52 protein-coding genes, 1 rRNA gene and 1 riboswitch (1 of these 54 running past the window's edge) are annotated in these 57,671 nt (G+C 37.2%); of the genes, 46 read left to right on the forward strand and 7 right to left on the reverse strand.

Annotated features, from left to right (window positions below):
- Positions 1 to 10 precede the first annotated feature (10 nt).
- Positions 11 to 126: ribosomal RNA gene (rrf, locus tag BM260_RS14285) — 5S ribosomal RNA — on the forward strand.
- Between the two features lie 470 nt (positions 127 to 596).
- On the opposite strand, the gene BM260_RS14290 is transcribed toward rrf, so the two are convergent.
- Positions 597 to 923, reverse strand: a complete 327-nt coding sequence (locus BM260_RS14290) for a transposase (RefSeq protein WP_093538031.1) — start codon at positions 921 to 923, stop codon at positions 597 to 599.
- A gap of 240 nt (positions 924 to 1,163) precedes the next feature.
- Here BM260_RS14290 and BM260_RS14295 point away from each other — a divergent pair, with 240 nt between their 5' ends.
- The 32 genes from BM260_RS14295 (at position 1,164) to BM260_RS14445 (ending at position 35,186) form a co-directional block, all read left to right on the forward strand.
- Complete coding sequence (locus BM260_RS14295) at positions 1,164 to 1,706, forward strand: DUF2179 domain-containing protein (protein ID WP_093538032.1); 543 nt, start codon at positions 1,164 to 1,166, stop codon at positions 1,704 to 1,706.
- Entirely contained in the window at positions 1,703 to 1,891 is a 189-nt protein-coding gene (locus tag BM260_RS14300) for an NETI motif-containing protein (protein WP_093538033.1), read from the forward strand. The genes BM260_RS14295 and BM260_RS14300 overlap by 4 nt, the downstream gene beginning before the upstream one ends.
- A 101-nt stretch (positions 1,892 to 1,992) precedes the next feature.
- A riboswitch (purine riboswitch) is annotated at positions 1,993 to 2,092 on the forward strand.
- Positions 2,093 to 2,310: 218 nt separating this feature from the next.
- Complete coding sequence (gene purE, locus BM260_RS14305; RefSeq protein ID WP_093538034.1) at positions 2,311 to 2,799, forward strand: 5-(carboxyamino)imidazole ribonucleotide mutase; 489 nt, start codon at positions 2,311 to 2,313, stop codon at positions 2,797 to 2,799.
- A complete protein-coding gene (gene purK, locus BM260_RS14310; RefSeq protein WP_093538035.1) occupies positions 2,796 to 3,917 on the forward strand; it encodes a 5-(carboxyamino)imidazole ribonucleotide synthase in 1,122 nt (373 codons plus the stop codon). The genes purE and purK overlap by 4 nt, the downstream gene beginning before the upstream one ends.
- 16 nt (positions 3,918 to 3,933) lie before the next feature.
- Complete coding sequence (gene purB, locus BM260_RS14315; RefSeq protein WP_093538036.1) at positions 3,934 to 5,229, forward strand: adenylosuccinate lyase; 1,296 nt, start codon at positions 3,934 to 3,936, stop codon at positions 5,227 to 5,229.
- A gap of 28 nt (positions 5,230 to 5,257) precedes the next feature.
- Positions 5,258 to 5,974, forward strand: coding sequence for a phosphoribosylaminoimidazolesuccinocarboxamide synthase (gene purC, locus BM260_RS14320; protein ID WP_093538037.1), 717 nt, complete (start codon positions 5,258 to 5,260; stop codon positions 5,972 to 5,974).
- Positions 5,971 to 6,225, forward strand: a complete 255-nt coding sequence (gene purS, locus BM260_RS14325) for a phosphoribosylformylglycinamidine synthase subunit PurS (protein ID WP_093538038.1) — start codon at positions 5,971 to 5,973, stop codon at positions 6,223 to 6,225. The genes purC and purS overlap by 4 nt, the downstream gene beginning before the upstream one ends.
- Positions 6,222 to 6,908 carry a phosphoribosylformylglycinamidine synthase subunit PurQ gene (gene purQ, locus BM260_RS14330; RefSeq protein ID WP_093538039.1) on the forward strand — a complete coding sequence of 229 codons (687 nt, stop codon included), beginning with the start codon at positions 6,222 to 6,224 and terminating at the stop codon, positions 6,906 to 6,908. Before purS ends, purQ begins: the two co-directional genes overlap by 4 nt.
- Positions 6,892 to 9,123: a phosphoribosylformylglycinamidine synthase subunit PurL gene (gene purL, locus BM260_RS14335; RefSeq protein WP_093538040.1), complete on the forward strand. Its 2,232-nt coding sequence runs from the start codon at positions 6,892 to 6,894 to the stop codon at positions 9,121 to 9,123. The genes purQ and purL overlap by 17 nt, the downstream gene beginning before the upstream one ends.
- Positions 9,099 to 10,520: an amidophosphoribosyltransferase gene (gene purF / locus BM260_RS14340; RefSeq protein WP_093538188.1), complete on the forward strand. Its 1,422-nt coding sequence runs from the start codon at positions 9,099 to 9,101 to the stop codon at positions 10,518 to 10,520. Before purL ends, purF begins: the two co-directional genes overlap by 25 nt.
- Positions 10,521 to 10,531: 11 nt before the next feature.
- Positions 10,532 to 11,587 carry a phosphoribosylformylglycinamidine cyclo-ligase gene (gene purM, locus BM260_RS14345; protein WP_093538041.1) on the forward strand — a complete coding sequence of 352 codons (1,056 nt, stop codon included), beginning with the start codon at positions 10,532 to 10,534 and terminating at the stop codon, positions 11,585 to 11,587.
- Complete coding sequence (gene purN / locus BM260_RS14350; RefSeq protein ID WP_093538042.1) at positions 11,587 to 12,159, forward strand: phosphoribosylglycinamide formyltransferase; 573 nt, start codon at positions 11,587 to 11,589, stop codon at positions 12,157 to 12,159. The genes purM and purN overlap by 1 nt, the downstream gene beginning before the upstream one ends.
- Before the next feature lie 246 nt (positions 12,160 to 12,405).
- Positions 12,406 to 13,941, forward strand: coding sequence for a bifunctional phosphoribosylaminoimidazolecarboxamide formyltransferase/IMP cyclohydrolase (gene purH, locus BM260_RS14355; protein ID WP_093538043.1), 1,536 nt, complete (start codon positions 12,406 to 12,408; stop codon positions 13,939 to 13,941).
- 14 nt (positions 13,942 to 13,955) lie between these two features.
- Complete coding sequence (gene purD / locus BM260_RS14360; RefSeq protein WP_093538044.1) at positions 13,956 to 15,215, forward strand: phosphoribosylamine--glycine ligase; 1,260 nt, start codon at positions 13,956 to 13,958, stop codon at positions 15,213 to 15,215.
- A 184-nt stretch (positions 15,216 to 15,399) separates the two neighbouring features.
- Positions 15,400 to 17,130: an adenine deaminase C-terminal domain-containing protein gene (locus BM260_RS14365; RefSeq protein ID WP_093538045.1), complete on the forward strand. Its 1,731-nt coding sequence runs from the start codon at positions 15,400 to 15,402 to the stop codon at positions 17,128 to 17,130.
- A gap of 13 nt (positions 17,131 to 17,143) precedes the next feature.
- Entirely contained in the window at positions 17,144 to 18,202 is a 1,059-nt protein-coding gene (locus tag BM260_RS14370; protein ID WP_245762737.1) for a DUF3048 domain-containing protein, read from the forward strand.
- Between the two features lie 41 nt (positions 18,203 to 18,243).
- On the forward strand, positions 18,244 to 18,564 hold the full coding sequence (locus BM260_RS14375; protein ID WP_093538046.1) for a YerC/YecD family TrpR-related protein: 321 nt from the start codon (positions 18,244 to 18,246) through the stop codon (positions 18,562 to 18,564).
- 114 nt (positions 18,565 to 18,678) lie between these two features.
- A complete protein-coding gene (gene pcrB, locus BM260_RS14380; RefSeq protein WP_093538047.1) occupies positions 18,679 to 19,374 on the forward strand; it encodes a heptaprenylglyceryl phosphate synthase in 696 nt (231 codons plus the stop codon).
- A gap of 47 nt (positions 19,375 to 19,421) precedes the next feature.
- On the forward strand, positions 19,422 to 21,650 hold the full coding sequence (gene pcrA, locus BM260_RS14385; RefSeq protein ID WP_093538048.1) for a DNA helicase PcrA: 2,229 nt from the start codon (positions 19,422 to 19,424) through the stop codon (positions 21,648 to 21,650).
- A gap of 21 nt (positions 21,651 to 21,671) precedes the next feature.
- Positions 21,672 to 23,675 carry an NAD-dependent DNA ligase LigA gene (ligA, locus tag BM260_RS14390; protein ID WP_093538049.1) on the forward strand — a complete coding sequence of 668 codons (2,004 nt, stop codon included), beginning with the start codon at positions 21,672 to 21,674 and terminating at the stop codon, positions 23,673 to 23,675.
- Between the two features lie 14 nt (positions 23,676 to 23,689).
- The gene (locus BM260_RS14395) at positions 23,690 to 24,826 is read left to right on the forward strand and encodes a CamS family sex pheromone protein (RefSeq protein ID WP_245762738.1); all 1,137 of its coding nucleotides are present in this window, start codon (positions 23,690 to 23,692) and stop codon (positions 24,824 to 24,826) included.
- A gap of 73 nt (positions 24,827 to 24,899) precedes the next feature.
- The gene (gatC, locus tag BM260_RS14400; RefSeq protein ID WP_093538050.1) at positions 24,900 to 25,190 is read left to right on the forward strand and encodes an Asp-tRNA(Asn)/Glu-tRNA(Gln) amidotransferase subunit GatC; all 291 of its coding nucleotides are present in this window, start codon (positions 24,900 to 24,902) and stop codon (positions 25,188 to 25,190) included.
- Between the two features lie 21 nt (positions 25,191 to 25,211).
- Positions 25,212 to 26,675: an Asp-tRNA(Asn)/Glu-tRNA(Gln) amidotransferase subunit GatA gene (gatA, locus tag BM260_RS14405; protein ID WP_093538051.1), complete on the forward strand. Its 1,464-nt coding sequence runs from the start codon at positions 25,212 to 25,214 to the stop codon at positions 26,673 to 26,675.
- A gap of 1 nt (position 26,676) precedes the next feature.
- On the forward strand, positions 26,677 to 28,104 hold the full coding sequence (gene gatB, locus BM260_RS14410) for an Asp-tRNA(Asn)/Glu-tRNA(Gln) amidotransferase subunit GatB (RefSeq protein ID WP_093538052.1): 1,428 nt from the start codon (positions 26,677 to 26,679) through the stop codon (positions 28,102 to 28,104).
- Between the two features lie 274 nt (positions 28,105 to 28,378).
- The gene (locus tag BM260_RS14415; protein WP_175496309.1) at positions 28,379 to 29,008 is read left to right on the forward strand and encodes a Type 1 glutamine amidotransferase-like domain-containing protein; all 630 of its coding nucleotides are present in this window, start codon (positions 28,379 to 28,381) and stop codon (positions 29,006 to 29,008) included.
- Positions 29,009 to 29,448: 440 nt separating this feature from the next.
- Entirely contained in the window at positions 29,449 to 30,012 is a 564-nt protein-coding gene (locus tag BM260_RS14420) for a thioredoxin family protein (protein ID WP_093538054.1), read from the forward strand.
- 124 nt (positions 30,013 to 30,136) lie between these two features.
- Positions 30,137 to 31,048 (forward strand): diacylglycerol kinase, encoded by a 912-nt coding sequence (locus BM260_RS14425; protein WP_093538055.1) that lies wholly within the window; start codon positions 30,137 to 30,139, stop codon positions 31,046 to 31,048.
- A gap of 225 nt (positions 31,049 to 31,273) precedes the next feature.
- Positions 31,274 to 32,620: a cytochrome ubiquinol oxidase subunit I gene (locus BM260_RS14430; protein WP_093538056.1), complete on the forward strand. Its 1,347-nt coding sequence runs from the start codon at positions 31,274 to 31,276 to the stop codon at positions 32,618 to 32,620.
- Positions 32,617 to 33,645 carry a cytochrome d ubiquinol oxidase subunit II gene (locus BM260_RS14435; RefSeq protein ID WP_093538057.1) on the forward strand — a complete coding sequence of 343 codons (1,029 nt, stop codon included), beginning with the start codon at positions 32,617 to 32,619 and terminating at the stop codon, positions 33,643 to 33,645. The genes BM260_RS14430 and BM260_RS14435 overlap by 4 nt, the downstream gene beginning before the upstream one ends.
- A gap of 14 nt (positions 33,646 to 33,659) precedes the next feature.
- Positions 33,660 to 33,764, forward strand: coding sequence for a cytochrome bd oxidase small subunit CydS (gene cydS / locus BM260_RS18930; protein ID WP_407691719.1), 105 nt, complete (start codon positions 33,660 to 33,662; stop codon positions 33,762 to 33,764).
- A gap of 264 nt (positions 33,765 to 34,028) precedes the next feature.
- Positions 34,029 to 34,733 (forward strand): YjjG family noncanonical pyrimidine nucleotidase, encoded by a 705-nt coding sequence (locus tag BM260_RS14440; RefSeq protein WP_093538058.1) that lies wholly within the window; start codon positions 34,029 to 34,031, stop codon positions 34,731 to 34,733.
- A gap of 129 nt (positions 34,734 to 34,862) precedes the next feature.
- Complete coding sequence (locus tag BM260_RS14445; protein ID WP_093538059.1) at positions 34,863 to 35,186, forward strand: YckD family protein; 324 nt, start codon at positions 34,863 to 34,865, stop codon at positions 35,184 to 35,186.
- A 38-nt stretch (positions 35,187 to 35,224) separates the two neighbouring features.
- Here the strand turns inward: BM260_RS14445 and BM260_RS14450 are convergent, their stop codons facing one another.
- Entirely contained in the window at positions 35,225 to 35,524 is a 300-nt protein-coding gene (locus tag BM260_RS14450; RefSeq protein WP_093538191.1) for a hypothetical protein, read from the reverse strand.
- 284 nt (positions 35,525 to 35,808) lie between these two features.
- Here BM260_RS14450 and rlmD point away from each other — a divergent pair, with 284 nt between their 5' ends.
- The 9 genes from rlmD to BM260_RS14495 all read left to right on the forward strand — a co-directional run bounded on the left by rlmD (position 35,809) and on the right by BM260_RS14495 (position 49,064).
- Complete coding sequence (rlmD, locus tag BM260_RS14455; RefSeq protein ID WP_093538060.1) at positions 35,809 to 37,170, forward strand: 23S rRNA (uracil(1939)-C(5))-methyltransferase RlmD; 1,362 nt, start codon at positions 35,809 to 35,811, stop codon at positions 37,168 to 37,170.
- 865 nt (positions 37,171 to 38,035) lie between these two features.
- Positions 38,036 to 39,847, forward strand: a complete 1,812-nt coding sequence (locus BM260_RS14460; RefSeq protein WP_245762739.1) for a cache domain-containing sensor histidine kinase — start codon at positions 38,036 to 38,038, stop codon at positions 39,845 to 39,847.
- The gene (locus tag BM260_RS14465; RefSeq protein WP_245762740.1) at positions 39,825 to 41,411 is read left to right on the forward strand and encodes a response regulator transcription factor; all 1,587 of its coding nucleotides are present in this window, start codon (positions 39,825 to 39,827) and stop codon (positions 41,409 to 41,411) included. Before BM260_RS14460 ends, BM260_RS14465 begins: the two co-directional genes overlap by 23 nt.
- A gap of 15 nt (positions 41,412 to 41,426) precedes the next feature.
- Positions 41,427 to 42,749, forward strand: coding sequence for an ABC transporter substrate-binding protein (locus BM260_RS14470; RefSeq protein ID WP_093538061.1), 1,323 nt, complete (start codon positions 41,427 to 41,429; stop codon positions 42,747 to 42,749).
- 230 nt (positions 42,750 to 42,979) lie between these two features.
- Positions 42,980 to 43,909, forward strand: a complete 930-nt coding sequence (locus BM260_RS14475) for an ABC transporter permease (protein ID WP_245762748.1) — start codon at positions 42,980 to 42,982, stop codon at positions 43,907 to 43,909.
- Between the two features lie 15 nt (positions 43,910 to 43,924).
- Complete coding sequence (locus BM260_RS14480; RefSeq protein WP_093538063.1) at positions 43,925 to 44,812, forward strand: carbohydrate ABC transporter permease; 888 nt, start codon at positions 43,925 to 43,927, stop codon at positions 44,810 to 44,812.
- A 19-nt stretch (positions 44,813 to 44,831) separates the two neighbouring features.
- Positions 44,832 to 46,448, forward strand: a complete 1,617-nt coding sequence (locus tag BM260_RS14485; protein WP_093538064.1) for an ABC transporter substrate-binding protein — start codon at positions 44,832 to 44,834, stop codon at positions 46,446 to 46,448.
- Positions 46,449 to 46,548: 100 nt separating this feature from the next.
- Entirely contained in the window at positions 46,549 to 48,021 is a 1,473-nt protein-coding gene (locus BM260_RS14490) for a glycoside hydrolase family 32 protein (protein WP_093538065.1), read from the forward strand.
- An 86-nt stretch (positions 48,022 to 48,107) separates the two neighbouring features.
- A complete protein-coding gene (locus BM260_RS14495; protein WP_093538066.1) occupies positions 48,108 to 49,064 on the forward strand; it encodes a carbohydrate kinase family protein in 957 nt (318 codons plus the stop codon).
- Between the two features lie 415 nt (positions 49,065 to 49,479).
- Here the strand turns inward: BM260_RS14495 and BM260_RS14500 are convergent, their stop codons facing one another.
- Complete coding sequence (locus BM260_RS14500) at positions 49,480 to 50,166, reverse strand: type 1 glutamine amidotransferase domain-containing protein (RefSeq protein WP_093538067.1); 687 nt, start codon at positions 50,164 to 50,166, stop codon at positions 49,480 to 49,482.
- Between the two features lie 74 nt (positions 50,167 to 50,240).
- On the opposite strand from BM260_RS14500, the gene BM260_RS14505 reads away from it, so the two are divergent.
- Entirely contained in the window at positions 50,241 to 50,594 is a 354-nt protein-coding gene (locus tag BM260_RS14505) for a MerR family transcriptional regulator (protein WP_093538068.1), read from the forward strand.
- Between the two features lie 592 nt (positions 50,595 to 51,186).
- On the opposite strand, the gene BM260_RS14510 is transcribed toward BM260_RS14505, so the two are convergent.
- The 4 genes from BM260_RS14510 to BM260_RS14525 form a co-directional block, all read right to left on the reverse strand.
- Positions 51,187 to 52,884, reverse strand: coding sequence for a M3 family oligoendopeptidase (locus BM260_RS14510; protein ID WP_093538069.1), 1,698 nt, complete (start codon positions 52,882 to 52,884; stop codon positions 51,187 to 51,189).
- A gap of 342 nt (positions 52,885 to 53,226) precedes the next feature.
- Positions 53,227 to 53,655, reverse strand: a complete 429-nt coding sequence (locus BM260_RS14515) for a MarR family winged helix-turn-helix transcriptional regulator (protein WP_093538070.1) — start codon at positions 53,653 to 53,655, stop codon at positions 53,227 to 53,229.
- A 227-nt stretch (positions 53,656 to 53,882) separates the two neighbouring features.
- Positions 53,883 to 54,512, reverse strand: coding sequence for a nitroreductase family protein (locus BM260_RS14520; protein WP_093538071.1), 630 nt, complete (start codon positions 54,510 to 54,512; stop codon positions 53,883 to 53,885).
- 558 nt (positions 54,513 to 55,070) lie between these two features.
- Positions 55,071 to 55,322 carry a hypothetical protein gene (locus BM260_RS14525; RefSeq protein ID WP_093538072.1) on the reverse strand — a complete coding sequence of 84 codons (252 nt, stop codon included), beginning with the start codon at positions 55,320 to 55,322 and terminating at the stop codon, positions 55,071 to 55,073.
- A 368-nt stretch (positions 55,323 to 55,690) separates the two neighbouring features.
- Between BM260_RS14525 and BM260_RS14530 the strand changes: the two genes are divergently transcribed.
- From BM260_RS14530 to BM260_RS14540, 3 genes are all read left to right on the forward strand, one after another.
- The gene (locus BM260_RS14530; protein WP_093538073.1) at positions 55,691 to 56,527 is read left to right on the forward strand and encodes a hypothetical protein; all 837 of its coding nucleotides are present in this window, start codon (positions 55,691 to 55,693) and stop codon (positions 56,525 to 56,527) included.
- A 110-nt stretch (positions 56,528 to 56,637) separates the two neighbouring features.
- Entirely contained in the window at positions 56,638 to 56,844 is a 207-nt protein-coding gene (locus BM260_RS14535; RefSeq protein ID WP_093538074.1) for a hypothetical protein, read from the forward strand.
- A 362-nt stretch (positions 56,845 to 57,206) separates the two neighbouring features.
- Positions 57,207 to 57,671, forward strand: partial view of a DegV family protein gene (locus tag BM260_RS14540; RefSeq protein WP_093538075.1) — the 5' portion only. Its footprint extends 387 nt past the window's final position; only the first 465 of its 852 coding nucleotides appear in the window; it begins with the start codon at positions 57,207 to 57,209; its stop codon lies off the right edge, out of view.

The raw sequence follows: 57,671 nt of genomic DNA on the forward strand, positions 1-57,671 counted from the left end.
GCCGAAAGAGTCTAGTGATGATGGCGAAGAGGTCACACCCGTTCCCATACCGAACACGGAAGTTAAGCTCTTCAGCGCCGATGGTAGTTGGGGGTCTCCCCCTGTGAGAGTAGGACGTCGCTGGGCACCAAAAAAAGTCGTTACCGAGTTATATCGGTAACGACTTTTTTGTGGTATTTTTTACTATTCCAACTAGCCCCTTTAGCAAAAAAAGAGAAACCCCACTGTGATTTCTCTCATTTTTATACTATTACTGCATTTTTCACGGTAAAGTAAGCGTGAAAAAGAGGCGCAAAGAGCTCGAGAATGTAAGGAAGAGATGCTCAGAGGTATATTATACCGGAGAATCAAAAGAGAGCCCTAACGATAGAAATCTAGACATATTATGCCATCATAAGTTTTAGCCACGGCGGGTTAAACTCTTGCACAGGTCTTTGTGGGAGTATGCCATCACTAGACGCCATATAAAAAGTCGGTACTAAGTTTAATTCAATAGCAATTTATTAGACTTTTTTTGAATACAAAGAAGTAAGAAAATTAATTTTATATTTTATGAAATTCACTCCCTACTTTCATAAATGAAGCATATGAAAACTTCAAAGATTCTTCAGCTTTCTGGGATATGAAAGCTTTTTTAAGTGAATATAAATGGGAAGCTTTTTAAGTAACTCCATTTTTTGTTGCTCATTATACTTTTTTTCAATTTCCTTGAGACGACTTATTTCTTCTTGAGAATATGGGGAGAGCGCATTTTTCCCATCTTCTTTATATTTTCTAATCCACGTTGTAACTGAATTGACGCTTACGTGCAATTCATCTGCTACCTCTTTACGTCCTCTTCCGTTTTTTAGAACTTCTTGTACTGCATACATTTTTTGTTCTTGTGTTGTTTGTGTATATCTTTTTCTAAATTGTCCATGCATTGACTGATCCCCCTAGAAATTGGTGATATTCTCTAACAGTATTTATGAACTAAAACAATTTCAAATCCAGACTTCACCCAATTAGTGTATTGTACTATCTTTTGTATAATTTGTCATCAGAATATTATAAATTTGAACTTTGTAATAAAAGGAATACAATTTCAGCTAAAAGCTTGAATTCCTTGAAATTGCGACACTATATGCGATAATGAAGAACAACATATGTTAGGAGTTGATGAAATGGATGTATCTCCAATTTTAATGATAATCATTATTTTTTCTATTAATATTGTTTATGTTACTTTCTTTACTTTGCGAATGATTCTTACATTAAAAGGATACCGTTATATCGCCGCACTTATAAGTATGGTAGAAACGGTAATTTATATAGTGGGACTAGGTCTAGTATTAGATAACTTAAATGAAATCCAAAACTTGGTTGCTTATGCAGTTGGGTATGGTACTGGAGTTGTTATTGGAACGAAAATTGAAGAAAAAATGGCACTTGGGTATATTATGGTAAATGCAATCTCTACAGATACTAAACTAAACTTACCTTTAATATTGAGAGATGAAGGATATGGAGTTACAGATTGGCATGCGAATGGTAGACAAGGTGAGAGACAAGCTCTTCAAATACTAACACCAAGGAAATATGAGTTAAAACTGTATACTAGACTGAAAGATCTTGATCCGGGTATTTTCATAATCGCCTATGAACCCAAGTCAATTCATGGTGGATTTTGGGTGAAATCTATAAAGAAGGGAAAACTATTTAAATGAAGAAAGAAACAAAATGGTTTGAAGTGGAAGAGAATGAAACTATTTCAGAGTGTATAGACAGAATGACTGAAGATGGTTATCAAATTGCTGGACGGAGAGAAGAGCCAATTTTTGCAGAGGTTGAAGGTGGTCCCCCTGTTCCAGTAAGACAATTAATTATGTTAAAAGGAATTAAAGAAACATAATTGTTGTAATTACTCCTAAAACCGAACAATAAAGTTATCTGAAAATTAATCGTTCGTATTTAAGCGTTGACGTTCTTCGTATAAGTTGTTAAAATATGAATAGAAATAGACGATTATATCCCCATATATGCTAAAGGATTGGCTTTAGCGTCTCTACCAAGTCACCGTAATGACTGGACTATGAGGGAAAGCGACTTATGGATAATGCAAAAGGGTGTGTTTGTTTATGTTTTCCCTGACACAAACTGGGCAATTATGTTCCCTAAGTAAACTGCTTTTCTTTCATAGAGAGAGTAGTTTATTTGGGGAATTTTTTATGCTTACAACATATAAGCCTTAGGTTAATCTATTATGCTCGATATAATCTTCAGAGTTTTAGTTTCGATGCCGAGGTGAATCTGACAGAAGGGACGATAACAATGAATACAAAAATTGGTGTGATTATGGGTAGCTCAAGCGATTGGGAGACGATGAAATATAGCTGCGAAATTCTTGAGGAACTGCATATACCGTTTGAAAAACGCGTAGTATCGGCACATCGTACTCCAGATTTAATGTTTGAATATGCAGAGGAAGCGAGATCACGTGGAATACAGGTGATTATTGCAGGAGCTGGAGGTGCAGCGCATTTACCAGGTATGGTTGCGGCTAAGACAACACTTCCGGTAATCGGGGTGCCCGTTCAATCTAAAGCACTAAACGGATTAGATTCATTATTATCGATTGTTCAAATGCCTGGTGGAGTACCGGTGGCAACTGTTGCAATAGGTAAAGCAGGAGCTACAAATGCTGGATTGCTTGCCGCTCAAATCCTTTCTATCTCAGATGATGAGTTAGCAGAACGTCTTGAAAAGCGAAGAGAAGATACGAGAAACAAAGTTCTTGAAAGTAATGGTGAACTTCAATGACAAAAGTAATCTATCCAGGACAGACGATAGGAATTATTGGTGGAGGCCAACTTGGTCGTATGATGGCACTAGCTGCTAGGGAAGCAGGATTTAAGGTGGCGGTTTTAGACCCTACGATGGATTCTCCTTGCGGGCAGGTTTCCGATATACAAATTGTTGCCCCGTATGATGATGAAACGGCGTTAGAGGAGTTAGCAGAAGTAAGTGATGTTATAACTTATGAGTTTGAAAATATTGATTATACAGGGTTGAAGAGACTATCAGAAATTGCGTATGTTCCCCAAGGAGCGGAACTGGTGAGAATTACGCAGGATCGTATTCTAGAAAAAATAGAAATTCAGTCGGCTGGTGTAGCTATTGCGAAATTTGTCGAAGCTAGCACGTATGAAGAGTTAGAGCAAAGAATTGATAGAGTGGGCTTCCCTTGTGTAGTTAAGACCTCTCGCGGAGGATATGATGGCAAAGGGCAGCAAATAATTCAAACAAAAGAGCAATTATCCTTAGCCAAATCTTTGTTTGCTCACTCCGCCTGTATCGCTGAATCCTTTGTTCCCTTTACAAAAGAGATATCCGTCATTGTACAGCGTAATGGAAGTGGAGAAACGTATTGTTTGCCGATTGGTGAAAATATTCATGTAAATCATATATTGCATGAAACGATTGTACCAGCAAGAATCGATGAAACACTTACTACAAAAGCAATAGAGGCCGCTGAGAAAATTGCCAACCATTTAAACTTAATTGGTACGCTTGCGGTTGAAATGTTTGTTTTAGAGAACAATGAAATCATAATAAATGAATTGGCACCAAGACCACATAATTCTGGCCACTACTCAATTGAAACATGTAATATTTCTCAGTTTCATCAACATGTAAGAGCTATCTGCGGATGGTCACTTAGAAAGCCAAAACTTTGGACATCAACAGTTATGGTGAATATATTAGGTCAGCATGTAATACCTGTTACAAACAATCTTTCTAAGTATCCTAACTGGTCGGTTCATTTATACGGCAAAAGTGAAGCGAAAGAGAATAGAAAGATGGGACATGTCACCATCCTATCGACTAATATTGAAGACACTTTAAACGAAATAGAACAATCTAAAATTTGGTTATAAATTAGGAGGAAGTTAAATGATAGAACGCTACACACGCCCAGAAATGGGAGCAATATGGACAGAACAAAATAAATACAATGCATGGTTAGAGGTAGAAATTCTAGCTTGTGAGGCTTGGGCAGAGATTGGAGATATTCCAAAAGAAGATACAGTTCTCCTTCGTAAAAATGCCTCCTTCGATGTAGAACGTATATTAGAAATCGAAAAAGAAACAAGACATGACGTAGTGGCGTTCACTCGCGCCGTATCAGAAACTTTAGGAGAAGAGAGTAAATGGGTTCATTACGGTCTAACTTCAACAGATGTAGTAGATACAGCTCTTTCTTATATCATTAAGCAAGCAAATGTTGTTTTGCGAAAAGATATTGAAAACTTCATCGAAATCTTAGAAAACAAAGCAAAAGAACATAAATACACAGTAATGATGGGGCGTACACATGGTGTTCATGCAGAGCCAACTACTTTTGGTTTAAAGCTAGCACTTTGGACAGAAGAAATGAAACGTAACCTAGAGCGCTTTGAGGCTGCTGCAAAAGTAATTGAAACCGGTAAAATGTCAGGTGCTGTTGGAACGTATGCGAATATTGATCCATTTGTTGAACAATATGTATGTGAAAAGTTAGGTTTAGCTGCATCACCAATTTCTACACAAACACTACAACGTGACCGTCATGCACAATACTTAAGTGTTATCGCATTAGTTGCTACTTCTATCGAAAAATTTGCTACAGAAATTCGCGGTCTACAAAAATCAGAAACTCGCGAAGTAGAGGAGTTCTTCTCTAAAGGTCAAAAAGGATCTTCTGCAATGCCACATAAACGGAATCCTATCGGTTCTGAGAACATGGTTGGGCTATCAAGACTTATCCGAGGATATATGATGACAGCATATGAAAATGTTGCATTATGGCATGAAAGAGATATCTCTCATTCATCTGCAGAACGTGTAATTTTACCAGATGCAACAATTGCCTTGAACTATATGCTAAACCGTTTTGGTAATATCGTGAAAAACTTAACAGTATTCCCAGAGAACATGAAACGTAATATGGATTCCACTTTAGGATTAATCTACTCCCAACGTGTATTACTAGCATTAATAGATAAAGGGTTAGCTCGTGAAACAGCATATGATACTGTTCAACCACTTGCTATGCAAGCATGGGAGTCTCAAACTGCATTCCGCACTTTTGTAGATGCAGATGAGCAAGTTACTTCTCTATTATCAAAAGAAGAGCTAGATGATTGCTTTGACTATAACTATCACATTCAACATGTAGATATGATTTTTGAACGTTTAGGACTTAACTAAGCTTTAAATTGATTAGGGGGAATTGAAAGTGGAAAAGGGTCGCCTACTATACGAAGGTAAAGCAAAACAATTATTTGAAACAGATGATGAAAATATATTGTTTGTGTCATATAAGGACAGTGCTACAGCATTTAACGGTGAGAAAAAAGAAGATATTGATGGAAAAGGCATTTTAAACAATAAAATCACAACGATCCTTTTTGAACAGTTAAAAAGTAAAGGAATTGAATCCCACTTTGTAGAGCAAATCTCAGACAATGAGCAGCTTGTTCGCAAAGTGGATATCATTCCACTTGAAGTAGTAGTCCGTAATATTGCAGCTGGAAGTCTATCAAAGAGATTAGGAATTAAAGAGGGTACACCTTTAAAGCATACCATCGTGGAATTTTACTACAAAGACGATGAACTAGGAGATCCACTACTCACAAATGCTCATATAGAATTACTTGCACTTGCTACACCGGAGGAAATAGAGACCCTTCAAACTAAAGCACTGGAAATCAATCAAGTGCTTCAGCCCATTTTCAAAGAAATAGGTGTTACCCTAATCGATTTTAAATTGGAGTTTGGAAAAACGGCAAATGGAGAAATCTTACTTGCTGATGAAATTTCTCCCGACACTTGTAGATTGTGGGATGACAAAACAAATAACAAACTAGACAAAGATGTGTTTAGACGTAATTTAGGAAGCTTAACAGAAGTTTATGAAATAATACTTTCCCGCCTAGGAGGATTATCAAAATGAAAAAAGTTAAAGTGTATGTAACGTTACGTGAAAGTGTTTTAGATCCACAAGGTTCTGCAGTGATGGGAGCTCTTCATTCAATGGAATACAGCGAAGTAAAGGATGTTCGTATTGGGAAGTTTTTAGAACTTCAGATTGAAGAGGGAACTCGTGATGTAGATACAGTAGTAAAGGAAATGTGTGAAAAGCTTCTAGCAAATACAGTGATTGAAGACTATCGTTTTGAAGTTGAGGAGGCTGTAAGCAAATGAAGTTTGCAGTAATCGTATTTCCTGGATCGAACTGTGATTTAGATATGTATCATGCGATCAAAGATGAACTTGGAGAAGAAGTAGAGTACGTTTGGCATGATGCAAAGGATTTGAGCGAATTTGATGGTATTTTATTGCCAGGAGGGTTCTCCTATGGGGATTACTTGCGTTGTGGAGCTATGGCCAACCAATCGAATGTAATGTCTGAAGTGGTGAAGGCAGCTGAGGCAGGTAAACCAATTCTAGGTATTTGTAACGGGTTCCAAGTATTAACGGAAGCTGGGTTGTTACCTGGAGCACTTCTGCGTAACAAAAACTTAAAATTCATGTGCCGTACCGTAGAGTTAAAAGTAGTAAATAACGCTACACAGTTTACAACTGGCTATGAAAAAGACGAAATAATCCAAATTCCAATTGCCCATGGCGAAGGAAATTATTATTGTGACGATGAAACACTTACTAGATTAAAAGAGAATAACCAAATTGTTTTTAAATACGCTTCTGAAGGACCTAATGGAAGCATTGAGGACATTGCAGGTATTGTAAATGAAAAAGGGAATGTCCTTGGTATGATGCCACATCCAGAGCGTGCAGTACATGATCTTATAGGTGGCTCAGATGGACTAGCGTTATTCAAATCAATAGTGAAACAGTGGAGGGAAACTCATGTCAGTCATGCTTGAACCAAATCCAATGCAAATTAAAGAACAAAAGATATATGCTCAAATGGGAATGTCCGATTCAGAATTTGAAATGGTGGAGAAAATTCTTGGTCGTTTACCGAATTATACAGAAACCGGATTATTTTCAGTTATGTGGTCAGAACATTGTTCGTATAAAAATTCTAAACCGGTATTAAGTAAGTTTCCTACAAAAGGGAAGCATGTTTTACAAGGACCGGGTGAAGGTGCTGGAATTGTTGATATTGGCGATGGTCAAGCAGTTGTATTTAAAATGGAGTCCCACAACCATCCATCTGCAATTGAACCTTATCAAGGAGCTGCAACAGGCGTAGGCGGTATTATCCGTGATGTTTTCTCGATGGGAGCTCGTCCAATTGCATTGCTGAACTCACTTCGATTTGGAGAACTGAAGACTCCACGTGTGAAATATTTATTTGAAGAAGTAGTAGCTGGTATTGCGGGTTATGGTAACTGTATCGGAATTCCAACAGTTGGCGGAGAGATTCAATTTGACGACTGTTACGAAGGAAATCCACTAGTTAACGCTATGTGTGTAGGACTGATCAATCATGAGGATATTCAAAAAGGAATTGCAGCAGGTGAAGGTAACACAGTCATGTATGCTGGAGCTAAAACTGGACGTGACGGCATTCACGGAGCAACATTCGCATCGGAAGAATTAACTGAAGCTTCTGAAGAAAAGCGCCCTGCAGTTCAAGTTGGAGATCCTTTTATGGAGAAACTTCTATTAGAAGCTTGTTTAGAAGTGATTAAGTCAGATGCGTTAATTGGTATCCAAGATATGGGAGCAGCAGGGTTAACTTCATCATCTGCGGAGATGGCTTCAAAAGCTGGCTTCGGTATAGAGATGAATTTAGACTTTGTACCCCAGCGTGAAACGGGGATGACAGCATACGAAATGATGCTTTCAGAATCACAAGAACGCATGTTAATCGTTGTAAAAAAAGGTCGTGAAGAGGAGATTGTTAAAATCTTTGAGAAGTACGACTTAGATTGTGTAGCGGTTGGTAAAGTGACAGGCGATAAAATGCTTCGATTAATTCATAACGGAGATGTAGTAGCGGATGTACCTGCAGATGCACTTGCAGAAGAAGCACCAGTTTACTATAAACCATCGTCGGTACCTGCATACTATACGGAATTTCAAGCAATGGAAAATGTAGAGCCTGTAATTTCGGACTACAAAGAGACTTTACTAAATCTACTTCAACAACCAACAATTGCTTCTAAAGAATGGGTTTATAATCAGTACGACTATCAAGTACGCACAAGTACAGTAGTAACCCCTGGTTCAGATGCTGCAGTAGTTCGAGTTCGAGGGACGAATAAAGGACTTGCTATGACAACGGATTGTAATTCTCGTTATATCTATCTTGACCCAGTAACTGGTGGGAAGATTGCAGTAGCTGAGGCAGCTCGTAATGTTGTTTGTTCAGGTGCAACGCCACTTGCTATTACAGACTGTTTGAACTTTGGTAACCCAGAAAACCCAGAAATCTTCTGGCAAATTGAGAAATCTGCAGACGGTATTTCAGAGGCTTGTATTGCATTAGAATCACCTGTTATTGGTGGGAACGTTTCGTTATATAACGAACGTAGTGGAACTGCGGTTTACCCTACACCAACAATTGGGATGGTCGGACTTGTAGATGATCTTGCACATGTAACAACCCAATCAGTGAAACAAGCTGGAGATGTTGTATATGTAATCGGGGAAACTAAAACAGAGTTTGGTGGATCGGAACTACAAAAGTTAGTGGAAAAACGTATTTTTGGGCTAGCTCCATCTATCGACCTTGAAGTAGAAGTGACTCGTCAAAAAGCTCTTTTAACAGCGATTAAATCTGGTGTTGTACAATCCGCGCATGATATCTCTGAAGGTGGTTTTGCAGTAGCTTTAGCTGAAAAAGCTTTCGGTGCTAATGGTCTTGGAGTTGAAGTAACTATTACTGGATCAGCTACAAGTGCATTATTTAGTGAATCTCAATCACGCTTTATCGTCACGGTAAAAGCTGAACATGCTAGTAAATTTGAAGAAATCGTAGCAGATGCAGTACAGATTGGTAGAGTAACTGAGTCAAATAATTTAGTAATCTCACATGAAGATGGAACTACTTGGATTAGCGGTTCTGTTGATGAATTCCGTTCCGCTTGGAAAGGAGCAATACCATGCTTGCTGAACTCAGAGGCTTAAACGAAGAATGTGGTGTTTTCGGTATTTGGGGTCATCCAAATCCTGCAGCCATGAGTTATTACGGATTACATGCACTTCAGCATAGAGGGCAAGAAGGTGCTGGAATTATTGTGACAGATGGTACTAGGCTACGCGCAGTAAAAGGCGAAGGTTTAGTAAACGATGTATTTAATAATGGCAAGTTAGAGAAATTGGAAGGTCATGCTGCAGTAGGGCATGTGCGTTATGCTACTTCCGGCGGCTCAGGAATTGAAAATGTCCAACCTTTGTTGTTCAACTCAACTACTGGTGGCCTTGCGATTGCTCATAATGGGAATATTGTAAATGCTACACGTTTAAAACGTAATTTAGAACAGCAAGGTAGTATTTTCCAAACGACTTCGGATACGGAGGTACTTGCCCATTTGTTGAAGAAGAGTAATCTTGCTTCTTTCGAGGATCGTGCCAAACAAGCTTTACGTTTATTGGACGGAGCTTTCGCCGTTGTCATTATGACGGAACACGCGATGTATGTAGCGCAGGACCCACAGGGCATGCGTCCTCTTTCTTTAGGAATGTTAGATGGTGCCTATGTAGTAGCTTCTGAGACAAGTGCCTTCGATTTGATAGGTGCGGAGCTAGTTCGCTCGATTGACCCAGGGGAGTTATTAATAATAAATGATGAAGGTTGCCGTTCAGAGCGTTATGTAGAGAAAAAAGACCGTGCTATTTGTACGATGGAATATGTCTACTTCTCTCGTCCAGATTCAGATATTGATGGCATTAATATTCATATGGCTAGAAAACGTCTTGGTAAGCAACTTGCGAAAGAATTGACAATTGATGCAGATGTTGTAACAGGCGTACCTGACTCCAGTATTTCTGCTGCTATTGGTTTTTCAGAAGCTACAGGTATTCCTTATGAGTTAGGTCTTATAAAGAATCGTTATGTGGGTAGAACGTTTATCCAACCTTCACAGGACTTACGGGAGCGTGGGGTGAAGATGAAACTTTCACCAGTACGTCAGGTTGTAAAAGGAAAACGAGTAGTCATGGTAGATGATTCAATTGTTCGTGGGACAACTTCACGTCGTATTGTGAAAATGCTGAAGGATGCTGGAGCGACAGAGGTTCATGTCGTTATAAGTTCCCCACCATTAAAAAATCCATGTTTTTATGGGATTGATATAAGCTCGGATTCAGAGCTTATTGCTGCTAATAATACAATTGATGAAATGCGTGAACTGATTGGAGCAGACTCGTTAACATTCTTATCGGTTGAAGGAATGGTAGAGGCAATTGGCAGATCAGATGTGGAAAAAAATTGTGGGCATTGTTTAGCATGTTTCACTGGAGAATATCCAACTAGTATCTATGCGGATACGAAATTACCACATGAAAAAGAGCTTGTTCGATAGGAGGATTTTACATGTCAAAAGCATATGAAAAAGCAGGCGTGAACATTGAAGCTGGGTATGAAGCCGTGCAAAGAATGAAATCACATGTCGAGCGCACAGCTAGAAAAGGTATCATGGGTACTTTCGGTGGTTTCGGTGGAATGTTTGATTTGTCTTCATTGAATTATAAGGAACCTGTTTTGATATCTGGAACAGATGGTGTTGGAACAAAGCTAAAGCTGGCGTTTATGACAGATTCACACGATACAATCGGCGTAGACTGTGTAGCAATGTGTGTGAATGATATCGTTGCACAAGGTGCAGAGCCTCTATTTTTCTTAGATTACGTAGCAGTAGGTAAAGCAGTTCCTGAACGAATTGAACAAATCGTTAAAGGTGTGGCTGACGGCTGTGTACAGTCTGGAGCAGCATTAATCGGGGGAGAGACAGCCGAAATGCCTGGTCTTTATGAGGAAGACGAATATGATCTTGCTGGATTTGCGGTTGGAGCATGCGAAAAATCAAAAATCGTTACAGGGGAGAATATTACAGAAGGTGATGTCCTAGTAGGTATCGCTTCTAGCGGTGTTCACTCAAACGGATATTCACTAGTACGTAAAATTGTTTTTGAAGAGCATGGCTATTCTCCAAAGGATGTTGTAGAAGGATATGAAGCGTTAGGCGAAATTGGTAAAGCCCTTTTAACACCAACGAAAATCTATGCGAAGCCAGTAATGGAAATGCATAACGAGCTTTCTATCCACGGGATGGCACATGTGACGGGTGGAGGTTTTTATGAAAATCTACCGCGTATGATGCCTGAAGGGTTAGCTGTGGAAGTTGAACTTGGTTCATGGGAAGTGCTTTCTGTATTTGATTTGTTAAAAGAAAAAGGTAAGTTAGAAGACCGTGATTTATACAATGTGTTTAATATGGGGATAGGCTTTGTACTTGCACTATCAGGTGAAGAGGCGCAAAAAGCAATTGCAATTGCGGAAGCCCACGGAGAAAAGGCATATACGATTGGCCGTGTAGTGAAAGGTGAAGGTGTTATTTTCAACGGAGCACATGACGGGAGTTTAGTGTAATGACCGGAATGACAAAATTTGCTGTATTTGCATCAGGGAGCGGTACGAACTTTCAAGCTATCAACGATGCAGTGCAGGAAGGAAAACTCCCTGGTGAAGCTGTTCTAGTAGTGACAGATAAGCCAGGAGCTTTAATAGTGGAGCGTGCCGAGAAAGCGGGTATTGAAGTACTTGCTATTAAGCCTGCTGGTTTTCCTTCCAAAGCAGTGTATGAGCAACTGATTTTAGAAAAACTACGAGAATTAGATGTAGAGTGGATAGTGCTAGCTGGATATATGCGACTGATCGGAGATGTATTGTTAGCAGCATTTCCCAATCGAATTATCAACATCCATCCTTCGCTATTACCTGCATTTCCTGGGAAAGACGCTATCGGACAGGCAATGGATCACGGAGTGAAGGTGACCGGCGTAACGGTTCACTATGTGGACGCAGGAATGGATACTGGAACAATCATAGCTCAGCAAGCAGTAGAAGTAGTAGAAGGCAATAGAGGACAAACCGAAGAACGTATTCATGCAGTAGAGCATGCTTTGTATCCGAAGGCATTGCAGCAACTGTTTAGTCGGTAGTTTTGTGAGTTTACCCACGCTTAAAAGAATGTTACTCGCGCTCACTATAGTTTTACTCGCGAAACTTTATCAAATACCCGCGCTCCAGAGTTGTTTACCCGCGATGTAACGAGGTTTACTCGTGGAACGGGAAATATATCCAAATAATTTAGTGTAGCTGCGGATGCGATGAAGTTCAAATTCGAAGTATCAAAATTGATAATAATAGGAACATAACTAGAACTACCAATTTAAGGAGGAATTATGGTGTCAAAACGTGCGTTAATTAGTCTTTCAGATAAATCAGGAATTCTCGAGTTTGCAAAAGAGTTGGAACTACTTGGCTATGAAATTTTATCAACTGGTGGAACCAAAGCATTTTTAGAACAAAATGGTGTGGCAATTACATCAGTAGACCAAGTGACAAACTTTCCAGAAATTTTGGATGGTCGAGTAAAAACATTGAACCCAATGATACATGGGGCTTTATTGGCAAAGCATGACGACGCTTCTCATCAAGCACAATTAGAAGAGCATCAAATAACTCCTATTCAAGTAGTTTGTGTTAATTTATATCCTTTCCGTGAAACAATTTCTAAGCAAGATGTGACGTTTGATGATGCTATCGAAAATATTGATATCGGTGGTCCATCAATGCTTCGCTCTGCAGCGAAAAATCATCAGTATGTAACAGTTGTAACGGATGCATCTGACTATGAGGAAGTACTTGCTCAGTTAAAAGAAACTGGTGAGACGACACTAGAAACGCGTCGTAAACTGGCTGCAAAAGTATTCCGCCACACCGCTGCTTATGATGCGTTGATTGCTGGCTATATGACTGACTTAACTGGAGAAGAATTCCCAGAACTATTAACACTTACATATGAACGTAAGCAATCATTACGCTACGGTGAAAATCCGCATCAACAAGCAGCGTTTTACAAACGACCACTTGGATCTGATTTTTCTGTAGCTTCTGCTACTCAATTACATGGGAAAGAACTATCCTATAATAATATCCAAGATGCCAATGCTGCGATTCAAATAGTAAAAGAATTTAAGCTTCCAGCTGCAGTAGCGGTAAAACATATGAACCCATGTGGTGTTGGTACCGGCGAAACAATCTCAGATGCATTCAATAAAGCCTATGAAGCGGATTCAACATCTATTTTCGGAGGCATCGTTGCCTTAAACCGTGAAGTAGACGCAGCAACCGCTAAAGTATTGGCTGGCATTTTCTTAGAAATTGTTATTGCTCCTTCATTCTCTGATGATGCAATTGCAATGTTAACGGCGAAGAAGAACATTCGCTTGCTCACAATTTCTTACGAACAAACGAAAAAAGATGCATGGAATACTGTATCTGTAGAAGGTGGATTATTAGTGCAGTCCCCTGACACGTACGGATTAAAAGAGGCAGATGTGAAAGTCGTTACAGACCGAGAGCCGACCGCAGAAGAATGGAAAGCATTAGAGCTTGGTTGGAGCGTAGTGAAACATGTGAAATCTAATGCAATTGTAGTAGCTACAGAAGATATGACTATTGGTGTCGGCGCAGGACAGATGAACCGCGTAGGCTCAGCTAAAATTGCTTTAGAGCAAGCTGGAGAACGAGCAAAAGGAGCAGGTCTTGCCTCAGATGCATTCTTCCCAATGAATGATACGGTGGAAGTGGCAGCTAAAGCAGGAATTACTGCTATTATTCAAACAGGTGGATCAGTGAAAGACCAAGATTCAATCGACAAAGCAAATGAGTATGGGATTGCGATGGTATTCACTGGCGTACGTCATTTCAAACACTAAGGAGGAGTTGCTAGATGAATATTCTTGTAATTGGTAGTGGGGGTCGTGAGCATGCAATCGCCCAACAATTCATAGATTCACCTTCAGTTGAAAATGTATTTGTAGCTCCAGGTAATGACGGTATGTCAGGTGGTATTCAGATTGTGTCTATTGATGCGTTGGCCTTTGAAGAGCTAGCAACCTTCGCAAAAGAGAACAAAATTGACTTAACATTCGTTGGACCGGAGCAACCACTGGCAGCGGGTATTGTAGATTATTTTGAAGCAGAAGGTTTACGTATATTTGGCCCAACAAAAGCTGCGGCTCAAATTGAGGGTAGTAAGGCATTTGCAAAAGAAATTATGGATAAATATAATATTCCTACTGCTGCATATGAAACTTTTACAGAAGTAGATAAAGCAAAGGAATATATTGAGAAGTTAGGTGCTCCAATCGTTGTGAAAGCAGATGGGCTTGCTGCAGGAAAAGGCGTAGTTGTTGCTATGACTGTGGATGAAGCGAACAAAGCGGTGGAAGACATGATCGGCAACCAATTATACGGAGAATCCTCATCACGTGTGGTCATTGAGGAGTATTTGGACGGGGAAGAATTCTCCTTTATGTCATTTGTACATAAAGGCCAAATTCATCCAATGGTTATCGCACAGGATCACAAGCGAGCTTATGATGGAGATAAAGGGCCTAACACGGGAGGAATGGGTGCTTATTCTCCAGTTCCGCAAATCTCCTCGGACATAGTTGATATAGCTTATGAAACTGTAGTAGTTCCTACCGTTAAAGCGATGACAGCAGAAGGAATTCCATTTACAGGTATTCTATATGCTGGTCTTATTTTAACAAGCGAAGGACCAAAAGTGATCGAGTTCAATGCCCGTTTTGGAGACCCAGAGACACAAGTGGTATTACCCCGAATGACAAGTGATTTTGGAGAGTTTATGATAGCTTTGATGAATGAAAATCCGTTTGAACTATCATGGTCGGACGAGGGGATGCTTGGAGTTGTAATTGCATCAGAGGGTTACCCTACTGACGTGAAAAAAGGAGCCAAACTGCCAAATCTAGGGACATTAACAGACACTGGATTATTCGTTTTTCATGCTGGTACAAAAGCAGATGATAAAGATTTTATCGCTAATGGCGGACGTGTCATACTTGTAGCAGCAAGGGAGTCTTCTATAAAGAAAGCGCAACAAAAAGTTTATTCAAGTCTCACTAAGTTAGAATGGGATGGTCTCTTCTATCGAAAAGATATTGGTTGGCGTACATTTCAATAATTGCTGAACAGGCAAAGAAAAACCTGATGTTTTTCTTTGCCTGTTTTTCTATATTGGTTTTAGGTTCCTATTTCCTAACTTTCCTGTAAGAATTACCAAAAATAGAATTCAGTACTTTGCTTTACTAAAGTACTATGCTAATATTATTTTTATGAGTAAACAAAAAGAAAGGAGAATGGATGCAATGCAATATCCCATTTGGAAAATTGAAGAAATAAGGCATCAGATTGATGTGGTCAATGGAACAAAGTCTCCTGATATAGTAATTACTAATGCAACTTTTTTGCATAGTCATTTAAAAAAGTGGATCACAGGAAACATATGGATAGTGAAAGATCGAATTGTTTATACGGGTTCTGAAATGCCACTAGTTTCCGACCAAACTGAGGTATATGATGCAACTGGTCAAAAAATAGTACCTGGCTATATTGAGCCTCACGTACATCCATTCCAACTTTATAATCCACAAACATTTGCAGATTATGCAGCGCAATTGGGAACGACTACGTTTATAGCGGATAACTTAACATTGTTCTTGATGCTTGAAAATAAGAAAGCGTTTTCATTAATGGACGAACTGAAAGAACTGCCATTTTCCTTCTATTGGTGGGCGCGTTTTGATTCGCAAACCGAGTTAAAGAATGAAGAAGAATTATTTACCTCTAAGACGATTGGAGAATGGATTGAGCGTTCGGATGTCATTATGGGTGGTGAACTGACTGGATGGCCTCGTTTGCTTTCTGGAGATGATCAAATGCTCTATTGGATGCAACAGGCTAAGACAAACGGTATGAAAATTGAAGGCCATTTTCCTGGAGCTTCCGAGCGCACGCTTGCAAGAATGCGTTTGCTAGGAGCAGACGGAGATCATGAAGCAATGACCATTGAAGAAGTGGAACGACGAATTCTACAGGGATATGCAGTAACTCTCCGTCATTCGTCCATACGTCCTGACCTTCCACAACTATTAAAGGATATTTTGGAAAAGGATCTTCAAATTTTTGATCACTTAATGATGACTACAGATGGAGCAACACCTTCTTTTCATATAGATGGAGTTATGGATAAATGTATTCAAGTTGCACTAGATGCAGGTGTAAAACCGATTGACGCCTATTTGATGGCATCCTTTAATGTGGCAAAGTATTATAATATGTCTAATCTACATGGGGTGATTGCAACAGGGCGCTATGCAGATCTCAATTTCTTAAAGGATGAACACAGTCCAGTACCTTTAAGTGTACTTTCCAAAGGAATTTGGCTAAAAAAAGAACAACAAAAAACGAGGGCACTTGATCCAATCAATTGGTCATCTATACCAGATCTGAACTTGTCATTTGACGTTTCGGAAGCTGATTTTCAGTTCTCTATGCCATTTGGGATAGAAATGGTAAATGATGTAATTACCAAACCCTATTCCATTAGCCATGATACAACTGAAATGGAATTATCCAAAAATCATGATGAAAGTTTTCTTTTGTTAATAGATCGCAAAGGAAAGTGGAAAGTTTCAACACTTATTAAAGGCTTTGCAACTTCACTAATGGGCTTCGCCTCTTCATACTCTAATACGGGTGATATTTTATTGATCGGGAAGAACAAAGAAAGTATGCAACAAGCTTTCCGGGAAGTAAAAAAAATGAATGGTGGAATTGTTATTGTGGAGGAAGAACAAATCATTTGTTCTGTCCAACTCCCGATAGGTGGAGTATTATCTAATAAGCCAGTAGAAGATTTAATAGAAGAGGAACTAGTTTTAAAAAGAGAACTAGCAGCTAGAGGATTTAAGCATGGGGATGCTATTTACACATTGTTATTCCTTCAAGCAACACACTTACCGTATGTAAGGATAACGCAAAAAGGAATTTTCGATGTGATGAAAAAACAAGTATTGTTTCCAGCATTAATGAGGTAGGGGGACGTAAGTTGTGTTCAAACAGTGGGGAATTTTAATGTTAGCTAGTGTACTTCTTGTAGCTTGTTCCGATAAAGAGAAAGGAACAGAAGAGGTAAATCCAGTAGACGATACAATAGAGGAAGTCGGGGAAGAAGTTGTAGAGACAGAAGAGGAAGTAGTATTGCCGTTCACAGCACCTTTCACAGGTGTTGGATCAGAGAAAGAATTGACACAAAGACCTATTCTAGTCACTATAAACAATCATCCGCTTGCACGTCCACAGTCAGGAATTGCAAAAGCAGATATTATTTACGAAATGTTAGCAGAAGGTAATGTAACAAGATTTTTAGCAGTTTATCAAAGTGAGATTCCAGAAAAAATGGGTCCAGTTAGAAGTGCTAGAGACTACTTTGTTGACATTGCTAGAGGGCTAGATGCATTTTATGTTGCACATGGATATAGTCCTGATGCTCAAAGTATGCTAAGTTCTAGAGTAGTTGATAACATAAACGGAATGCAATACGACGGTATATTATTCGAACGATCGAGGGAGCGAAAAGCACCGCATAATTCGTATATATCAAAAGATAAAGTATTAGCAGGTGCAGAAAAAGTAAAGGCTTCGATGGAGATTACTAAAATACCAAGGTTTTCTTTCTTCGACTCTTTTGAAGGGATAAAGATTGGGAATCCAGTATCTAATTTTTCTATACATTACGGTGCAGGCTCCACTTTTGAAAACGAATATACGTATATTTCTGAAGAAGGTTTATATGAGCGTGAGACCGCTGGAGCTTTGACAATAGATAAAGAGACAGACAAAGCTGTTAAAATTGCCAATATAATATGCATGGAAATTCCGCACAAAATTATTGATAGTTCAGGTCGCCGTCAGTTATCTTTAAATGATGGAGGAAGAGCGTATATTTTTCAAGCAGGTATTATGAAAGAAATCGAATGGGAGAATATCGATGGAATTCTGATGCCGATGGAAAATGGAGTTCCTGCTAAACTAGTACCTGGTCAAACATGGATCAGTTTTATACCGACAAACCCTGGTTTAGAAGAAATGGTCACTTATTTACCTTAACCATAGAAGACCCAATATAAACAAGAAGGAGGATGACTGCAATGCAAATTGAAAAAATTAAAGGCAATCAAACAGAACAACTATTTAAGGCAGTATTAGAGTTAAAGAACATGGAAGAATGTTATAAGTTTTTTGACGATCTTTGTACAATAAGCGAAATTCAATCCTTAGCACAACGTTTCGAGGTTGCACATCTATTACGTTTGAAGAAAACATATGAATCTATTAAAAAAGAAACTGGGGCAAGTACTGCTACCATTTCACGTGTAAGACGTGCCTACGACTACGGCAACGGTACTTATGATGAAATGTTAGGGCGCTTATATCCAGATGAAAATTCGACGCCAACCATTAAAGAGTAGATTAAAAAATATAAGTTTTCAAAATATGTAAGAACATGTACTGAACAGCGATGTCTGTTCAGTTTTTTTGTTATAATGGGATGAATGTTAACTAATTAGATGTAGGTGAAAAAATTGGAATATAAAGATTGGCGACATATATTCAAGTTAGATCCAGCAAAAAATATAGCAGCAGATGCTCTTGAACTAATATGTGAATCCGGCACAGATGCAATTATTATCGGGGGCTCTGACAATGTGACACTCGATAATGTGATTGATTTGCTAATGCGGGTTAGAAGGTATGCAGTTCCTGTGGCGTTAGAAGTATCTACGATTGAAGCTATAACTCCTGGATTTGATTATTATTTTATACCTAGTGTATTAAATAGCTCCGAAACGAAGTGGGTGAAGGATTTACATCACGCAGCTACGAAGGAATTTGGAGAGGTTATGAATTGGGATGAAATTATTCCAGAAGGGTATTGTATTTTAAACCCTGATTGTAAAGCTGCAAAATTGACGAATGCCTTGCATCCGTTAAGTGAAGAGGACATTATAGCATATGCGGAAATGGTCGAGCATTTGTTTAGATTTCCGGTTTTCTACATGGAGTATAGCGGAATGTATGGTGATGTACAAACTGTGAAAAAAGTGAGTAAACGTTTAAAAAACACTCAACTGTTTTATGGTGGAGGTATTCAAACCGAGGAGCAAGCAAGACAAATGGCTACCTATGCAGATACAATAATTGTTGGTAATTATATATATGACAATTTGGCAGAGGCTTTAAAAACAGTAGAAGCAGTAAAGACATTGAGTAAACAATAGATTTACGATATGATTAGAGAACAAATGTTCTTGAAAGGAAGTGCACTATGGAAATCATCGCGAAAAACTTATTGAATGGTATGAATAAAGAACAAGAAGAAGCCGTGAAGACAACAGAAGGTCCACTTCTTATTATGGCAGGTGCAGGTTCAGGGAAAACACGTGTACTAACCCACCGAATTGCTTATTTAATCGTAGAAAAGGAAGTATACCCATCGAAAATACTAGCCATCACCTTTACCAATAAAGCAGCAAGAGAGATGCGAGAGCGTATAGATGGCTTATTAGGACCGGGGACTGGAGAAAGAATGTGGGTATCTACATTTCACTCCATGTGTGTACGTATTTTAAGAAGAGATATTGACCGAATAGGATATACAAAAAACTTTTCTATTTTAGATACAAGTGATCAGTTGACAGTTATTAAAAATGTTTTAAAAGAACAAAATATTGATTCAAAACAATATGATCCTCGTTCGATGTTAAATGCGATTAGTGGAGCCAAAAATATATGCATCGATTCGGATATGTATCGTGCACAGATGAATGAGATGAATCCGTTTGAAAAGACAGTAGCAAATGTGTATCAAAGCTATCAAAAAAAATTGAGAAAGAACCAATCACTCGATTTTGATGATTTAATCATGCTAACATCAACGCTGTTTAAACGAGTTCCTGATGTCCTGGAGTTTTATCAAAACAAATTCCAGTATATCCATGTAGATGAATATCAAGATACAAACAAAGCGCAGTATGAGTTAGTACAAATGCTTGCTAAAAAGTTCAAAAATATTTGTGTTGTTGGTGACTCGGATCAATCGATTTATCGTTGGCGTGGAGCAGATATTCAGAATATCCTATCGTTTGAAAAAGATTATCCTAATGCAAAAGCCATCATGCTAGAACAAAATTATCGTTCTTCTCAACGAATCTTACAGGCAGCAAATGACGTCATTGGTAATAACACGAGTAGATACCCGAAGGTTTTACGAACAGAGAATCTAGATGGGGAAAAAATCGAGTTATTCCGTGCGATGAATGAACAGCAGGAAGCACAATATGTCGTTCAAAAAATTCAAGATTTAATGGAATTAGAGAATCGTACATTAAATGATTTTGCCGTTTTATATCGGACGAATGCCCAGTCACGTGTGATGGAGGAAGTACTTGTAAAATCGAATATGGCCTATACAATTGTGGGCGGTACAAAGTTCTATGATCGTAAAGAGATTAAAGACTTACTTGCCTACCTGCGTCTAATAGCAAATAACGATGATGATTTATCACTTGCTCGAATTATTAATGAGCCGAAACGAAATATTGGAGCGACTTCTTTTGAACGTATGGCTCTCTATGCAATAGACCAAGATCGTTCGATTTTAGATGCATTAAACGAAGTCGACTTTATGGGGATACCTGCTCGGGCTGTAAACTCTGTTATTCAATTCCAAGGGCTGATCAATAACTTAACCCAAATGCAGGAGTTTTTGTCTGTCACAGAAATAGTGGAGCAAGTGCTTGATAAAACAGGGTATCGTACGATGCTTAAAAATGAAAAGACAATTGAATCGGAAAGTCGATTAGAAAATATTGAAGAGTTTTTATCAGTAACGAAAGCATTTGAGAAACAGAGTGAAGATAAGTCATTAGTTGCCTTTTTAACCGACCTGGCACTTATCTCAGATATAGATAAGTTGGATGAAGAGGAAGATATATCAAAAGGGAATATTATATTAATGACGATGCATGCCGCAAAAGGCTTGGAATTTCCAGTAGTATTTATCATAGGGATGGAAGAAAATATATTCCCACATTCACGTTCTCTTGGTGATGATGATGAAATGGAAGAGGAACGGCGCTTGGCTTATGTAGGAATCACTCGTGCAGAAGAAAGACTTGTGATAACCTGTGCCCAGTCTCGAACTATTTTTGGTCGTGGCAGTTTTAATAGCCCATCTCGTTTTATCAAAGAGATTTCAGATGATATTATTGAGGTCGTTGGATGGACTAAAGACACCGGCAAAAATCCAGAAAGAAATGCAAAAGCTATGGCTAACACTCGTAAAGCAGTAGTTACTCGTCCGGCATATAACGAGTCTGGTGGGGATAAAATGGGCTGGCAAGTTGGAGATAAAGCGACTCATAAAAAATGGGGCGAAGGTATGGTTGTCAGTGTTCGTGGCGATGGTGAGAATACCGAGCTAGATATTGCATTTCCAAGTCCTACGGGCATTAAGCGTCTGCTTGCTAAGTTTGCCCCTATCGAAAAAGTATAACTACAACAGGAGGAACCCTGGATGGATCAGTTAGAACAACGAGTACAAGAGTTACACAAGCTGTTAAATGATTATGGACATGCCTATTATGTATTAGATGATCCTATTGTTCCGGATGCCGTATACGATCAATACTTGCATGAACTAATAGCTTTGGAGGAACAAAATCCAGATTTGATATTACCAGATTCTCCTACTCAGCGAGTTGGTTCCATCGTAAGTGAAGGCTTTAAAAAGGTAACTCATGCAAATCCAATGCTTAGTCTATCTAATGCATTCAATGAAGGGGATTTGCGTGATTTTGATAAACGTATTCAAGGTATTATCGATGAAACACCAACGTATATATGTGAACTGAAAATCGATGGACTGGCAATTTCCCTATTATATGAGGACGGTCTTTTGAAAAGAGGGGCTACTCGGGGAGATGGGACGATTGGTGAAGATATTACCAGTAATATTAAAACCATTCGTTCGATTCCAATGCGCCTAAAAGATTCAGTAACCTTGGAGGCAAGAGGCGAAGCGTATATGCCAAAGTCTTCCTTTGCAAAGTTGAACGAAGATCGCACAGCACAAGCAGAAGTCTTATTTGCCAACCCACGGAATGCAGCAGCAGGTTCTTTACGTCAGCTTGACCCGAAAATAACTGCTAGCCGTAATTTATCGATGTTCGTCTATGGAATGGGCGGAGATGGTGAGGACCAGAATATAGACAATCATTTGGATGCACTAGGTTTTATGAATACACAGGGATTACCGACTAATAAGGAAACGAAGAAGTGCACTTCTATCGAAGAAGTGCTCAGCTTTATAGAAGAGTGGACAGAAAAAAGGCATGACATTCCATATGAAATTGATGGAATTGTTATAAAAGTTAATGACTATGCCCAACAAGAAGAGCTAGGATTTACAGCAAAGAGTCCACGATTTGCAATTGCTTATAAATTTCCTGCCGAGGAAGTAGTCACGCAAATTATTGATATCGATTTAACTGTTGGTCGCACAGGTGTTGTCACGCCAACTGCAATTTTAGTACCAGCACAAGTAGCAGGTTCTACTGTACAACGTGCTACACTTCATAATGAAGATTTAATCCGTGAAAAAGATATTCGAATTGGGGATCATGTCATTATCCGTAAAGCGGGAGACATTATTCCAGAAGTAGTGTCTGTTATAACGGAAGAGAGAAAAGGCACAGAGGAACCATATAAAATGCCAACTCATTGCCCGGTATGTGAAAGTGAATTAGTGAGAATCGAAGAAGAAGTAGCACTTCGTTGTGTAAATCCGCAATGCCCAGCTCAGATCCAAGAAGGTATTTACCACTTTGCTTCACGCAATGCGATGAATATTGATGGACTTGGTGAAAAAGTGGTAGAACAGCTTTTTAGAGAACAACTGATCAAGGATATTTCAGATTTATATAAATTGACAGTAGATGACTTAGTGAAGCTTGAGCGCATGGGGCTCAAGTCAGCAACCAATTTAGTGGAAGCATTAGAAGTATCTAAAGCAAACTCAATGGAACGAGTGCTATTTGGACTTGGTATTCGTCATATTGGAGAAAAAGCTGCCAAAATACTTTCGGCTAATTTTCATAGTTTTGAGGCACTGATGAAAGCAACAAGGGAAGAGCTTATAGCTATTTTTGAAATTGGTGAAAAAATGGCTGATTCATTAGTGACTTATTTTGAGCAGGAAGAGGTCCAGTTATTGATTGAACGCTTAAAAGAAGCTGGATTGACCCTACAGTATACTGGTAGAATTATTGATGCAGATGTAATGGAGAATAGTCCATTTGCTGGTAAAACAGTTGTTTTAACAGGAAAACTGATGCAACTATCACGTACTGAAGCTAAAGAAAAAATAGAGTCATTAGGTGGTAAGGTTGCTGGAAGTGTCAGCAAGAAAACAGATTTGGTCATTGCCGGAGAAGAAGCAGGATCAAAACTGGAAAAAGCAACAAGCCTAGGTATTGAGGTTTGGGATGAACAAAAATTATTGGACTCCATAGCGGAGTAAAGGGAGTGGCGAACATGACCAAAAAACATATAGGCATGTTGACGCTGGCTTTATTACTAACGGTTTCTGGGTGTGCTCCTTCTTTAGATGACGAAACAAAAGTTATACAAAATACAGAAGAAGAAGAGACCAAGACAGTAATAATTCCGAGTTTGCAGCTAGATGAAACATACTACAGAACATTATTACCTTATGAGGAAAGTGCAAGTAAAGGATTAGTATTATCTAATTTGTCTACTAAGTACGATATGAAGGAAGTGGAAACTGGACTTCTACGTATTTCACAAAATGAATTCTCGCCTGATAAGTATTTGTTCCAGGAGGGACAGTACCTAGATACGACAACACTGAAGAAATGGCTTGCAAGAAGCAACCAAGCAGAAGGTGGATTAAACCCGGATGATAAAGGTTTAACTGGAGAAGAAAAAGCCCAAAAAGCACCAGTCTATATCACGCATATTGTGGAACAAAACTATTTGGAAAAAGTAGATAATAAAGTTAGTCTATCTGGGATATCTATTGGATTGGCGTTAAATTCCACGTATTATTACACGAAGGAAAAATACGGTGCTACTTATGAAGAAAAGCTGAGCCAGGCTCAGATTGAAGAGAATGGAAGAAGAATTGCGGAAGAAGTAGTTACCCGTTTACGTAAGATAGATGGTCTTGCAGATATTCCAATTGTAGTAGGTTTGTTTAAGCAAAATAGCCGAAATGCAGTTGTTCCAGGAACATACTTCTCCTATAGCACTGCGCCAGCGGGCAAAAATGTGTCTGATTGGAAGGGAAATGATGAGGAATATATTTTATTCCCAACTGCTGAATCAGAAGAAAAGTACCGAGATTTAGATACAATTTTCCGGAACTTCAAAATGGATGTAGAGACATATTTCCCTAACTATACAAGCATTATTGGGACTGGTTATTTCAAAGACAAACAGCTTCAAAAATGGACGATCACCATTCCTATTCAGTTTTATGGAACGGCAGAGATAATTGGCTTTACACAGTATTTGGCTGGACTTGTAAAGGATCATTTTAATCCATCGATGAATGTAGAATTACAGGTTAATTCCTTGGATGGTGCAGAAGCATTACTTGTTAAAAAAACTGGCGATGAAGAAGCTTATGTCCATATTTACACGCAATAGGCTACACTCTGTTCAAGTAGAGTGAAAAATGATATGATATTTCGTATGGTTATTGAATTCGGAGGTGTTATAAATGGCGGAATTAACAAAAGAAGAAGTTAAGCATGTTGCGCATCTTGCAAGACTTGCAATTACAGAAGAAGAGGCAGAAAAGTTTGCGCTACAACTAGGAGCAATCACGGAATTTGCTGAGCAATTAAAAGAATTAGATACAACAAATGTAGAACCTACTACACATGTCCTACCTTTAGTAAACGTGTTACGCGAAGATGTAGCTACAAAAGGATTAGACCGTGATACGATGATGTTAAATGTTAAAGAACAAGAAGCAGGACAAGTAAAAGTACCATCAATAATGGACTAATAGATGTAAGGAGGGAAAATCATGACGTTATTTAATCACTCAGCGAAAGAACTACAAGCACTTGTACATAGTAAAGAAGTTTCTTTAGTAGATTTGACTAACGAAGCTTTTGGACGTGTGGAAAAACTAGATGGCGAGGTAGAAGCCTTCTTAGCTTTGAACAAAGAAAAAGCATTAGAAACAGCTACAGAATTAGAAAAAGTTCCTTTTGAAGAACGTGGACCATTATTTGGGTTACCGATCGGAGTGAAGGATAATATCGTAACTGAAGGATTAGAAACGACTTGTGCAAGTAAAATTTTACAAGGATTCAATCCTATCTATGATGCAACTGTTGTGAAAAAGTTGCGCGAGGCTGGAATGATTACAATTGGTAAACTGAATATGGATGAGTTTGCAATGGGATCTTCCAATGAAAACTCAGCATATAAAACAACAAAAAATCCATGGTCATTAGATCGTGTTCCTGGTGGATCTTCAGGTGCATCTGCAGCAGCTGTAGCAGCTGGTGAAGTACCATTCTCCTTAGGGTCAGATACAGGTGGATCTATTCGTCAACCGGCATCCTATTGTGGTGTTGTTGGGATGAAACCTACATACGGACGTGTGTCCCGTTTTGGATTAGTAGCGTTTGCATCTTCTTTAGATCAAATTGGTCCAATCACTCGTAATGTAGAAGACAATGCACTACTTTTAGAAGCAATTTCTGGAGTTGATGCACATGACTCTACTTCGGCAGATGTTGAGGTTCCAAACTTTGCAGCTGCTCTTACTGGAGATATTAAAGGTCTTCGTATTGCCGTGCCTAAAGAGTATTTAGGAGAAGGTGTAAGTGAAGCGGTTCGTGGGTCTATTATGGATGCATTGAAAGTATTAGAAGCAAAAGGAGCTACTTGGGAAGAGGTTTCATTGCCACATTCTAAATATGCTTTAGCGACATATTATATTCTTTCTTCTTCAGAGGCTTCTTCTAACCTTTCTCGTTTTGATGGAATTCGTTATGGCTTCCGTGCTGAAAACGTAGAAAACTTATTGGACCTTTATAAAGAAACACGTGCGCAAGGATTTGGGGACGAAGTTAAACGTCGTATTATGCTTGGGACTTACTCGTTAAGTGCTGGAACATATGATGCTTACTATAAAAAAGCGCAGCAAGTTCGTACGCTTATCAAACAAGATTTCGATAAAGTTTTAGCTGACTATGATGTAATCGTAGGACCAACTGCACCAACTCCAGCATTCAAAATTGGAGAAAACGTAGAAGATCCATTGACGATGTATGCCAATGATATATTAACAATCCCAATTAACCTTGCAGGTTTGCCAGCAATTTCTATCCCTTGTGGATTTGAAGATGGAATGCCGCTAGGATTGCAAATTATCGGAAATTATTTTGATGAGTCCACGATTTATCGTGTAGCACATGTTTACGAGCAGTCTACTGATTTCCATAAACAAACTCCTCAAATATGGGAGGGAAAATAACATGAACTTTGAAACAGTTATTGGTTTAGAAGTACACGTTGAGTTAAAAACAGAGTCGAAAATCTTCTCATCCGCACCTAATCATTTTGGTGCTGAACCAAACACTAATACAACAGTAGTAGACCTAGGATACCCTGGTGTTTTACCAGTATTGAATAAAAATGTAGTCGATTTTGCGATGCGTGCAGCACTCGCATTAAATATGGAAATTGAACAAAATACAAAGTTTGATCGCAAAAACTATTTCTATCCAGATAATCCGAAAGCATATCAAATTTCACAATTTGATAAACCAATCGGTAAAAATGGTTGGGTTGAAATTGAAGTCAATGGTGAGAAAAAACGTATCGGGATTACTCGTCTACATATGGAAGAAGATGCTGGGAAGCTTTCACATGCAGATGGATATTCACTAGTAGACTTTAACCGTCAAGGAACTCCACTAGTAGAAATCGTTTCAGAGCCAGATATTCGTACTCCTGAGGAAGCATATGCTTACTTAGAAAAAGTTAAATCAATTATCCAATATACAGACGTTTCTGACTGTAAAATGGAAGAAGGATCTTTACGCTGTGATGCCAATATTTCTATTCGTCCATATGGTCAAGAGGAATTTGGGACTAAAACAGAGTTGAAGAACTTAAACTCTTTCAACTTTGTACGTAGAGGATTAGAGCACGAAGAGATTCGTCAAGCAGAAGTATTATCTACTGGTGGAATTATTGAACAAGAAACTCGTCGCTATGATGAGAAAACTGGTAAAACGATTCTTATGCGTGTAAAAGAAGGTACGGATGACTATCGTTATTTCCCAGAGCCAGATTTAGTGGATCTTGTAATTGATGATGCATGGTTAGAACGTGTACGCTCAGAAATCCCTGAACTACCAGATGCGCGTAAACAACGTTATATCCAAGAGCTTGGATTATCTCCATATGATGCACATGTATTAACATTGTCTAAAGATATGGCTAACTTCTTTGAAGCAACCATTGCTGATGGCGCAGACGTAAAACTGGCTGCTAACTGGATGATGGGTGAGGTTTCTGCATACCTAAATGCAGACCAAAAAGAGTTGAAGGATATAGAACTTACTCCTGCTAATCTTTCTGGAATGATCAAACTAATCTCTGATGGCACCATTTCTTCAAAAATTGCGAAAAAAGTATTCAAAGAGCTTGCTGATAATGGCGGAGACGCTGCGGAAGTAGTAAAAGCTAAAGGCTTAGTACAAATTTCGGACGAAGGCGCACTTCGTGAAATCGTTACAGCAACACTGGATACTAACCCACAATCTATTGAAGATTTTAAAAACGGAAAAGACCGCGCAATCGGCTTCTTAGTTGGACAAATCATGAAAGCAACAAAAGGCCAAGCAAACCCGCCTCTTGTTAACAAAATCTTGAACGAAGAAATTACTAAACGCTAATACTCAAGGATACCCACTTAAAGTGGGTATCCTTTTTTTGTGGGAATATTTAACTCGTCTCTCGTATAGATGCAAAGTTCTCTCGGATAAAAGTCAATCACTCTCGTATAGTGGATATTTCGAGGTGTCTCTCGTAAGGATTCGAAACGCTCTCGGATAGCAGTTGATCACACTCATTAGTACAGAAATTTATGAATAAAATTGTATTTATTTCCAAGAAAACTGATGCTATGATAAATGAATATTTATGTAACATATAAAGAGGTGAATCAAGGTGGAGCTATGCTTTATTGGTGGGGGACATGTTTTAAAGGGTGAGCTAGATGATATATTTGAAGAATTGACGAAAAAGATTAAAGCAAATGCAAAAGTTTTAGTAGTTCCTTTTGCGACAGAAGTTTCTAATTATGACAGCTGGATGGTAAATCTAAAACAGGCTTTTTCTACCTATACAAACACTACACTTAGTTTATTACATGAGGACCTATCCAAAAATGAAATGGAAGATTTGATAAATGAGAGCGATGTTCTGTATTTAATAGGCGGGAGACCAGAAAAATTACTTCAGCTGATTGAAGAAAAAGAACTTGCTAGGAGTATTGAAAATTTTCCTGGGTTATTAATCGGTTATAGTGCAGGGGCTTTAGCATTTTGTAAGGATTGTCTTTTAACTAAAGACGATGACTATCCGGAGTCCTTAGTTATAAAAGGGTTAGGTTTAGTGGACTTTAGTGTGGAGGTGCATTATAACGAAGCATCTGATGACGAATTGTCTACTCTTTCCTCCGCTCGTAGGATTTATGCTCTCCCTGATGGAAGTGCCATTTTCTACAAAGAAGGTAAACTACATAAAAAAGTGAATGATGTCATTTTATTTGAATCAAAGAAAAAATCAATGGTATAGAAATTGGCTGTCTTTGATGACAGTCTTTTTTTTGAAAATGAATGGCACAGTTTGTGACACTAACATATAAAGATATTTGCTCAACTAAGTAATGAGGATGAAAATGTACACTTGGGTTATATTGATTTAGAGAGCGGAAAATCACATGAAATTAAAGCACCTCCATTTTCAGAGACGCTATATCTGAAGACTATAATTCGATAAACGTAAAGGAAACCACTAGTAAAAATAGAAGACAATGAGCAACATGAGTGAAAGACTTGTGCGACCACGCTTTACAGAAGAAGGCACGCTTGTGGTTAACGGTGAAGGGGAACAGAGAAAGCTGTATTTACAGGGTGTAAACTTCGAACAATAATATAGTTTATATATTCATGAGTCTAGCTTGTTTGAATAACATTTAAAAACGAAGTATACTTATAAAAAAGGGGGCTACTCACTTGACTACAGAACAACAGTATTTTGAAAATGCAAAACCACTAGCTCAATATATGGATGATATGACTACGAAAAAAGAAGAATCTTTTAGCATCTATGAAAAATTTGATGTGCCAGCGGATGATGAATTCATTCAAGTACTAAAGGATAGAGCGCCACATATATTAGTTATTACAGAAGACTGGTGTGGCGATGCAATGATGAACAATGCGATATTGCGTAAAATTGCAGAAGCAGCAAATGTAGAAGTACGTGCTGTTTATCGCGATGAAAACTTGGATTTAATTGACCAGTATTTAACAAATGGTGGTCGTTCAATTCCCGTTTATTTGTTGATAAGCAAAGATGGTGAAGTGATTTCTAAATGGGGTCCCCGTGCAGAGAGTGTTCAGCAATTCGTAATGGACGGCAGAGCTAAATTCCCAGCCAAAGAAGACCCATCATTTGAGGAAACTCAAAAAGAATTTTACGCACAAATGTCTAATGAATTTGTAAACAATCAAGAATTTCACCTAGCAGTATATGAAGCAATTCGTAATGCTTGGTTACCAGCACTACAAAAATAATTAGGCTGATCAAATTCTTAAAGGAGTCGGCAACAGTCGACTCTTTTAATAGTGGAATGAAACTTTTTTTGATGAAACATAGTCTTTATAATAACAAAGATTGTGAAACAGAAAGGAAATAAGTATGAAACGTGCACGAATTATCTATAATCCAACTTCTGGAAGAGAACTATTTAAAAAGAACTTAGCAGAAGTATTGGAAACGTTAGAGATTGCTGGGTATGAGACATCGTGTCACGCCACTACGCGTGAAGGTGATGCTACAGAGGCAGCGAGGAAAGCAGTGGAAAATGGCTTTGATATTATCATTGCATCTGGCGGAGATGGTACGCTAAATGAGGTTGTTGCAGGGGTAAGTGAATTCGAAAAGCGACCTAAAATTGGGCTGATTCCAATGGGGACGACGAATGACTTTGCAAGAGCAGTTCATATTCCAAGAGACATAAAAAAAGCTGTGGAGATTATTGTTAAAGGTGATTCTATTCCAGTTGACGTGGGATTAGTTAATGATCGCTATTTTATCAATATTGCTGGTGGTGGTCGAATTACCGAGCTTACGTATGATGTACCAAGTAAACTGAAAACAATGCTTGGGCAGCTTGCTTATTATTTAAAAGGGATTGAAATGCTTCCGTCGATTAAATCAACAAGAGTTAGAATTGAATATGATGGGGAAGTATTTGAAGACGAGGCCATGATGTTCCTAGTTGGTTTAACGAACTCGGTCGGTGGTTTTGAAAAGCTTGCCCCAAGTTCAAGTATTAATGATGGATTGTTTTCTTTGTTAATATTGAAAAAGTTGAACATAGCAGAGTTTATCCGTGTGGCATCTTTAGCCTTACGGGGGGAACATTTAACGGATCCCCATGTTATTTTTAAAAAAGCAAAACATATTAAAGTAACTTCTGACGATATGGTTCTTTTAAATTTAGACGGAGAATACGGCGGAGTTATACCTGCCACATTCCAAAATTTACACAGACATATAGAGGTTTTCGTACCGATTGATGAAATACGTGAAGAGGATAGACCTTAAGTAAAAGCTCAGCATTTAATAAAATGCTGAGCTTTTTTATATTGTTTTAGAAAACACCGATAGATAAAGTTCAATATTTTTGTTTTTGGGTAATATGATGATAAAGGGGTGGAGCACATGTATAAGAAACAAGAGAAGTATTTAATGTGGCTTGCTTTTGTTGTGGCAGGAATCATGATGCTATCAATAGCGGGGAGAATATTTGGGAACTAGAATGGGGGAAGGCTGATGAATGAAGAATCGGTATTTTTTAGTCGCGTTTTAACCGAATTGACCTTATCGTTTCATATTATTTACGCAACTATTGGTGTTGGTGTACCTTTAATGATTATGATTGCCCAGTGGGTAGGTATTAAAAAGAATGATGAGCATTACATATTGTTAGCACGTAGGTGGGCGAGAGGATTCGTCATTACTGTAGCGGTAGGAGTTGTTACAGGGACCGCAATTGGTATGCAGTTGTCATTACTGTGGCCGAACTTTATGGAACTTGCGGGGAATATTATAGCTCTTCCTCTATTCATGGAGACTTTTGCTTTCTTTTTTGAAGCTATTTTCCTTGGTATTTACTTATATACTTGGGATCGATTTGAGAACCAAAAGAAGCATCTCCTGTTACTTATTCCAGTTGCGATTGGCGCTTCATTTTCCGCAGTTTTTATAACCATGGTAAATGCATTTATGAATGCCCCTCAAGGGTTCGATATAGTTAACGGGGAATTAGTGAATATTAGCCCGCTGCTAGCCATGTTCAACCCTGCTATGCCAACAAAGGTTGCTCATGTAGTGGTAACGGCGTATATGACCTCTGCATTTGTGTTAGCGGCGATTGCAGCTTTTCGTTTATTGAAAGGCTCTAATCATATATACCATAAAAAAGCATTATTCTTAACGATGAAAGTAGGGTTAGTATTTTCAATTGCTACTGCTATTATTGGAGATTTCTCAGGAAAGTATTTAGCGGAGTATCAGCCTGAAAAACTAGCTGCAGCTGAATGGCATTTTGAAACGGAAGAAAGTGCGCCACTAATTCTCTATGGAATATTAGATGATGGAGAAGTGAAGTATGCAATAGAAATACCCTTTGCTTTGAGTATTCTCGCCCATTTCAATCCGACTGCAGAAGTGATTGGTTTAGATCAGTTCCCAGAGGATGAAACGCCGCCGTTATATATTCACTACTTGTTTGATATTATGGTGACGATTGGGATGTCGATGGTAGCACTTTCAGGACTATACTGGCTTGGTAAAATTCTGAAATGGTCCTTTGTCAATTCTAGATGGTATCGTTGGCTCATAGTTTTGGGGGGACCAGCGTCTATACTCGCTATTGAAGCTGGTTGGTGGCTTGCGGAAGTAGGAAGGCAGCCATGGATACTAAGAGGTATCATGCGGGTGGAAGATGCTGCAACCACCAGTCCACATGTCGATATCATGCTGATTTTATTTGCTGGTCTTTACCTAGTACTTGGAGTCGGAAGTATCGTAGTTTTAAGTCGTATGTTCAGAAAGAATCCAGTCGAGCAAGAAATAGAAGACAGACATGCTGAAAAGGGCGGTGATATGTTATGACATTAGAGATCATCGGAATTTTTGTGTTGTGGACGTTTCTTTTCGGATATTTAGTCGTTGCATCTATTGACTTTGGCGCAGGTTTTTTTAACGCGTATAGTTTACTCACAGGAAGGCAGAGGATATTAACGAATATTATACAGCGTTATTTGTCGCCAGTTTGGGAGGTAACGAATGTATTTTTAGTATTTTTCTTTGTAGGGATTATCGGGTTTTTCCCGAAAACTGCATTTTATTATGGTACGACCTTACTAGTTCCTGCAAGTATAGCTCTAATATTACTTGCGATTCGCGGCTCTTATTATGCTTTTGAAACATATGGTTCTAGAGGGCACAAGGGATACTCATTTATGTATGGTCTTGCTGGTCTTTTTATCCCGGCAGCTTTGTCTATTGTATTAACAATATCAGAAGGCGGCTTTGTTCATATGATCAATGATTCACCTACTCTCGATTACGAGGCATTATTTACAAGCCCACTCACATGGTCGATTGTTGTATTAAGTCTTTCTTCAGTATTGTATATTTCATCCGTGTTTTTGACCTGGTATGCCAATAAAGCAGGAGACATAGATGCGACAAGGCTGATGCGAAAGTATGCACTTATTTGGGCACTGCCGACGATAATAACAGCGGGTGGAATTATGGTAGAGCTTCGTTCACATAATCCGGATCATTACGAAAACATGCTTAATATTTGGTGGGCATTTGCATTATCACTATTACTTTTCATCGGTACAGTGTGGTTATTATGGTCGAAAAGAAGTTACGGATTGGCTTTTGTGTTATTAGGAGGCCAGTTTCTTATAGCATTCTTCGCATACGGATTTGCGCATCTCCCATATTTGCTGTATCCACATTTAACAATCTATGACAGCTTTACTAATGAAGCAATGGCTCTTGCTTTAATAGTCGCTTTTATAGCTGGGCTTGCTTTACTAATACCATCGCTATATTTACTACTGAGATTGTTTTTGTTCAATAAAGATTATGTACGTGGAAAAAAAGAAGATAATCACGCATAAGGAAGGAGCAAACTATGACAGAGTTTATGATATTTTATGCACCATTCATCGTATTAATCGGCTCCATTATCATAGCCTTTTGGGCAGCTTCTAAAGACGGGGCAGTGAAGGACGAATAAACGAATGTCCTCGGTCGACTTGATCGGGGACATTATTATGTTTTCGGTCATATGGCCCTAAAAACTTTATATGGCCAAAATAGATGAAATATAGTCCATAAATAGCACTATTTCATGCAAGAAAGCCCTAAAAGTTAATAAGATAGCCCATTAAAATATTTATTGGACCTGGAAAGAATATCTTCTTATTAAAAAACACTAAATGATATTTTAGTCTAATATCTATTCTGCTACAATTGGAGGGACAGGAAAGGGGTATTTTTGATGAAATATGATGTACTACTATTTGATTTAGATGACACTTTACTTGACTTTGGAATGACTGAACATAATGCATTTCGTTTTTTGTTTGAAGAGTATGGATTACCAAATGGTTTAAGTGATTATCTAGATACCTACAAGGCTATAAGTAAAAGCTTATGGGAAGACCTAGAATATGGTCGTATCACCTTAACAGAGCTAAAAGTCGAACGTTTTAAACGATTATTTACTGAACATTCCTTAGACATAGATCCGATTATATGCGGGCAGAAATACATAGAAAATTTAGGGAAAGAAGTTCATCTGATTGAGGGAGTAGAAGAAATGTTAGCAAGCATGAAAGATTTCCGAATCGCTCTTCTTACTAATGGATTTAAAGATGCACAGCATGCACGAGTAAATGGATCTTCTTTAAAGAATATTTTTGAAGCCATCATAACCTCGGAAGAAACAGGATTCCAAAAACCTCAAAAAGAAATTTTTGCATATGCATTAGAGAAGCTTCAAATTTCAGATCCATCTCGCGTATTAATGGTTGGGGATTCACTTTCTTCCGACATTCAAGGCGGAAATAATTTTGGGATTGATACATGTTGGTTCAATCCAAATAGAAAACAGAATCAAACTAATATAGAACCAACCTATGAAATTCATTCATGGGAGCAATTAGCTGGACTCGTTAAAATATTGGCAGTAGAAACAAAGTAATATTGGACCTCAAAATGAGGTTCTTTTTTATTTTTATTCTACTTATAGCATTTTATACAGTTTTTCAAAAAAGGATAATTGCTGCCTAGTGGCACATGATAAAACAAATTGAAGGAAGGAGATTTGTCTATGAAAAAATGTTGGGTTACTGTTATAACAGCGATTTTAATGTGTTTGGGAATAATGGGGTTTTCATTAGAAACAAATGCAGAAATGCCAGTAGATATAAAGTTAACGGCGAAACAACAAGAAGAGATGAAGTCTTTACAACAAGATGCGCTTAACCAAAAGAAAGAAATTATTAACAAATATGTTGAGTATGGTGTATTTTCTAAAGAAAAGGGACAAAAAGTAATAACCCATCTAGAGGAGCGCTATTTAAAACTGGAACAAAACGGATTTGTTCCAGTCATTCATGACGACTATAGAAAACATCGAAGTAATGAATCCTAATCTTATACTAAGCTAAAGTTCTAGTTAGGTTTTTCTGATTAATTTACCTCTGTCCTGCTATAAATTTCATATGCAAAATAGCCAAGTAGCAGGCCTGCCCCAGAGCCAAAAGATAAAGTGGATAATAATGAAAATGAGAAAAGTATATTAAATATAACCCCAACTACACATCCAAATAGCATTCCTAGAGGTATCAAACTGTCCAGTAAATCTTGTTGGTCGTTTGAATTTTTTCTGCCAGTCTTACCTTGCTTTTGTTTATGCTCAAGCTTTTTAATAATAAAGATCGCAATGCCTCCAACTATTACAACGGGCAGTACATTACCTATAATTTCCATAAGTAACTCCATCTTATTACCTCCATTCATTATCTAATTTTATTTATTTTTAACTTATTTTTTACAACATTCAGGCCAGTGTTTGCGGAAGATAGGCTTTTTAAATAAATAAAGCTATAACTAGTATAACATTTCTAAAAATTCCGTTATATATAGAAGGTTCACATAACTGGTGATTTTGTATAGAAGAATTGAAAAATAATTGATAATGCGTATGAGTCAGCAGACTTGTACGCATTCTTTTTGGTATAATGAATCAATCATAACTAGAACGGAGATTAACATTGAATACACCAGTACAAAAAAATGATCAGTTAACAGTCTATATTGAAGATTTAACACATGACGGAGCGGGTGTGGCAAAGGTCGACGGATATCCTCTATTTATAGCAGGAGGCTTGCCGCATGAAACTGTGGAAGTCCACGTGCTTAAAACATTAAAAAACTATGGCTTTGCCAAGTTAAAAAATATCGTAGAGCCATCTCCATTTCGTGTAGAAGCACCGTGTCCAGTATTTTATGAATGTGGAGGCTGTCAGCTTCAGCATATGACATATGAAGGACAGCTTGCATGGAAGGAAAGTATGGTTCGCAATGTCATGAAACGCATAGGGAAAATAGATGCACCAGTTCTTCCTGTAAAAGGTATGGACAAGCCTTGGGAATATCGCAACAAATCTCAAATACCATTTGATTTAGAAAATGGTCAAGTTATTGCAGGCTTCTATCAAGCGAAATCTCATCGAATAGCAGATACGAATACTTGTTTAATACAATCAGATGAGGCAGATAGATTACTAAGAGCAGTAAAAGAAAATGCATTGAAACTGGATTTAGTTCCATACAATGAAGAAACGAAAAAAGGTCAGCTACGCCACTTAGTCGTCCGTAAGGGACGGGCAACTGGAGAAGTGATGGTTGTACTTGTAACGAAGCATGCAAAATTAGCGAAGCAAGAGGAAATTATTCAATTCATCCGTGAAGTAGAACCAAATGTGAAATCAATTGTTCATAATGTGAATAACCAGAACACAAATGTGATTTTTGGAAATGAAACAAACGTTATTTGGGGCAAAGCCGTTATTGAAGACTTAATCGGGGATGTTCGCTTTGAAATTTCAGCGCGCTCATTTTACCAAGTAAATCCTGTACAAACGGAGGTCCTATACAAGCAAGCACTGGATTATGCACAGCTAACAGGGGAAGAAACAGTAATTGACGCATATTGCGGAATTGGTACAATTTCATTATTTTTAGCGCAAAAAGCCAAACAAGTACTTGGAGTAGAGATCGTCCCACAGGCAATTGAAGACGCAAAACGAAATGCAGAGCTGAATGGTTTTACTAACACATACTTTGAGGCTGGACCTGCAGAGGAAGTTATTCCTAATTGGTACAAAGAAGGCAAGCATGCAGATGTCTTAGTAGTGGATCCACCGAGAAAAGGTTGTGACGAAGCACTATTAACGACAATTATAGAGCAGCGTCCAAAGCGTGTTGTTTATGTATCTTGTAACCCCGCAACGCTTGCTCGTGATTTGAGAATATTAGAAGACGGCGGTTATAAAACAAAAGAGGTTCAACCCGTGGATATGTTCCCGCAATCGACGCATGTAGAGTGTTGCGCGTTGCTAGAATTAGTATAAAAAAAGAAAGGTCCGTTCAAATTTCCCTTTTTGGACGGCTTTTCAAATTACATAATCAAAGTAATTCATTTGAAAAGCGATAAAAGATGAGTGGGGATCCATCTTTCTTAATTTCAATTCGTTCTACTAGGCGGTGTAACATCTTCGGGGTTAATTCATTGAATTGTTTTAGATTAAGGTTTGAAATGTACAATACCCCACCCCAATATTTGATTTACAACCGAAAAAAAGAAGCGCTATAAAGTGCTTCTTAAACTTACTGACTTTTATCTATTTAGACCTTTTTCATGTAATCGATAAATAACAGCTGCCATTTGCGCTCTTGTTTATGGATCATTAGGGGGGCCAAACCGACTGTCTGAATAAACAGGCATAATCCCTTCTAATTCATTATTTCTATCGCAATATATACCCAATAGTTTTGCTTACATCTTTAAAAGAATTCATATGATTATTCGAAGATTGGCGGAGAGCGGAGTTAAATGGATTTAGATCAGGGATTCATTCCACCGAAATAAGAGAAATGAGTCAAATATTTGTGCCAGCTGGAAATGGCAAATAAGGTTCAGAGATGCTAAGGATATTGGTCTTTCAATGGCTACTTTACTAAAGAATTCCGAAAAATTATAAAACAGAGGATGAAAGAAGGGTATTATTTCAAGTAACATTACTAATATTCAAAAAGTATAATTAAGATTTTATTGAGGACAAATTAAGGTTTGTTCTCTTTTTTTGTTTATAAAAGATGTAAACTTGACTATAAAAGACTAAATATTTCTAATAGTGAGGTTTCACACCCTATAGGTTAATCCTCTTTAGTGATATAATTTATTAAAAATTAACAAAGATGTAAGGGGTTTCCCTCATGAGAGTGGGTGGCACGTTGTTTTTTTCATTACGAAATCGTTTATTACTCATTTTTACGTGTTTATTAACAATACCTTTTATTATATTATCTATAATGATTCCTAGTTTATTTACTTCCGTTATACGGGAACAAACTCAAGATCTGACTATCGAAATGATGGATCAATATTTGCTTTATGTGGAATCTATTACGACGCAGGCACAGGATATAAGCAAGCAAGTTTTAGTTAACGAAACTACTCAAGAATGGCTTAGGATAACTAAAAATAGTCCTCAAAGTGAAGAAAGGGTAAGGTTGCAAAATCAGCTTAATGAACTTCTATCCTCAGTAATGATTAATAATTCGAATGGGATTTCCATTTCTGTGCAATTAAATGATGGTACTAGTACTTGGGGATATAACGATTCTCTAGATGAAACAGATTGGTTCCAAGACTTTACTGAAAAAGAACAACAACGTTTTGTAATCTCGCATCTTGACCCTTATCAACCAAATCAAGAAATGAGTATTAGACCAGTTAATAGCTATCTTTTGCCCCTTATTGATACAAACACGTTTATACAAAGTGGGGTTATCAAGGTGAATTTTCCTACAACTTTACTAGAATCAGCTATAAAAGAAATTAGTATCGGGAAAAATGGCAACACCTATTTAATAGACAAGCATGGAGAAAATGTTTTAACTGGGGAATTAGATACACCAAATGAGATCATACAGGAAAGTTTGGACCAAATTAAAAATAATATTTATCGAAAAGGATTAATCAAGATTCCTAGTAATAGAGAAGAGTATCTTGTCTTCTATCAAAAACTACCAGTTGGAGATTGGATCCTAATAAGTGAAGTAACTAAGTCTGATTTATTTTCCAAAGTAAATCGCTTGCAAAGGAACTTATTAATAACAAGTGTCTTTGTCTTTATTTTAACAATAGTAGCATCTTTTGTACTTTCCTCTACAATTACAGGTCCTTTAGGAAAGTTAGCAAAGGCAATGAGGTTTATAGAAATAGGAGATTTTATAGGGGCAAAAAGGTTGATGCCTACGATTAAATCTCAAAACAATGAGGTTAGTTACCTAATAAAAGTAACTGAACATACAGTTGACCAATTAACAAAACTAATTGAAACTGAATATAAAGCAAATTTGAGGAGAAAGGATGCGGAGTATAAAGCTCTATTACTTCAAATCAATCCTCACTTTCTGAATAATACCCTTGAAATTATGGGGAGCTTAGCTATTCAAGGGAAAAATAAAGAAGTAATGAATGTAAGCATATATTTAGGGAAAATGTTACGTTATTCCTTAAATACAAAAAGTAAAGTTGTTGAACTAGGTGAGGAACTAAACTATATAAAAAACTATACGGACATACTCAAGTTAAGGTATGAAGAGATGATCAATATCAATATGGAGATCGATCCAGAAACGAAAACACTCCCTATTATAAAATTCATTTTACAGCCACTTGTTGAGAATGCGGTAAAATATAGCTTTAGTGAAAGAGCAGAAGCTACAATTTTTATAAAAACTGAAACACGGGATAACCAGATTAAGATTGTTATAGAAGATAAAGGTGTTGGCATGTCAGATAAAGTTTTATCTAGCCTTTTAGAAACAGATGAAGAAGTAAATGTATTGGATAGTAAAGGGAATAGTATTGGGCTAAGAAACGTCCTAGGACGGTTAAACCTTTATTATGGTCAAGACTTTACCTATGAAATTGAATCAATATTGAATGAAGGTACAAAAATTACCTTATGTATTGGGTTGGGCAGGGGTGATATACATGATAAAGGTACTAATTACTGATGATGAGATACAAATTCGTAAAGGGCTACGATTGAAAGTAGATTGGGAAAAAGAAGGGTTTGAAATTGTTGAAGAGGCTACAAACGGGAAAGAGGCTCTTGAGATACTCGAAAACATGGACATTGATCTAGTAATCACAGATATGAGAATGCCGATTATAGATGGAGTAGAGTTGGCAAAAAGATGTCATATTGAATTTCCCCATGTAAAAATCATTGTGTTATCAGGTTATTCTGATTTTGATTATGTAAGGAACTCACTGAAACAAGGGGTAAAAGACTATTTATTGAAACCAGTAGCACCTGATGAATTAGAAGAGGCATTAAGGAAAATTCGGCAAGAGATTAAGTTAGAGAAGAATAAAGAAGCAGAATTAATCAGGATAAACCAACTAGCTAACTTACATCTGCAAGAAATGCAAGAACAATATATACTCTATCTAGTAAAAGAAGAAAGACTACAACCTTATATTGTAAAAGAAAGACTTAAGCAATTAAAGTTAGAAGAGCTTTTAAATGTCAATACAAAAGCACAATTTATAACAGTTGAAATTAGAGAATATGATGATTCTATTAAGCTTGAAGAACTTTCTTTTCAAATGTTGTGTAGAGAGATTGCGAAAGAACAGGAAGGAACATATTTGTTTAATGATCCTAGCTATACGAAAATGGTTCAGTTTTTACAACTATTAGACTCAGAAACATCAACCCGTACTACTCAACTAGTAGAGAGAATCCAACAATCCATTACCAAGTATTTGAAAGTGGATACTGTAATCGGGATAGGTAATGTTGTCAGTGATCTGACAGAGTATAGGACTGGTTTTATATCAAGTTTATTTGCTTGGAGTCAAAGTCAACTTGGTACAAGATCTCAGGTTATTGATCAAACAATAACGAGAGAGGAAGTTTTTTTCTTTTCACCTGATATAGAGAAAAAGGTAACAAATGCAATCGAGTATGCTGATATGCATTCTTTTAAGGAAAACTTACATTCAATACTTGGTGGAAAAAAGAATCACTCTGTTTCTTCATTTTCATTTTCAGCAAATCATTTATTATTTCTCTTAGGATCGCAGGCGAAAAAATATGACATCGAGACAAATGACATTCAGAATTCCATATGGAATTGTCAACAGAATATCTGGAAACTAAATTCTCAGCATAAAGTAAAAGACGATCTTATCATGTTAGCGCAGTTAATTATGGAAAGAGTTCGTCATGCACGATTTTCAAATCAGACATTAATAGAGAGTGTTCGAAATTATGTAGACCTTCATTATGCTAGTGAAATATCTCTTACCACCTTATCTACCATTTTCCATATAAATAGTGCTCATTTATCAGAAACATTTAAGCACCATGTTGGCAAAAACTTTAGTGATTATCTTGTTAAATTGAGGATGGAAAAAGCAACTGAATTACTTAAAGATAATCAACTTAAAATCATCGATGTTGCAAACTTAGTAGGTTTTTCTAGCTCTGGATATTTTAGCACAGTATTTAAGAAGCACTTTGGACAAACTCCTGTTGAATTTCGGAATTCTATAACTGGTAGTGGTTAAAAGGGGTGAAGTAGTTTGAAAAAGTGGTGGCCAGTTAGTATTATCCTTATTTTATTGGGTTTAGCATGTACTATTATTTATCTTTCAACAATTAACCGTATCGACAAAGATGGTAAGGATATAGTAACTGAACAAATTGAATTGACTTTCATAAGGAATCTAGGAAATGAAGCGTTCAATCAAGCTTATGAAGAGATTATTGCTGCCTTTGAAGCGAAGCATCCCCATATAAAGATTAATATGCAATCCATGTATTGGGGACATGAATATGAACTAAGATTGCGTACAGAATTGGTGGCAGGTAACCATCCTGATATTATGGCAATTGATAGCCCTAACTTAGCTCTTTATGCAAATGCAGGGTTTCTCTTATCAATTGATTCGTATATGAAAGAGGAGGGTTATATAGAAGATATACCCAAGGGATTATTAAATGGGTTAACTTATAATGATGAAATCTATCTCATGCCTATTGTAGAACCAAGTATTGCTTTGTTTTACAATATGAATCTCTTTAGAGAGAATGGAATCCCGTTCCCTTCAAATGATCCAGACAATCCCTTGTCATGGGATGAGGTTTTAGAAAAAGCCCGAAAAATCAATAATCCGGAAAAAGGTGTAGTAGGAATTGACCCCTCCCAGGGATTTGGGGGTGGGGAAGGACCTGCATATTTTAAACTGCCGATCCTCTGGCAGTTTGGGGCTGAAGTATTAAGCCCTGACGCAACTACAGCTGAAGGGTTTTTAAATTCGAAAGAAGCATTACAAGCATTACAATTTTATCAAGATTTATATCAAAAACATCATGTAGCAGCAGTTGACTTGCCCCCTTATGCTTTTGAAACGGATAAACTCGCTATGACTGTATTGGGCTCTTGGCACGTAGAAGAATTAAAAAAGTATCCTGGATTTATACTTGGTGAAGACTTTGGTATTGCCCCTTTGCCTAAGGCTAAATTCCAAGTTGCACCTAATGGAGGTTGGGCACTCGGAATTCCTTCAAAAACCAGTTATCCAGATGAAGCGTGGGAATTTGTTAAATTTGCCACAGGTAAAGAGGGTTCTAGAATATTCGTTGAAATTACAGGTGATTTACCTGCAAGACTTTCAGTAGCTCAGGAATTTCCAAAGCTTAATGAATATCCTCAAAATATTTTTATCAAACAAGGACAAGACCACTCAAAAAATAGGTCGGTTACCCCAGCTTATCCTGTGATAAGTGAGGCTATTAAAGTTTTATTTGAAGATGTAGGGAAAAACGGGAAGGATGTCAAGGTCGCTGCCAATGAAGCGGTCGAGAAAATAAATAATAGTTTAAAGGAATTGAATACTCCATAAAAAGGAAATCCCCTAGTTAAGAAGCTAGGGGATTTCCTTTTTATATTAATGTAAGCGATAACAAGTACCGAAAATATTAAACCTCTTAAACCAAAAATATTAAAATCTTTTCTAAAATTATTTTGTTATATTTAGAGCGTTATGAAAGGGTTTTCATTTTTAGTGTCGCTTTAGATAAATGTGGATAGGAGGTAAAGACATTGCCAGAGTTAGCAGAAACAAAACAGCCCATTCAAGTTAGCAAACCAAAGAAAATCAGTAGTAATTTAGAATATATTAAAAGGAACTATATTCTTTACTTGCTTATCGCTCCTGCTATTATCCTTACAATCATATTTAAATATATACCAATATACGGGGCATTAATTGCATTTAAGGATTATAGTCCGATCAGGGGGATTATGGGAAGTGAATGGGTAGGATTTAAACACTTTACAGATTTTTTGACCTCACCCAACTTTCTTCAAATTTTAGTAAGTACGATTAAATTAAGTTCTTTCGAGCTTCTAATCGGATTTCCGATACCAATCATTTTGGCTCTTATGCTAAATCAGCTAAGAAAATCAGGTGTTAAAAAAAATATCCAATTAGTCTTATATGCACCACATTTTATATCAGTAGTGGTCATTTCTGGTATGGTATTCCTTTTTCTTTCACCTGTCGGACCTATTAATGCGATATTAGGTATTTTCACAGACAAGCCAATCTCATTTATGTCTGACCCAGACTATTTTAGATCGATTTACATTTGGTCTGGTGTGTGGCAGGGGGCTGGTTGGGCTTCAATCATTTATGTTGCAGCATTAGCGAATGTAGATCCACAATTGCACGAAGCAGCAACATTAGATGGGGCATCCTTACTCCAACGAATTTGGCATATTGATCTACCTACATTAAAGCCTGTAATGGCTGTGCTATTTATTTTGGCTGCTGGTGGAATCATGGGTATAGGATTTGAAAAAGCATATCTGTTACAAACATCAATGAATATACCATCATCGGAAATTATAGCAACCTATGTATATAAACAAGGTTTGCTTGCAGGAGATTATTCATTTGCTACTGCAGTGGGATTATTTAATGCTGTTGTAAATGTTATTTTACTTGTGTTTGTCAATCAAGTAGTAAAAAAACTAAATGAAGGCGAAGGACTTATTTAAGGAAGGAGGAGAATAATGAGTAACAAAATAAAACACTCAAAAGGTGATCGGGTCATTCTCGGCATAAATAATATCTTGTTGGGAATTATTGTACTTCTAATCCTAGGACCATTATTGTATGTTTTTCTATCTTCCTTCTTGGAACCCAATGCCTTAATTAGAAAGGGACTTTCATTAGCTCGATCAGATTGGTCATTTGAAGGTTATACACGAATATTAACGGATGGAACAATTATGAGAGGTTTTCTCAATTCAATCCTTTATTCTGCTGGATTTACCATAATTACTGTTACGGTAACAATCCTTGCAGGCTATACGTTATCTGTAGATGGCCTTGTTGGAAGAAAAGTATTTATGTTCTTTTTCTTATTTACCATGTTTTTCGGTGGAGGTTTAATCCCAACTTATTTTGTTGTCCGTGATTTAGGGATGCTTAATACAATCTGGTCGATAATCATACCTGGTGCTGTCAATGTATGGTTCATTATCCTAGCAAGGACTTATTTTAAAGGTATCCCAAATGAATTAAAGGAAGCAGCAAGGATAGATGGAGCATCAGATTTCAGAATATTTATAAGTGTTGTTTTGCCTTTATGTAAGCCTATTATTTTTGTACTAGCCCTTTATGCTTTTATTGGACAGTGGAATGCGTATTTCGATGCTATGATTTACCTCGATGATCGAAATCTATATCCACTGCAACTCGTTCTTCGTTCCATCCTTATACAAAACGAGGTCCAGCCAGGAATGATTGCAGACATACAAGCTAGAAACGAGATTATGAGAGTATCAGAAATGATTAGATATTCATCCATTGTAATTGCAAGTTTACCATTGTTGATAATGTATCCATTTTTCCAAAAGTATTTTGAAAAAGGAGTTATGGTTGGCTCTTTAAAATAATAAAGTGAGGGGTTCATTTATGAAAAAACTACTAAAAACAGCATCGGTTACACTTCTATCTGGGGCGTTACTTTTGACAGGGTGTAGTAATAACGCTAAAGAATCATTTTCATCAAAAGATTACGAGTTATCAGATGTTACGTTTCCATTAGAGGAAGAAGTAACGTTGAAAATTATGACATCGAGTTCACCATTAGCACCAGCGGATCCAAACGAAAAGTTGATTTATCAACGCTTAGAGGAAAAGACTGGTGTTCATATTGATTGGAGAAATTATACGACAGATGTATTTGGCGAGAAAAGAAATCTAGCTATTGCAAGTGGAGAGCTTCCAGATGCAATTTTTAACTCAGCTTTTAGTGATTATGACCTTTTGAAACACGCAAAAGATGGTGTGATTGTCCCTGTTGAAGACATGATTCAATTCATGCCAAATTTACAAATGGTTCTAGATAAGGCACCACAGTATAAATCAATGATGACAGCTCCAGATGGTCATATTTATGCATTTCCTTGGATTGAGGAATTAGGTGAAGGGAAAGAAAGTATTCACTCGCTCGATGCGTTTCCATGGATCAATGTTGAATGGTTGGAAAAGTTAGGGTTAGAGGTTCCAACTACTACAGAAGAATTAAAACAAGTATTAATTGCATTTAAAACTCAAGATCCAAATAGTAATGGAGAAGCTGACGAGATTCCAATGTCTTTCATAATTAATGATGGCGGACAAAATCCCCATTCATTATTTGGTGCTTTTGGTATAGGAGATAACTGGGATTTCACTGTTGTTAGTAATGAGGGAGAAGTACAACTTACAGCAGCTGATGAGGGTTATAAGAAAGCGATTAGTTGGTTAAATGAATTATATAATGAAGGATTAATTGATATTGAGGCATTTGAACATGATTGGAATACGTATCTTTCAAAAGGTAGAGAAAATCGTTACGGTCTATACTTTACATGGGATAAAGGGAATATCACAGGCATGGGCGATGACTACCAATTATTAGCCCCATTAAAGGGACCAGAGGGATATCAGAATGTGGCAAGAACAAACGGAATGGGCTTTGATCGATCTAGACTAGTAGTTACATCTTCTAATAAAAATCTTGAATTAACAGCTAAGTGGATTGATCAACTTTATGATCCAGCACAATCTGTACAAAATAACTGGGGTACATTTGGAGATAAAACTCAACAAAATATATTTGAATGGGATGAAAGTGCAGAAATGTTAAAACACCTTCCGTTAGAAGGTACTGCGCCTGTTGAGTTGAGAGAAAAAACATCCGTTGGAGGACCGTTGGCAATCTTGGATAGCTACTATGGAAATGTGGCGACAATGCCAGACGATGCAGCATGGAGATTACAGTTAATGAAAGATGTAATGGTACCCCACATGCCAAACGAAAATATATATCCTAGAGTATTCTTTTCTATAGACGAACTTGATAAATTGTCTACAATTGAAACTGATTTATTTGATTATATTAAAAGAAAACGTGCTGAATGGATAGCAAATGGCGGCGTGGAAAATGAGTGGTCTGATTATCTAGCTGAACTAGATAGACTAGGATTCCAGGAATGGTTAGAAATTAAGCAATCTGGTTATGAAAGATACAAAGAAAATGAATGAGTAAATAAAATATGCGGCTGTATATTGCTTTGGCATAGGTACAGCCCTTTTTTTATACTAGATTAAAGTTCACTATTTTCCTAGAACAGGAGCGAAAAACATGACACAAACATATAAAGAAAAGTATCGTCCACAATTTCACTTTTCACCGCAAGAGAAGTGGATGAATGACCCGAACGGAATGGTCTTTTTTAATGATGAATACCATTTGTTTTATCAATACCATCCATTTAGTACAACATGGGGACCCATGCACTGGGGCCATGCTGTGAGTAAGGATATGATCCATTGGGAGCAGCTTCCGATTGCGTTATATCCTGATGAACACGGGGCTGTTTTTTCAGGTAGCGCGGTAGTGGACTGGAAGAACACAACAGGATTTTTTGAAGAAAATCAACCAGGTTTAGTTGCCATTTATACAAGTGCTGGGACATATCCTGATTCTGATCGAACGTGCCAGCGACAAAGCTTAGCTTATAGCAAGGACAGTGGGAGAACCTGGGTGAAGTATGAAGGTAATCCGGTGCTTTCGGATATTGCTATCACTGATTTTCGTGATCCTAAGGTATTTTGGCATGAAGAGACAAGAAAATGGGTAATGGTTCTAGCAACAGGACAAACTATAACAATTTATACATCTTCTAATTTAAAAGAATGGGAGTTTGCAAGTGAATTTGGTCATAAATCGGGTTCACATGATGGAGTTTGGGAATGCCCAGATTTATTTAAATTACCTGTAGATGGTGAACAGGGTAATGAAAAGTGGGTAATGATTGTTAGTATTGGAGATAACGGTGAAACGAAGGAAGGATCAAGGACTCAATACTTTATTGGTGAGTTTGATGGGATAACCTTTGTAAATGATAATGATGAAGCGACTACATTATGGTTAGATTATGGTAGGGATAATTATGCTGGTGTAAGTTGGTCTGATATCCAAGATGGAAGACGTATTTACATTGGATGGATGAGTAACTGGCGCTATGCGAATCAAGTTCCAACAAAAGAATGGAGAAGTGCTATGACACTTCCAAGAGAGCTAACATTAGCAACTATTAGGGACGGTATACGTGTGATCCAAAAACCTGTAAAGGAAGTAAATTCTATAAAGCTAGAAAACTTTGTCCTTCAAGAAATGACAATTGAATCAGGAAAGGCATTATCTTTTCCTGTAAATAAGCAATTGATAGAGATAAATATTGAACTTGAAAAGGAAAGTTCAAATCAATTTGGTTTAGTAATTCGTCATTCGGAGACTGAAAATACAAAAGTTAGCATTGATGTTTTAAATGATTTACTTCTAGTAGACAGAACGCAATCTGGAGAATATAACTTTTCTTCATCATTCCCATCAGTGCAAGAAGCGCCGATAGTGTTGAAGAATAATCGTGTAAAACTTCAATTGTTTATGGATACATCCTCTATTGAAGTGTTTGCAAATGATGGGGAGATAGCAGTTACTAGCCTGATATTCCCTAGTGAGTTAAGTAAAGAGCTAGTCCTATTCTCGAATGACGGTATAACAAATGTAGTAGATTTAAAAATAACTGAGCTTGATACAATATGGAAGTAGTTAGTAATGCAAAATAAAGCTCTAATCATATAAAGGTTAGAGCTTTATTTAATTATTATAATTTACAAGGATGGTGTGCTAGGACTATGAACTGCCCTATCATTTGCATTGGAGAACTATTAATCGATTTTTTCTGTACGGATGTAGAAGTTGACTTAGTCGAAGGTCGGAACTTTCAAAAACAAGCGGGGGGTGCGCCAGCTAATGTTTGCGCAACAATTTCCAAGTTAGGGGGCACAGCCCTATTTAGTGGAAAAGTAGGTAACGACCCGTTTGGCCACTTTTTAAAGCAAACACTAGAAGAAGCGAAGGTTGATACGTCTATGGTGGTAATGGATAATCACCATCCTACAACTTTGGCTTTTGTATCATTAAAAGCAGATGGTGAAAGGGATTTTGTTTTCAACCGTGGCGCAGATGCATTTTTGGAACAAGAGGACCTTGATAAAGATAAGTTAAATGAAGCTACGGTTTATCATTTTGGGTCAGCAACTGCATTATTAAGTGACCCTTTTCAGTCTACTTATTTAAATGCCATGAAGACCGCTAGTAACAAAGGTAAATTTATCTCCTTTGATCCGAACTATAGGTTAGATCTTTGGAAAAATGACATTCATACATTCATTAACTTGGCAAAACAAGGAATTGCTTTAGCTGATTTTGCAAAAGTAAGTGAAGAGGAAATGGAAATTATTACGGGAAAAAGTGATTTGAGTGAAGGTACAAGGTCCATTCACCAACTAGGAGCTAAGATTGTCGCTGTAACATTAGGAAAAGAAGGGACCTATCTCTCAACAGTAGACAGAAGTGAAATTATCCCGAGCGTGAGAGTAAATTCAATTGATTCAACTGGAGCGGGTGATTCTTTTGTAGGAGCAACACTTTATCAATTAGCAAAAGAGGATCCACATAAAGTGATGGAAGACTTTGAACAACTTAAAAAGGCAGTAACCTTCAGTAATAAAGTGGCTGCACTTGTTTGTACAAAGATAGGTGCAATTTCTGCCATACCGACATTGGAGGAAGTTTTGAACTTCCGATAATTTTGGCTATATCCTTACAAGATTAAAAAATCTTATATGGAAAGGTAACTGATGTTCAAATAGTAAGGAGAGTTATTTGGTATCTAAACAGGGTGAATTTGTCCACGCTCAGCACGCACGACATTGTGAAGCGGTCGCGTGGCTTGAACTAGCTGACTAATCCTACATCAAGCGTGCTTTTCAACGTACGCTTTGTTGGGATGAGTCTTTGGTATAGCTAATTTAATATTGTTGAAAACATAAAAAGCAGACGGTTTAGAAGTGCAATAATGCACTTCTAGTTGGCCGTCTGCTTTTACTTGTTAGTTTATGAATTAAGGGAGCTAAGATTGTTGGTGTCAGCTCTGTAAGTGGTTGTTTAGAATTTTATTGAGGAAAAATAGCTGTTTTCAACCTAACCTTACATTGGAAAGCTTTACATTGATTTTAATAATTGAATTACCTCTTTGGCCACTGCACCACCTGATGCAGGATTTTGTCCAGTAACGATACGATTATCAGCTACAGCAAACACTGCCCAGTCTTCGCCTTTTACGTAATTAGCCCCTCTACGAACAAGTTCAGCCTCAGTTAAAAATGGTACGACTTTATCTAATCCAACGGCAATTTCTTCCGTATTGGCAAAGCCAGTCACTTTAGTATCTGCGATTAAATAATTATCTTCTGCATTTTTAATATTTAATAACGCAACAGCCCCGTGACAAACAGCTGATACAATGCCGCCATTTGCATGAATTTTACTCGCAATGCTTTGTAGGTTTTCATCTTCTGGGAAATCCCACATAACACCGTGACCACCTGCATAATAGATAGCATCATAATCATTTGGGTTAATAGCGTCAGCCGATAAAGTAGTACTTAGCTTGTTTAAGAAATCATCATTTGAATAATATTGCCAATCCAATTCCGTCATTTGTTCAGCTTGTAGGCTGTGTGGGTCAAGTGGCGTGTGACCACCTTTAGGGCTTACATAATCAATTTGATAGCCTTCCTTTTCCATTTCAGCTGCAAAGTGAACAGCTTCCCCTAACCATAATCCTGTTGCGCGTTCTAAATTTGGATATTTAGAAATATTTGTTACTACTACTAAAATCTTTTTCATTATACATTCTCCTTTTGATTTGATACTATCAACCTTAAAGGTTAAACCATACTTTAAGTCAAGGAGGATGCCTCGTGTATACAATTCAACAAGCTAGTCTCTTAGTTGAAATTCCAGCAAGCTCAATTCGATACTATGAAAAAATAGATTTAATTACATCAATAAAAAGAAATACACAAAATCATCGAATATTTGATGATCAAGATATTGAACTCCTAAAATTAATCAAATGTTTTCGAAATCTGGGCATGTCGATTGAGGATATACGAGAAAATATTTCAACTCTGAATTTAGAACAGGAAGAGATTAATACGCAAGCTATATTAGTTCAGCACAAGGAAAAATTAGAAGAGCAAATTGAGGTTTTAAACTCTTATATTCATGAAATCGATGGGAAAATAGTTACTAAAATAGCGGATTACCTGTAGAGCGTGCAAACAGAGAAGAGTTCGCTTAGGAACCGAGCCTAGTTCTAAAACCTTTTAATATTAAAAGGTTTTAGATGCTACATAATCAATACACCGCTCCACAAACTCCAGTTAGCTCTTTTTCAAAAGTAAAATAAAATTTACGATGGAAGCGCTAAAAATAGCTCCTTTTTAGTGAATGAAAATACGGAAATACGAAAGATCTATTTTTGTTGTACAAGTAATTATTAGATGTGTCATGCTGGATCCGACGACCAAAGAAAAAAGGTTGTTGAAAATAAATTAATAAAAATTGGCTCGACTTTATTAAATTAGGAACTGAGCCAAAATAATTAAACCCACCAGCACTCCAAACATTGTGAAGCAGTCGCTTGGTTGGAGTTAGTATAATGAAAGAAGAACGAATTTCCGTTGTATGGAATTCGTTCTTTTCTCTTGTTGTTTTAAAAAAGATAAAATAATTTTTAGAAGGTAAGTCCATGAATACAACCTTGACTATTAATCAAAGGGGATAGACATCACTATTTGTAACTTTTGTGTGGAAAAATTCCAACTGACCTCTACAATTATCTGTCCCCATACTCACACTTTATTAATGAATGTCTTGAACTACTTTTTCTAAGAATTCACCCATTTGTTTAACAGCTGGCTCTGAAAAGTCAAAATTTACCCCAGTTTCTTTATAAATAGTTGCGATGGATTGATTGTAGTTTGCACTTGCACCTTTTTTAAAGGATTCAACTGCTTTCTCTGGGTTGTTCTGATAATTCTCCAGTATTTGTAATGCACCAAGCACCGAGATGGAGTATTCAATAAGATAGAAAGGAACTTGGAAATAATGAAGGGTACCAGCCCAGCTCATCCCAATTTCTTCCTCCAGGCCAGAAGTATCAACAGGGTTTAAGCCATAAAGTTTTGAGATTTCAAAGTACTTTTCATCTCGCTCTTTGGAAGTGTGTTTAGGATTTGTATACATCCAATGCTGGAAGAGATCTCCTGCTAATGGTCCGATTAACATCGAAAATGCTCGTCTCAGCTCTTCACGCTGTGCGTTCTTAAAATCCTCCTCTTCTGGATAAAAACGGTCAAGCTTATCCAATAAGAGTAATTCCATCCCATGAGAATAAAGCTCAGCAACTTCACTTCGTCCTTTGTAGTCTTCAATGGGGCCGTGTTCGGATAACTGAAAATATCCATTCACTGCATGGCCCATTTCATGAATTAATGCGATAAGAGAGAAAAAGGAAGGACTAAAGTTCGCAAAAACAAAAGTATCCCCTGATACAGGTAAAGAAGTACAGAAACCACCTGGGACTTTACCTTTTCGGTCATCGAGGTCTAGTAACCCATTCGCTCTCATGTAATCGAAACGGTCTGCAAAAAATGGATCAGTTTTGCCTAACATTTCAGAAACGCCATCCATCAGAGTAGACACATCAGAGTATGGTGGGTTTTTCATGAATTTAGCCGTGTTATCCCAAGGGCGATACTTATCGACACCAAGCTTTGTTTTAAAAACATTTGAGAGTCGATTCCAAGCTGGAATAATATATTTTGCTACATTTTCATGAAAGTCATAACAATCCTGGATGCTATATTCACGATTTTTCTCTATAAACATATAATCACGGTAATTTTCAAATCCTGCATTTAAAGCTATTTGATGGCGCAGTTGAATAAGCTCGTCCATGATGGCATCCATATCGGGCTTAATTTGACGATGGGCTGACATCATTGTGTGATAAGCTTTTTTTCGCACGGCTCTGTCTAGATGATCTAGAAGGGATTCGATAAATGGAAAAGGCTTTTCCTCTCCCTCCCATTCAACTGTTAAGCTACCCATAATTTCATCGTACTTAGTACAAAGCTCTTGTTCCTTTACAAGTAGTGGGATATTCTCTTCTCTGAAAAGTTTAACCTTCGACTCACGAACACGTCGCATCAAGCCGTAATGGTTATCATCTAATTGAGTAAAATAAGTAGAATCACAGCATTTATCATTTAACTTTGCTACGTATTTCATTAAAAGTGGTTGAATGGCTTGCTGATCGTGAAGGTAAGTTGACTTGATGTCCGCATCTTCTGTGTTTCGGTAGAAGTCGACTTGGTGACCTGTCATCGCCTCATCGATTATAAACAGTAAATCCTTTTCGTCTTCTAACCACTTTTCTAAATCAGAAATGGATTCAATCGGAACAGCAAGTAAACTTTTAAACTGAGCTTCCACCCCTTCGACGTCTTGTAAATCAATTAATTCTTTATAATAACTAGGACTTGTATTTTGTGACATGAATGACTCTCCTTCTATCATATAATTATTTCAATAATTTTAATTATTAAAACTATTATATTATAGATTGCTAGTTATTAACCCTTTTAGAAAAAATAATTAACAAAGGATGCCTTAAGGGAAGATGAGTTTAGTTGAAGATAAAAAATAAAAATAGGCTCGATTCCCCAAAAATAGGAACCGAACTTATATAATTAATCTCACCAACACCAACGGACATTGTAAGAAATACGAATGGGATAAAAGATAAAAAAAGCGTAGTAGTACAGACCATAGCCATGGTTTCTACTACTATGCTTAATTTGTTTTAAAACAATAAATTTCCACAATAAAGAGCAAGAATTAAAGCTTCTCTACATTGTGATTTAAGCGCGTGAGAAATTGCTTGAGTTGCTGTAAATCACTATCTGAAAAATCATCGTAGAGATCATTCATAAATTGATCTTTAAACATTGTACAACCCTCTAATAATTCTCGTCCTTTATCAGAAATCGTTACAAGTACTTCACGATTGTTTTTTTCATTACGTTTGCGTTCGACATATTGCTGTTCTTCAAGCAACTTTAAGTGTCGCGTAATTGCCGATTGATCGATAGCTAAGGATTGTTGTAGTACTTTTTGTGAAACACTACCCTTTTTAATTAAAGAAGCTAAAATTTCATATCTAGTCAAACTAACTTCTGTTCTTTTTTCAAAAACTTGGGTTACGTGCCGGTCTAATCTTTTCAACATCATAATCATTTGTTTTTTATCATCCAAACAAACTTCCATACTATTCCTCCTCACATTGATTGCTTTTCGTTTTGCACGCATTAAAAATTGAGTTCGAATTCGGCATTTATTATAGAAGATTTTTAGGTGTTTCATAATGTACGCCAGATGCTCTATGTGACATTGAACAGAGGGACGCTATGTCTAAACCTATATAATAGCATTTTCGTTTGTTAGAAAGGATAACAAAATCAAATTTACATGAATTAAGAGCTGAAATGCCTTATTTAGCTAGAAAAGTGAATAATTTGTTCAAACGGTAAACGTGATGAGTTACGTGCTGGCATAGCCGCTTTACCGATAGCGATTAACACCATTGGTATCTCATTTGCAGGTAGCTCGTATTTTTGAGCGAATGCTGCTTTATCGAAGCCACCCATAATTACAGTGTCGTAACCCATATCCTTCGATAAAAGTACGATTTGCATAGTAATTAAACCAGCATCTAAATGTGCAATGTTTGTCCGTTGTGCATCCGATATACCGCTATACGTGGATTCCGAGTTGGCGATCATCATATCAGCAATATCGCGTGGCATATAGCCTAGCTCAACATTTAAATCATTAATTTGTTTAGCGTTTTTATGCATTTCGTTATCGCCTAATACAGCAATAATCGCTGATGATGTTTCGATTTGCGCCTGATTAAAACCAGCAATGCGTAATTCTTTCTTTTGTTCTTGATCATCAATAACAAGGAAGCGCCAAGGCTGTAAGTTACTTGATGATGGAGCTGATGTAGCTTGCTGTAAAATATGCTCGATTGTTTCGCGAGGAATCGTAACGCCTGACTCATACTTACGCACAGATTTACGTTCCTCCATTAATTGTTCTAAAGCTGTTTTTTGTTGTATCATATTTTCCACCCTTTTTTATTGAAATATAAATCTATGGTTATTATAGTTGATTAATCAATAGTTGACAAGTCATGTGTTCAGTTAAGATTTTTAATAGGAGAATGATTAAAAAATAGTGAAGGTATTTTGATTCGATTGTTTATGCATATGAAAGATAGCTCGAGGAGTAGGGAAACATCTCATCTTTGTTGGAATTGGTTTAATAGTGAAATTAAAAGCAGATGGTATAGAAGTGCTGGTATCGCACATCTAAACCATCTGCTTGTTATTATAGAAGGTAATCTTTTGATTTAATTTAATAATAACAGGGGGATAAAAATGATTGTTGAATTTAGGACTTATAAATTTGAGCTAGTTTAATCAATAAAAATATTGCTGTATCAAAATCCACGATTGAATGGGTTTTGGCAAAGCAGTTTGTTTGCGGTTTTTGAATTGCAGTTAATTATCTCGATTGTTTTTACACCGGGTGCAACGCTGATCTAACACATTAAATTGAGATTTTTTAACGTTTTATATTTTCGTATTTAGTCCGACCTACCTAAAATTAAGACTAATTTATTTTCTCTTATTCTTACCCATTTTCTCGTTTCCACGTTTAAAGTTACCTGTAATTTTCGCTAACAATAATTGTACTTCTAACATATTATTTTCAACTGCTTTAATTCTTGCTATAAGACGCTCAGCCTCCTTATCCTTTACAACTTTAATCTGTTTACCTTTGTAATTGATTGTTACCGTTCCATTTTTCGTTATTTGATAAGTAAATGGTTCCTCACTTAATCTGTTTCGTTTATCTATTTCGCTCACTATACCAGCTCCCTAATTATTTTGGGTTTCTTATTATATTCAAATAAATAAGCCAACAATCCAATGAAATTAAGTTTACGTTGAAATATAAAAGAGATAGAATCGAAATTTAAAATTTTCCTAACTTAGCTATAACTATATATTGCATATAAGCATTACCAATTACTAGACTAAAATCGAAAAAGATTGTTGCGTATGCAATACGATAACCAAGAATTCCTGAAAGAGCTGTGGAATACCACGTTTAATGGGGTGTCCGAATGAAAGAAAAACTAGACAAATTAGAACTTATCTAGTTAAATAAATCATGGAAAAACACAAGCTTGTTGGGATTACTGTCAAATAAGGTTTTACTTAGAGGAGAAAGCATGGAAAAAATTAAAAAATACTTCGGTGAATTTAATATGACCTGGCCAAGAGTTATTCTTTTGGCTATTATTACAGCCGTATATACTGCCCTTATCAATCAGGTGTCTTTTTTGAAAGGTACCTCATTTCAGGACATAGCTATTTATGTTGACTGTTGGTTTCTTTTTGCCATTTTCATTATTGTTAATTGCCAAAAGTGGTGGGAAGCTTCGCTTAAATGTTTCGTGTTCTTCCTTGTCAGCCAGCCTCTTATTTTTTTGATTGAGGTACCGTTTTACGAATATGGTTGGGAGATATTCCATTATTATGAATACTGGTTTAAAATCACAATTCTGACCCTGCCTGGTGCTGTGATAGCATTCCAACTCAAAAAGAAAAACTGGCTCAGTGTCCTAGTTCTATCCGTGGCAACAGGTTATCTTTCCGCCGCTAGCGTCCGTTATTTCAGAACTGCAATGGCAAATTTCCCGAATCATTTACTCAGCTCTATTTTCTGCCTTGCTCTGGCCATTTTCTTCGTTTTTATTTTGCTAGATAAGAAAAAGCACCGCATCGCAGCGCTTACTGTCATAGCTGCAGTTCTTATTACGTTTGTTAGCATCACTGGAGTAGACAAGTCCAAGGATATATTCCTTGACGATGGAAATTGGGCATACTCGATGGAGGATGAGTCTGTTGTCGTTGTCGAGATTAAAGATGGGAACCATGTCGTGCTTACGGCAAAGCATGATGGCAATACGTTCATCCGCTTTGAAAATGCTGACGGTAGTGAGCAAAACTACTATATTACTGTAAGCGGCGGCAACATTTGGATTAACCTGCTTGACGAAAACTGAACTTTTACTCCACGCTCAGCATCATGACAATGTGAAGTCGTCTCGTGGTTGGAGTTAGTATAAAAGGAACAAAGCGGTAAGAGTAATACCTAAAAAGGTAGCATTTAATAATGCAGCTAATTGGCTGGTATGAGTTCGGTTTTTTACCGGCTCATGCTCGCCAATTTTTGTTTAATCCGTTCATTGTTGTAAAAAGTCCTGATCTCACTAAATTGGAGCAAGCCTATGAAATGGTTGGAACTGTTGGGCGGATTCTAATAGTAGAGTCCGTTCTTTTTTACGTTGTTCCAATAAGGATTATAGGTGTTTTTGGTTAAAATTTATTGAACGTAATAGGCAAATTAACATGCAAGTTTCTTTAAATAAGTGGATGGTTTAGAAGGGCAGGAATGCATTTCAAATCCGTCTGCTTTTTCATTCCACCTATCTTTAATTCGTCATGAATGTTGGTGAGTAAGTATTAGAATTAATTGGAGGAAGAATTCATAACTTTATATGTCTACCTTCGCAACATTCAAGTAAATGAATAAGATTTTTCTCAAAGGTAGTATTGATATTCCATTTCTTATGTAAATTTTCTGATTATTAAACTGAATAATATCCCGGTCTAGTGTATATTAAGGATAAATAAAATAACTAATTACGCAGGAATGGTTGCGTTGGTTGAAAGGAATGTTCAATGAGTAGGATTATTTTTTCGACAGAGAGTGGCGCTGATTTACCGAAAGACCTGGTTGAGAAACATCAAATCCAAGTAGTGCCGATGCATGTCATCATGGATGGGAAGGATTACTTAGATGGTGAGTTACCGGTAGAGGATGTTTTTGATTATCATAGTCGCACGAAAAAAATACCATCTACAACAGCAACGAATATACATGAGTACCATGAATTGTTTACGAAAATTAGAAAAGATTTTCCTGATAGCATCATTATTCATATTGGATATACGTCCAAAGCATCTGCTTCCTTTCAAAGTGCATTAATCGCAGCGGAAGATTTTGAAGATCTTTTTCTAATTGATGCGCTAAATGTAACAGGTGGATTAGCTGCAATCGTGATGTATGCTGTAACTTTGCTTGAGGAAGAACCTTCCATTAGCCATGTTCACTTAATGGAAAAAATAGAATCTGTAGTTCCTAAA

Source organism: Psychrobacillus psychrotolerans (assembly GCF_900115805.1).
GTDB classification, from domain to species: domain Bacteria; phylum Bacillota; class Bacilli; order Bacillales_A; family Planococcaceae; genus Psychrobacillus; species Psychrobacillus psychrotolerans.

Excerpts from the sequence above, each read along its gene's own strand:
- BM260_RS14290 (WP_093538031.1), bottom strand. The coding sequence starts at position 923 with ATGCATGGACAATTTAGAAAAAGATATACACAAACAACACAAGAACAA.
- BM260_RS14295 (WP_093538032.1), top strand. The coding sequence starts at position 1,164 with ATGGATGTATCTCCAATTTTAATGATAATCATTATTTTTTCTATTAAT.
- BM260_RS14300 (WP_093538033.1), top strand. The coding sequence starts at position 1,703 with ATGAAGAAAGAAACAAAATGGTTTGAAGTGGAAGAGAATGAAACTATT.
- purE (WP_093538034.1), top strand. The coding sequence starts at position 2,311 with ATGAATACAAAAATTGGTGTGATTATGGGTAGCTCAAGCGATTGGGAG.
- purK (WP_093538035.1), top strand. The coding sequence starts at position 2,796 with ATGACAAAAGTAATCTATCCAGGACAGACGATAGGAATTATTGGTGGA.
- purB (WP_093538036.1), top strand. The coding sequence starts at position 3,934 with ATGATAGAACGCTACACACGCCCAGAAATGGGAGCAATATGGACAGAA.
- purS (WP_093538038.1), top strand. The coding sequence starts at position 5,971 with ATGAAAAAAGTTAAAGTGTATGTAACGTTACGTGAAAGTGTTTTAGAT.
- purQ (WP_093538039.1), top strand. The coding sequence starts at position 6,222 with ATGAAGTTTGCAGTAATCGTATTTCCTGGATCGAACTGTGATTTAGAT.
- purL (WP_093538040.1), top strand. The coding sequence starts at position 6,892 with ATGTCAGTCATGCTTGAACCAAATCCAATGCAAATTAAAGAACAAAAG.
- purF (WP_093538188.1), top strand. The coding sequence starts at position 9,099 with ATGCTTGCTGAACTCAGAGGCTTAAACGAAGAATGTGGTGTTTTCGGT.
- purM (WP_093538041.1), top strand. The coding sequence starts at position 10,532 with ATGTCAAAAGCATATGAAAAAGCAGGCGTGAACATTGAAGCTGGGTAT.
- purN (WP_093538042.1), top strand. The coding sequence starts at position 11,587 with ATGACCGGAATGACAAAATTTGCTGTATTTGCATCAGGGAGCGGTACG.
- purD (WP_093538044.1), top strand. The coding sequence starts at position 13,956 with ATGAATATTCTTGTAATTGGTAGTGGGGGTCGTGAGCATGCAATCGCC.
- BM260_RS14365 (WP_093538045.1), top strand. The coding sequence starts at position 15,400 with ATGCAATATCCCATTTGGAAAATTGAAGAAATAAGGCATCAGATTGAT.
- BM260_RS14375 (WP_093538046.1), top strand. The coding sequence starts at position 18,244 with ATGCAAATTGAAAAAATTAAAGGCAATCAAACAGAACAACTATTTAAG.
- pcrA (WP_093538048.1), top strand. The coding sequence starts at position 19,422 with ATGGAAATCATCGCGAAAAACTTATTGAATGGTATGAATAAAGAACAA.
- ligA (WP_093538049.1), top strand. The coding sequence starts at position 21,672 with ATGGATCAGTTAGAACAACGAGTACAAGAGTTACACAAGCTGTTAAAT.
- BM260_RS14395 (WP_245762738.1), top strand. The coding sequence starts at position 23,690 with ATGACCAAAAAACATATAGGCATGTTGACGCTGGCTTTATTACTAACG.
- gatC (WP_093538050.1), top strand. The coding sequence starts at position 24,900 with ATGGCGGAATTAACAAAAGAAGAAGTTAAGCATGTTGCGCATCTTGCA.
- gatA (WP_093538051.1), top strand. The coding sequence starts at position 25,212 with ATGACGTTATTTAATCACTCAGCGAAAGAACTACAAGCACTTGTACAT.
- gatB (WP_093538052.1), top strand. The coding sequence starts at position 26,677 with ATGAACTTTGAAACAGTTATTGGTTTAGAAGTACACGTTGAGTTAAAA.
- BM260_RS14425 (WP_093538055.1), top strand. The coding sequence starts at position 30,137 with ATGAAACGTGCACGAATTATCTATAATCCAACTTCTGGAAGAGAACTA.
- BM260_RS14435 (WP_093538057.1), top strand. The coding sequence starts at position 32,617 with ATGACATTAGAGATCATCGGAATTTTTGTGTTGTGGACGTTTCTTTTC.
- cydS (WP_407691719.1), top strand. The coding sequence starts at position 33,660 with ATGACAGAGTTTATGATATTTTATGCACCATTCATCGTATTAATCGGC.
- BM260_RS14440 (WP_093538058.1), top strand. The coding sequence starts at position 34,029 with ATGAAATATGATGTACTACTATTTGATTTAGATGACACTTTACTTGAC.
- BM260_RS14445 (WP_093538059.1), top strand. The coding sequence starts at position 34,863 with ATGAAAAAATGTTGGGTTACTGTTATAACAGCGATTTTAATGTGTTTG.
- BM260_RS14450 (WP_093538191.1), bottom strand. The coding sequence starts at position 35,524 with ATGGAAATTATAGGTAATGTACTGCCCGTTGTAATAGTTGGAGGCATT.
- BM260_RS14460 (WP_245762739.1), top strand. The coding sequence starts at position 38,036 with ATGAGAGTGGGTGGCACGTTGTTTTTTTCATTACGAAATCGTTTATTA.
- BM260_RS14465 (WP_245762740.1), top strand. The coding sequence starts at position 39,825 with ATGATAAAGGTACTAATTACTGATGATGAGATACAAATTCGTAAAGGG.
- BM260_RS14480 (WP_093538063.1), top strand. The coding sequence starts at position 43,925 with ATGAGTAACAAAATAAAACACTCAAAAGGTGATCGGGTCATTCTCGGC.
- BM260_RS14485 (WP_093538064.1), top strand. The coding sequence starts at position 44,832 with ATGAAAAAACTACTAAAAACAGCATCGGTTACACTTCTATCTGGGGCG.
- BM260_RS14490 (WP_093538065.1), top strand. The coding sequence starts at position 46,549 with ATGACACAAACATATAAAGAAAAGTATCGTCCACAATTTCACTTTTCA.
- BM260_RS14495 (WP_093538066.1), top strand. The coding sequence starts at position 48,108 with ATGAACTGCCCTATCATTTGCATTGGAGAACTATTAATCGATTTTTTC.
- BM260_RS14500 (WP_093538067.1), bottom strand. The coding sequence starts at position 50,166 with ATGAAAAAGATTTTAGTAGTAGTAACAAATATTTCTAAATATCCAAAT.
- BM260_RS14510 (WP_093538069.1), bottom strand. The coding sequence starts at position 52,884 with ATGTCACAAAATACAAGTCCTAGTTATTATAAAGAATTAATTGATTTA.
- BM260_RS14515 (WP_093538070.1), bottom strand. The coding sequence starts at position 53,655 with ATGGAAGTTTGTTTGGATGATAAAAAACAAATGATTATGATGTTGAAA.
- BM260_RS14520 (WP_093538071.1), bottom strand. The coding sequence starts at position 54,512 with ATGATACAACAAAAAACAGCTTTAGAACAATTAATGGAGGAACGTAAA.
- BM260_RS14530 (WP_093538073.1), top strand. The coding sequence starts at position 55,691 with ATGGAAAAAATTAAAAAATACTTCGGTGAATTTAATATGACCTGGCCA.
- BM260_RS14535 (WP_093538074.1), top strand. The coding sequence starts at position 56,638 with ATGCAGCTAATTGGCTGGTATGAGTTCGGTTTTTTACCGGCTCATGCT.